Here is a 56,428-nt window from a genome sequence, read left to right as displayed (position 1 = left end):
GGCTCAGGACGAGGGTCGTCTTCCCCTCGGGTTCGGTCGAGTCCTCCTCGGTGGACGGTTCCTGCGTCCAGGTGCCGAGGAAGCTCTCCGGGATCGGCTCGGCGGACTCGGTGAACTTGCTGAGGACCGCCGTCTCGCCGCCGTCGTCGCTCGTCCAGGTCAGCGTGCCGTCGCCGTTGGCGCGGATGGTCTGCCGGCCGCCGTCCGAGCAGCCGTCCTCGGGGATGCTGGTGACCGAACGGGACTCCAGCACCATCAGGTTGTCGAACGAGATCAGCTTCGCCGCGCCCTCGCACAGCAGGTCGTCGAAGGAGTTGAACGTCGTGGCGACGTCCGCGCCCACCGAGCCCTGGGTGATCGTCAGGCGGCGCAGCGAGACGTCCTCGTCGCCGTTCTTGCCCGGTCCCTGCCAGGTGCCGAGGTAGTCCTTGGCGATGACGCCCTCGACCGCCGGAGGCGCGGCATCGTCGGCTTTGTCGGAGTCGCCGGACCCGTCCGGCGTGTCGGACCCCTTGTCCGGGGGCGTCTGCTTGTCCGAGGACGTGCTGTCCTTCGCCTTGTCGTCCGGCCCGTCGTTGCCGCCGAGACTCATCACCGCGTATGTCGCCCCGCCCGCGATCAGCGCGGCGGCCACGACGACCGACGCGACGACGAGCGCGGTGCGCCTGCCACGTGCGGGACGCGGCTCGGGTACGGGGGTGGGGGCCCCGAACACGCCCAGCGGAGCCGGAGCCGGGGTCGGGGGCGGGGTGGGCGTGGGAGTCGGGGTGGCTGCCGGTGCGGTCGGCGGCGGAGTGGGCGGCGGCGTCGGTGCCGGGGGCTCGACCGCCGTCGGGGGCGGCGTCAGCGGTGGCGGTGGGGCCAGCGGCGGGGGCGGTGTCGCCGCCGGGGGCGGCCCGGACGGCCGCGCCGGGAACTGCGCGGCGGGCGTCTCCGCCTCCAGCAGCTCCGCGGACCGTCGCCCGAGGTCCGCGAGCACCGCGCCCGGCAGCCAGGGCAGGTCGGCGTCGGCGTCGTCGCCGTCGTTCGTCTCGTCCGCCGTCCGGGCCGCGACCTCCGCCGGCGTGGGCCGTGCGGCGGGATCCTTCGCGAGACAGCTGAGCACCAGCTCCGCGAGGCTGTCCGGCAGCCCCGTCAGATCGGCTTCCTCCTGCGCGATGCGGAACATCACCGCGTGCATGCCGCTGGTCGACGTACCGAACGGCTGCCGCCGGGTCGCGGCGAAGGCGAGGACCGAGCCCAGCGAGAAGACGTCGCTCGCGGGCGTCAGCGTCTCGCCGCGCACCTGCTCGGGCGACATGTAGCCGGGCGACCCGATCACGACACCCGTACGCGTCCGGTTGTCGCCGGTGACGGCGTCCAGCGCGCGGGCGATCCCGAAGTCGATGACGCGCGGCCCGTCGATGGTCACCAGCACGTTGGCGGGCTTGAGGTCGCGGTGGATCAGACCGGCCGCGTGGATGGCGGTGAGCGCCTGCGCGAGCCGGTGGCCGAGGATGCGCACCGACCGTTCCGGCAGCGGCTGCGGCCGGTCGGCGATCACGGCGTGCAGCGAGGGTCCCGGTACGTAGCCGGTGGCGACCCACGGTTCGCGGGCGTCGGTGTCGGCGTCGAGGACCGGCGCGGTCCACTCGCCGCCCACCCGCCGCGCGGCGGCGACCTCCTGGGCGAACCGCCGCCGGAACTCCTCCTCTTCGGCGAGTTCCGGGCGTACGAGCTTCACCGCGACCGTTCGGCCGCCCTCGGACCTGGCGAGATAGACGCGGCCCATGCCGCCGACGCCGAGCCTGCCGAGGAGCCGGTACGGGCCGATGCGGGACGGGTCGTCCGGGGTCAGCGCTTCCACGTTGCCTGTGCCTCTCCTGACTGACGGTCAGATACCAACTGCCGAATGTCATGGGATCTTTGCACAGTGGCCGGGACCCGGACAGACTGGCCGGGCGCCTGTGGCCGAGCTGTGGCACAAGCGCGTTCGAAATGCTTTCGAAGTGCTTTCGGAGTGCTGTAGGACTGCGTTCGGAGCGACTTCGAGGCACTTCCGCGGCACCTTCGCGGCACCTTCGGCCAACGCACCATCAACGACGGGGAACGGGGGACGTACGTCCGATGCTCGGTGAGCTTCTTGAACGGTCACCACGCCAGGTGGGGCCGTACCGCATCCTCGCCCGCCTCGGCGCCGGCGGCATGGGCGAGGTGTATCTGGGCGCCGACACCCGCCCCGCCGCGAGCGGCGCCGCGTCGCTCGCCGCCGTGAAGGTGGTCCGCGCCGATCTGCTCGCGAGTGGCGGAGCCGCCTTCCGCGACCGCTTCCGGCGCGAGATATCCACCGCCCGCGCGGTCGAAGGCCGTTTCACCGCACGTCTGTTGGCCGGCGAAGCGGACGCCGCCGCACCCTGGCTCGCCACGGAGTACGTCGCGGGCCCGACGCTCGACCGTGCCGTACGGGAGGCCGGCCCGCTGCCGGTCGAGACCGTGCGGAGCCTCGGTCTCGGCCTCGTACGGGCGCTGCGCGGCATCCACCACGCGCGGGTCCTGCACCGTGACCTGAAGCCCGCGAACGTCCTGCTCGGCGCGGACGGTCCGCGCGTCATCGACTTCGGCATCGCCCGCGACTTCGGCGCGAGCACCCTGACGGCGACCGGCGCGATGGTCGGCTCACCGGGCTACATGTCGCCCGAGCATGTGCTGGGCGGGCGCCATGTCGTGCCCGCCTCCGACGTCTTCGCGCTGGCGTCCGTGCTCTGTTACGCGGCCACGGGCGAGGGTCCGTTCGGTACGGGGCCGGTCGCGGCCGTGCTGTACCGCATCTCGCAGGCCGAGGCCCGACTCGACGCCGTACCGGGCGAGTTGCGCGCGCTGATCGAGGACTGTCTGCGGCCCGACCCGTCGGCGCGCCCGGACGCGATCGTGCTGGAGGCGCGCTTCCGGGACGCGGGCGCCGAGGATCTTGTCGTCTGGCCGGCCGGGGTGCGGGACCAAGTCGACCTGTACGAAGGCGAATTGACCCGTGCCGTACGGGACGCCGGGCCGCTCGCCGGGCGCGCGCCGACCATGCCGGGCGCGGCCCCCGTGCACAGCGCGGAGACGGTCACCGGCCCGCCGCGTCAACCGCCACCGACCACCGTGCCCCGTCGGCGCAACACGATGATCGCCGTCGTCGCCGGGGCGCTCACTCTCGGTGTCCTGGGCGCCTTCGGCCTGCGCGCCCTCCAGGACGACGCCGCCCCCAACTCCCCCGCGCCGGAAGCCGGTTCGCGGGAGGAGACGCGGTCCACGCTCGTCGGACTCGACAAGCACGGCGCCGACCGCAGCCGGCACTTCCCCGTCGACCCGGCGGCCCGCCCGGACGGCTGGAAGCCGTGGGCGGCGAAGCTGAGCGGTCGGCCCTGGGACTGCTCCCTCAACAGCGAGATCCTGGTGTGCCGGATGTTCTACGGCGGCCTTGAGGCGGTCGGCGCGGCCGACGGCAAACCGCGCTGGACGGTGCCGTCGGCGGAGCCCGACGCGGTGCCGCTGCTGGGCGCGTCGAGCGGTATGTACATCCCCGGCGACGCCACCAACCCGGTGATCTACGGCGATTCGGTGCTCTCCACCGAGGGCGGAATGGTGCGCTCCCGGTCCCTCAAGGACGGCACGGTGCGCTGGAAGCAGCCCCTGAAGGCCGAGGGAACGGTGCGGCTGGCCAATGTGGGCGAGGCGATGGTCGGCGACGGCGTCGTGTTCTTCACCACCCGGGGCGAGGGCACCGAGGTGCACGCCTTCGACGCGGACACGGGCGAACCGCTGTGGAAGCGCGCCCTGTCGGCGTACGTCGGAGCGGAGGTCGGATACGGCGGCTTCGGTCCCGACGCGTTCGCGGGCGGGCGCCTCCTCGCGTCGACGGACGGCGGACTGACGGGTTTCGACGCGCGTACGGGCAAGCCGACGCCGTACACCGTGCCGGGCGAGCTGGGCGGCAACTGCGTGAGCGTGCGCGTGACGCGTGGCGAGGTACTGTGCGGGATCGAGGGCAAGGGCAGCGTGGCCCTGGACGCGGAGACGCTGGAACAGGTGGACTCCCCCCGGGAGGACCGGCCGGACTGGCGGCCGCAGGATCTGGTGGCGGTGGGTTCGGGCGACTACCTCCTCGCACCGGACAGCCGGAGCACCAGGATGCAGCTCATCGACACCTACGTGGGGGGCGACCCCACGCCGCGCACGGTGGGCACGTTCCTCCCCGCTCCGAAGGACGGGCGGTACCTGTACTCCGAGGCGTCGGTCGTCGGCTCCACGGCCGTGTTCCTGGACAACGAGTTCCTCTACACGCTGCCGGTCGCGGGGGACGCCCCGACGGGGACCAGATCGCGGATCGAGGGTGCCCCCGGCAACCGGGCCGTCAGCGGTCTCGGTGACGACGGTCAAGACGTCGACGGGCAGGTCTGGGAGCCGGAGTTGATCTCGGTCGGCGGGGTGGTGTTCCTGATGTTCCACGACGGGACGGTGCGTTCGATGGAACTGCCCGGCTGAGATCTGAGTGAGTGTCAATGCAAGTGTCAGTGCAAGGGGCAGTGCACTGTTCCGGATGAGGAGTTGACGCCGTGCTTCGCCCGCTCGATGCCCACGCCCCGTACGAGGTCGGGACGTACCGACTGCTCGCCGGTCTCGGTTCCGGCGGTATGGGCACCGTCCACCTGGCGCTGCCGCCCGGCGGCGGACCGCACGATCTGGTCGCGCTCAAGACGGTCCGTCAGGATCTTGACGCCCAGGACGATTTCAGGCTGCGATTCCGGCGTGAGGCGGAGGCGGCGCGGGCGGTCCGCAGCCCGTACGTCGCCGCGCTCGTCGACGCCGACCCGGCGGCCGAACAGCCGTGGCTGGCCACCGAGCACGTCGTCGGCCCCACGCTGGACGAGGCGGTGGAGCGGTCCGGCCCGCTGCCGGCGTTGGCCGTAAGGGAGTTGGGAGCCGATCTGGCGCGCGGGCTGGCCGCCGTGCACGGCGCGCGGCTCGTGCACCGGGACCTGAAGCCGGGCAACATCATCCTCGGTACGGGTGGCCCGCGGCTGATCGACTTCGGTATCGCCCAGGCGTACGACGCGACCGCGCTCACGGCGCTCGGCGTCATGGTCGGCTCACCGGGCTTCATGTCGCCGGAGCATGTCGCGGCCGACCGGTCGGTGACGGCGGCGTCGGACGTGTTCTGTCTCGGTGCGGTGCTCTGCTTCGCCGCCACGGGCCAAGGACCTTTCCACGACAGCGAGTTCGCGGCCGTGGTGAACCGGATCGCGCGGGGTGGCGCCGATCTGGCGCGCGTGCCGGCAGAGTTGCGGGACGTGATCGAGGCGTGCCTGCGCACGGACCCCCAACAGCGGCCGACCACAGGCGAGTTGCTGCGGATCCTCGATCCGGTGGGGACAGCCGCGGCCCGTCCGGGCGTGGCGCCGGCGGCGCGCGAAGGGGCCTTTCCGTGGCCGCAGGACGTACGGAAGCAGATCGGCGAGTACGAGGTCGCGGTGGGCCGGGCACTGCTGGCGCCGGTCCGGGTGCCACCCGCCCAGGTCCCGCCCGCTCCTCCCCTTTCGCCTCCCCTTCCGCCGCCGCGGGTCCGCGTCAACCGGCTCAGGTGGGGCATCGGTGTCGGCGCCGCCGCCGTCGTCGGGGTGGCGACGGCGGTCATCATCTCCCTTACGGGCAGCGGTGGTTCAGGTGGCGGACAGGGCGAGAGCGAGGGTGCGGGCGGGGGCGGTGGAAGTGGCGGCGGTACGGGAGGAGCGTCCGCGCCGCCCGCCGCCGTGACCGTCACGAGTGTCACGAGCGACTTCGGCCCGGACGCGACGGACCGCGCGAAGGCCCCCGACGGCTGGTCCCCATGGTCGGTGGCCACCTCGGGAGCCGCGGCGAACGAGGCGCAGGAGTGCGCGCTCAACGGCACGACCGTCGTCTGCTCGTTCATCGAGGCGGAGCCCGAGAGGGAGAACCAGCTGAACGGGTGGCTGGAGGCCCGTAACGCCTCGGACGGCACCCCCAAGTGGCGCTATCCGGCCGAGGGTACGGCGGAGAGAGTCGTCCACTTCGGCACGCTGGACCTGGACGCGAAGCGGGTCTACACCCCGGCGGCGGACGACGACGGCTTCGCCGTGCTGGACATCGAGAGCGGCGAGCTGGTGGCCAAGCTGCCCGGCGAGCCCGGCTACCGGTCGGCACTGATCCGGGTCGACAGAGGGAGGCTCTACACCTCGTACGAGGGCTCCTCCGGGGTCGGCGGATCGCGGAACATGATGTTCCGCGCGTTCGCGGCGGACAGCCGGAAGCAGCTGTGGGAGCGCGTGCTCAACGGGCCGGACCCGGACACCCTGGACATCGTCGGCAACGGTGACCGTCTCTTCGTCAGCTACCTCGCGACCTTCGTGCTCGACGCGGCCACCGGCAGGACGGTGGCCGAGCTGCCGGAACTGTGTATGGCGATGGCCAGGGGCGGGCCGTACGTGTCCTGCCCGGATTCGGGGACGCGGGACAGTGCCACGCTCAAGAGGGTGGATGTGTACGACACCACGCTGCCCGTCGGGCTCAGCCGCGAGGGCACGGTCCTGGTCGAGGCCGACGAGCCCAACCGCCAAGGGCTCGACGCGTACGACGTGAAGACGGGCGAACGCCGTTGGACGACGGCGGAGTGGGCGCTGGGCAGCCTCGCGGTGGTGGCGGACGACCAGGTGCTGATCGCGGGTCCCGGCGACATGCGCAGCCTGTCGCTGGCGGACGGCAAGGAGACGGCGGGCCGGCGCAGCTTCGAGGGCTGGCCCGAGGACGAGACGCCCACGTCGATGCTGGTCTCGGGCGGGGTGGTGTTCCTGGCGTTCGCCGACGGGACGGTGCTGACGGCGAACGTGCCGTGAGGTCTGTGCGCGGAAGGGTCGCCCCTGCCGCGCCGCCGATCCTCAACACCTACCGGAAGTACTACGGCGCGCGGACGGTGCTCTTTCTCCTGGGCACCTTCTACGTCGCGATGGTCGTCGCCGAGGCCGCGCCGAGCCCGGCGGCGACGGTCAGGGTGCGCGGGCGCGCCCTTGAGGAACAGGGAGCGGGCCAGGGCGACGGCGCCGTGCTCACTCGGACGGGTGAACTCCGTACGGGGCCGACGGGCGGCCAACGGCCCTGGAGAAGCGGACATTTACTCGGTCGCAGCAGGTCGCCGGGGGCGTGATTTACGGGCTCCGGAGGGCCCAACTTCCCGCTCGGATCACGGCTTTGGCATTTGCCATCATCACGGTGTGTGGCGTTACAGTCACGGAGTCGATGCCGGATCCGGCATCGGACATGAGAATGCCCCCGCGGTGCGGTAACACCCGGGGGCTCGACACCAGGAGCAGTACCTCCCCATGCGCGTTCACCGTACAACGCCCACGCGTTCGTTCTCCACCTTCACCAACGCGCTGCTGCGTGATCGCAGCATCTCGTGGTGCGCGGCAGGCGTACTGCTGTACCTACTGAGCCTGCCCTCCGGGGCCCGCGCGTCGATCCGGTCGCTCGCCGAGCAACGCAAGGAAGGCCGTGCGCGGATCGCCGACGCGCTGACTGACCTGGAGCGTTCCCACTATCTGCGCCGGGTGCTGGTGAAGGACCCGGAGTCCGGCGAACTCTCCACGGTGTACGAGGTGTTCGACCATCCGTACACGGATCGGGTGACAGCCGAATCGGCGGAGAATGGCCAGAACCTGGCCTCCGGTGGCGGGGCCGCCGGTGACACGGGCCCGCTCCCTACGGGAGTAAAGACTGGTGGACAAGAACCTCCCTCCCTGGAGCGGGAGCGGGAGCGGGTGGCGGTGCCGGTGACACGGCCGGTGGCGGTGCCGGTGCGCAAGCGCCGGCTGCCCAAGCTGAGCGTCCCCGAACACCTGCGCTCCGCAACGGAGTTGCTGCTCTCGCTCGGCCGCCGCGATCCCCGGCTCACGCTCGGTACGGCCGAGGCGGTACGCCTCGCGCCGCTGGTCGGTGAGTGGCGGGAGGCCGGTGCCAGCGACGCGCAACTGCGCGCGGCGCTGACCGGCAGGCTCCCCGCCCCCGTCCTGTCGGCCGCCGGCCTGCTCGCGGACCGCCTGCGCCGCAAGACGCCGGTCCGGCCCCCGCGCCCCACCCCGCCGGCGCCACGCGCCGAGTGCGACGACTGCGGCGCGCCCCAGCCGCCCTCGGGCGGCCCCTGCCGCGCCTGCGCGCCGACACCCCCGACACCCGAGACGCGCGGCTTCGCGGCGGCGGCCCGTAGGGGGCGGGCGCTGGCCCGCGAGGCCCTGGCGGGCGGGGCCATGGCCGACGAGGTTGTGGCCGACGGGGTTCGCGCGGCGATGTGAGACTCCCGGCCCCGAGAGGGGGCCGGGTCACCCTAGAGAAGGAATGAGATGACCATTCAGTTGGAACGGCCACCCGAGACGGTATACCGCCGGTATACTGTCGTCATGGCCGACACCACCGTCAAGGTTGACCCCGCAGTCCGTGACCGCCTCATGATCCTCGCTCGCGAGCGAGGGCTGACGATGCGCGACCTGATCGCCGAGCTTGCCGGGGCGACGCCCACCAAGGAAGAGCTGCGGCTGCGGTACGAGGCGACCAAGGCGTACTGCGAGACGCACTTCGGCGTGACGCTCACCGACGAGGACCACGACAGGGCCGAAAAGGTCTGGCAGGACTTGGAGGCCGGTCGGCCCGTGGACAGCCTGTGAGCGGGTCCACGGCGGTCGTGTACGACGAGACCGCACTCATCGCGCTCGGCGCGGGCAACTGGCTCGCCTCGCAGTTCCTGTCCAACACGGAACACGGCCCGACGCGGCACGTGTACGTGCCCGCTCTCTGCCTCGCCGCCGCCGACGGCAGACGCAAGGGCTTGGCCGACCACGTCGGCGCACTGCCGGCCGCCGAGATCGTGGCGCTGGACTTCGCGGGCGCCCAGGCGGTGGGAGCGTTGCTCCAGGACGGAGTCGAGTGGCGGCTCGGCCAGGCGATCCATCTGTCCCGCCCGACCGTGGACTGGCCGGACGGACGCCCGGTGGTCACAATCGATCCGGACCTGTACGCGGACATGCCGCTGGTACGCACGATCCGGCTGCCTGAGCAGCGGTAGGCGGCTCACGGGGGTACGGGCCGGGCGCTCCCGGCCCGTACCCCCGGCGGCCGACCGGTCCCCGTCGTCACGCCCGCGGCGGCGGCGCGGCCTTGGGCCGTCAGTTCAGGGTCAGGAGCACTTCGTCGATCTCGCCGTCCCGGGCCCGCGCGTAGCCCGTGCCGTGGCCGGTGACGGCGAAGCCGCACTTCTCCAGTACCCGGATCGATCCCGCGTTGTCGGCCACGGCGTGGGCGTACAGCGGTCTGGTGGCGGCGAGATCGATCAGTGCCCGGAGCGCTGCCGTGGCGAGTCCCCGGCCCCAGCGCGCCCGGCCGATCCAGTACGTGACCTCGCGTTCGTCCGGGGGACCGTACACGGCGGCGTGGCCGGCCACCTCGTCGTCGGCGATCACGGTACGCACAACGACGTCGGGATCGGCCCGGATTCTCGACCAGTGGGCGTCGAAGTGCCCTTTGTCGTAGTGGTAGTTCCTGGTGACGGCCGCGACGTGGCGCGCGGCGGGGTCCGAGAGATGGTCCCAGAAGGCGGGCAGATCGCTGTCACGCACTTCGCGGAGACGGATCAACGGCGGTAACTCCTCGGGCTGGTGGAGAGGTGATCTTCGCAGGAGCGGCACATGGGGTCCGCATGGCCTCCCGGAGAGGTCGCTATGTTGTTCGCGCTCGATCCCGAGTGCGAAATCCGACAGGTCGTCGGCTTCCCGGCGGCGCAGTCAGCACAGAAAGATCGCGGATGGACTACTGCTCTACGTGCCGGCGGACGCTCAACGGGGTGTTCGTATGCCCCGGTTGTGGTGCCTACGCCCCCGACATCGCGCCCGCCGGCTCGCATCGCCACCACGCTCCGACGACGGCCGCGGTGATGTCGGCCGCGGTGATGCCGGAGATATCGCACACGCGGGAGTTCGACGCGTTCCCGGGGTTCCCGGAGTCGGAGCCGGAGGCCGATGTGCCGGTCGGTCCCACCACGCCCTCGGCGACGGGGCGTGCCGCCCGGCGGCGCCGGCTGGCGGACTGGAGGAAGCAGCGGCGCCGGGCCGTGGTCGCGTCGACCGTCGCGCTGGTCGGCGGCGGACTGACCCTCGCCTTCATGCCGTCGTCCCGGCCGTCCGTCAGCCACGCCCAGGCGTCCTCGGTACCGGACCCGTCGACGGCCCCGACCGCACCGTCGGCAGGCGGCGCGGACAGCGCGGACAGCGCCGACGGAGGCGCCAGCGGTACGGACGCCGAGCGGCCCCGTACCGGCGACCCCCGGCAGACCGGCAGCGGCACCCGCCCGTCCGGTGCCGCCGACTCGCCGGCCCCCGCGAAGAGGACGACGTCGCCGCAGACCCAGACGGGTGCCGCCGGCCCCGCCGAGGAGACGCGCCCGCAGTCGCCGACCGCCCCTGCGGCGCCCGAGACTCCGCCCACCGCCGAACAGCCAACACCCCAGCCGGACAAGCCCACTTCACCGGCACAGCCGCCCCCGCCGCCGCCCCCGAGCGCGGAGCCGCCGCAGGACGACTCGTCGGAGCTGTGCGTGCTCGTCCTGTGCGTGGGGCTCGACGCCGGCAGGTGAGCCCAGCGGCCCATGTGCTCAATCACGGCTACGGGCCGGTGGTGGCGAAGTCGACGTGAAGAGGCAGGTGGTCCGAGGGCTCGGTCAGCGACGGCAGCTCTCCTCCATCCCCTGTTCCAGGGTGGCCCCGAGGACGGCGCTCTGCGAGACCGCGTTGAAGACCACCGGCGAGGATCCAGGTGTCGTCCGGCGCCACGGCGTCCCGTTACGCGAGGAGTTCGAGCATCTGGCGGTGGCCGATGTGCTCGGCGGGCGGCGTTGACCTCGGTTGCCAGGCCAGATGGGTGTACGCGATGTGGAACGGCCTTTCAACGCCGTCCGGGCGTCGGTGACGCCGGAGGTAGGCCGAGCGGCAGAGCGTGGAGGCGGGCCGGTCCGTCCGCAGGGCTGCCGTGCGATCCGGGGACGATCGAGCGCGGACTGCGCCGCCTCAAGTCCCGGGGCAACGCGCCCGGCGGGCAGTACGGGCGCCGGCTGCTGCGCCACTTCGGCGTACCGCGGTCGCTTGAGGACACCGCGCGGTGACCGTGGTCAACCACCCTGCGGGGTTCGCGACGGGCTCCTTGGTGCCTGCGGAGGCGGCGGCGCGCAACCATGTGGACCGGACCGCGTCCTGGCCGCGGGTCTCCTGGCGGGTTTCGCGGGCGTCCTGTGGCTCGGGTTCGCTGCCGGCGTCGGCCTGAGCCTGTTCTCCGCCGGTGCGGTCACCGCTCACCCGCGCGCCCACGTCCTGTACGACATCGCCTTCCCCGGCCTGTACTTGCTGCTCGCCGTCGCCGCGACTGCCTACTTCGCAGGCCGGACATGACGCACATCGATGATATCCACGAAACTCTGGGCGACATTTCGGATGTCTGGCTCGGGATCGTGGGCTGCCAATGACCGCAACTTCGGAAGGTATTCCTTCCACGCGGAGTATGAGGATGCCCAGACGGCGCCCATGCGTACCAAGGGGTCGGCATTGTCGAATTCATCGGAAATGACCGAGAAGAATCGATCATCGAAATCCCCTGGGGATCCGAGACCTGCCAGGAGGAGCAGGTGCGACCGGACCCCTGAATCGGTGGCCCCGGTGACGCCGTCCAAGAGTTCCTTGTCGGTCCAGGCCCCGATGTAGGCCGAGGCCATGCTTGCCCACTCGGCGACTCCTTCGCGATCTTCGCCGGTCGTGACGGTGAAGCCCGCCTTCGAGTTCGCGTCTTCCAGGTAGTGCAACTCGACGTCATCGTTGATTCGCCAAACGATTTCCACGGTGGTCAGAGAGGATTCCGGTTCGCTGTGGCGTCGGGCTTCCGTTGGCCCCAGCCTTCCCGAGAGGAGGTCGATCGTGGCCTGCCTGGGGTTCTCGTTTCGAAGTACGATACGGGCGCTCTGGAATCGCACTGAGAATTCCTTGGTGTCTGTTCGGCGGGGTGTTGGCGGTGCCGTCGCGCGAGGGCGCGACCCTTGTCGTTCACGTGGCGTCGAAGCCGCGCGAGCCGAAGAGGGAACCGTGCCCGGATGGCCATCCCGACTGATCGAGGATCCGTGGCCCACCACCCTGGTCTCGAAAACTTGTTCGATCGATGCTCGGTCAAATAGGCTGCGGCGTATGGAAGTTGCACCGGGGGAACACCTACCGCACGACCGTCCCGACGGCGACGCCTCGTGGCTCGCCTACGGCGACGTCCTCACCGAACAGGGCGATGTCCGGGGCGAGTTGATCCGCATGGAGTGGCGCCACGCACGCTCGCGGCCCGCCGATCGCGAGGCCCTGCGGCGGGACGTCGACGCACTCGTGGCAGAGCATCGGCACCGCTGGGACGCCGAGTTGCCGGACGGGGTGACCGCCGTGACGCGCCGGTACGGGTTCGCCACGAAGGTCGCCGTCGACTGGTCCGACGACGCGCCCGCGCTGATCGAGCGCGCCCTGCGGGAGCGTTTCGTGACCGCGCTGTGTATCGCGCCGGCAGCCCAGGACGACGAGGACTACGAGGACTGGGAGGGGGAGCTCGATGAGGACGGCGAGCCGGCCCCGCCACCGCTCGTAGCGGCCGGCGCTCTCGCGGGACTTGATCTCAGCCGCCTCGTCGAGCTCGACCTCTCATACCTCCGCATCGGCGGGCCCGGCGCCGAGGCCCTCGCCGCGTCGCTCGCGACCGGGCGGATCCGGACTCTCGACCTGCGCTACTGCGCCATGGACGACGCCGGGCTGGCAGCCCTCGCCGCGTCCCCCGCCCTCGGCGGTCTCCGTCGCCTGCACCTCCAGCGCAACGCGCTCACGGCGCGGGGAATGTGCTCGCTGCACCGTTTCGAGCGGCTTGTCGAACTCGACCTGCGCTACAACGAGATCGGTGAGGAGGGCGTGGACGCCCTGCTCGCCGCACCCTTCATCGGCTCGGTCGAACGCCTTCTGCTGTACCGCGCCGATGTCTCCGACGCCGGAGCGAAGAAGCTCGCGCTCGACTCCCGGATCCCCGCCACGCTGCGCAGCTATTGGAGGAGCGTATGAGCGACCAACTCCGCGACCAACTCCGCGACGAATCCCGCGTCGAGCTCCGGGACCAGTTCTTCACCCTGTCGGCCGGCCAGGCTCCCGCCGACGAGGTCGCCCACTACCGCGCCCAAGTCAACGCCACCGAGACCGAGTTCGCCGCGACCATCGACGGACTCGCGATCTCCTGGCACCCGACCGCGCGCCACAAGTCGGTGCGCTTCGTCGAAGCGGAGCTGATCGACGCCGACGTACGGGAGTTGTTCGCCCGGCCCAGCGAGGACGCGCCGTACCTGGCCGCCGTCTTCGTCGACCCGCGTGAGCTGTCGTTCCGTACGTACGAGAACATCCTGCCGCTCGACCGGCTGTTCACCGGTGTGCCCCTGGACCTCGAACTCACCGAACGCGCTGAACTCGCCGCAGGTGTCCACGCGTTCGCGCTGCGGCTCCCGGCCGACGCCCGCGCGAGCCTTGAGCGCCTGGACACGCTGAACCTCTACGTCCCGCCGCTCAACGCCGTCTCGCGCGGCGGCGAGCGCTACATCTTCCACTCGGCGCTGCTCGCGGACGCGCTCACCGGGGCGATGGCACAGGCGCTGCCGGAGCCGCTGCGCGACGGCTTCTCGCACGTGAACCCCGTCTTCCGGTGCAACCGCTTCGAGCCCGACGACACCAACTTCCACCGCCACCGCGACACGCCCTACTACGACGCGGGACGCCGGCACATCTCCCGCTACACGGTCCTGCTCTACCTCACCGGCGGCTCGGCCGAACCCGCCCTCGACCTCACCCCGGTCGCCTCTCTCACCGAGATCGACGCCTTCACCTGCGTCGTCTTCGACCAGCGGTACGAGCACGAGGGCGCACCGTACGCCGACGGCCGCAAGGTCTTCCTCCGTACGGAACTCGTCTTCGCCGCACCGAAGACCGAATTTACGCAGGATCCCGAGATCGGTGAACTGTTCAGCAAGGCCTGCTATTTGACGGGCGAGAGCGTCTTCGCCCCCGAACTCGCCCGCCACGCCGACGCGTACTACAACCAGGTCGCCGCCGCACACTGGAACGGTCTCGTCCCCCGTACCGACAGCGAGCCCTACGTCCACAAGGACTTCCGTGGCGTGCGATTCGTCGCGAACGGCTACGACTTCTGGTTCGCCAAGAGCGACAAACTCTCGCTCACCGAATGCGCGACGATCGCGCTGCTCGACTACTTCAACTGCAAGATCGGTGACTCGGCGTTCCGCGCGCTCTGCGACACGGAGGTGATCGAGGCGGACAACACCGACTGGATTCCCGCCCATCTCCGGGACAGGCCCAGCGATTCGGCCGTCGCACCGATCGACAAGTCTCTCTTCTTCCCCGATCCGGAAGACCCTCACGACGACGACATGTGCTGCCCGTTCCACCGCTCGGAGAGTTTCGACGCCACACGTCACGACGAGATCATCGGGCTGTACGAGGACGCCCAGACCGCCTCGAAGGCGCACATCATGCCGGCACCGGTCGTGATGCTCGGCGAGGACGTGCTCCTCGATCCCGACAAGTTCGTGATCCGGGGGAACTCCATCCATGTGCTCGGCAAGAAGTCACTGACACCCGTGAACTTCGCCGCTTGCTGGAACTGGGGCGGCTTTCCCGACATGTACATCGACGTCGAGTCGACTGTCGGGGTGGCGGACTTCGTCGTCCCGCCGATCCTCTTCACCGAGTCCGACGACTGCTACCACCTTCAGTTCGACTTCTTCCGCAACTCCTGGATGGTGGAGCACGAGCAGATGAACATCCCCGTGCCCAAGATCTACGACGGGGTTCGCGATGACGACGACGATGACGCGAACTTCCAGGACGAGATGGAGTACGTCCTCGCCGAGCGGGACAGAGCGTAGTAGGGGTGTAGGGGTATCGGACCTTGCCCGGTGGCCCGGTGGCCCGGTGACCAACGGCTGACGTTCCGGCGCGCTCGGACCCGGCCCCCCCGGGCGGGTGGGGCGGGTTGCGGAGGGGAGGCCACCGGTTGGGGTCAAGGGCCTTCGGGTTACGGGTCTGTCCCAGCGGGTGGTGGCCGGGGGCCGGGGCGGAACGGTGACGGGAACCACCGCCCCGGCCCGCCGGAGGCGGCCCCTGGGGCGGGGTGTGCCCGGTGGTGGTGTGTGTCGTGGCCCGCTGTGCGTGTAACAGGGATGTATTAGGCGGCGGTTGGTCGGAACGCCGCGCCGGGCGGGGCGGCTCTAGGTGATCAGAAACGCTCGCTCGTACCCACTCGTACCGAGCAGCCGGCCCCCACAACCGATGCCGAGGAAGAAACAATGCGCGTTCGCAAGCTCACCTTCGCCGCCCTGGCCGTTGCCGCGACCCTCTCGCTCACGGCCTGCAATGACGAAGACCTCACAGGGCAGGGCGACCCGTCGTCCACGTCCACCGGGTCCTCCTCGTCCGACGATTCGGGCTCGGGCGGTTCGGACGAGAACGGCGGGTCCGACTCCGCCTCGAAGGACGCGGCCGCCGGGGCCGGCGGGGTGGCCAAGTGCCGCACCGACGATCTCGACATCACCGCGGCGGACGCCACCGTCGGAGGCGACAGCGAGGGCACCGTCGCGGTGGAGTTCAAGAACGGCGGCGGCCAGGACTGCGCGCTGGCCGCGTACGCGGGCGTCGACCTGGAGACCGACTCGGGCACCATCTCCGCGGAGCGCACCGGCGAGAAGGCGGACACGACCACCCTCAAGGCCGGGGAGTCGATCTTCTTCGGCGTCAACTACCCGATGAACGACTCGGGCGGCTCCGGTACCAGCGTCACGTCGCTGGTCGTGACCCCGCCGAACGAGACGAAGTCGTTCTCGCTGGAGTGGCCGGGCGCCGGGACCCTGCCCGTCACGGAGGCCGGCGGCTCCCCGGTGAAGGTCGGCCCGATGGGCAGCGCCGGTCAGGGCGAGGGCTGATCCGGGGGTTGACCCGTACGCCCCGGAGTCTCGACGGCGTTGGCGTTGGCGCTGAGCAGAGCCCCGATCCGGGTGTGCGGGGCCGTTCGGACCGAGTCAGGGGTCAGGGACGCGCGGGGGCGTCGCCAGGCGGAGTAGGTACGTGGCCAGTTCCTCCGGGGTCGAGCCGCCGATGGTGACCAGGGTGGCGTGGGCGCCGTCCGACGCGTGGACGCCGAGGTTACGGGGGATCAGGTGCAGCGCCTGGTCCAGGGGCAGCGCGACCCGGACCGTGGTGTGGAGCGGGTAGCCGCTGGTGAGCATGCGGGACACCAGCAGCGCGGCGTCCGGCGGGTCGGCGAGGTCGGTCAGCCGGCCGGTCGGACGGGCCTCGGTGACGCGGTCGGCGCGGAAGGTACGCCACTGGCCCCGCGCGACGTCCAGGGCGACCAGGTACCAGCGGTGGCCCGTACGCACCAGGCGGTGCGGGTCGACGTCCCGGACCGTGGCCCGGTCCAGCCGGTCGCGGTAGGCCGGCCGGACGCGCTCACCTCGTCGGCAGGCGGTGGCCAGTTCCAGCAACGCCCCGGGGAGACCGTGCGTTCGTCGGACCTCGGGGTGTGCACGAACGCCGCGTCCAGTTCGGCCAGCCGGTCCGCGATGTGCGCGTCCCGTGGCGCCGCCGCCGATGTAGAGCACGGCGAACGCTAGCCCGATCGAACCGACCGCCGAGCCGGTCCACGACAGCATCCGCGCCGCGAAATGCAGCCGGTACGGACGGACCGCGAGCGGGGCAACGACGGCCCGCAGTTGAGCGGCCCGTCCCACGTGCGGCACCTTGCTATTCGGCCCAGGTGAGGAACGCCGTCCAGGCGGTTGGGGCGATGGTGAAGGTGGGGCTCTCGTGGAGCTTGGAGTCGCGGACGTGGACGGCGTGGGGGCAGGTGGCTACCTCTACGCAATTGCCGCCGCTGTCGCTGCTGTAGCTGGACTTGTGCCAGTCGAAGGCGATCTCGACGCAGTTGCCGCCGCTGGCGTTGCTGTAGCTCGACTTGAACCACCGCAAGGTGCTGGTCATTCCTGTTCTCCTGCCAACCGCTCGATGAGGCCCAGCGATTCACGAGGACCCAGGGCCTGTGATCGGATTTTCGCATAGCGCTGGGTGTAGGTGCTGACCTTTGCCGGGTCGGAGATCAGCAGGCTCTCTTCCTGGGCTTCCAGGTAGACCAGACGGTCGTGCTCCGGAGTCTCGATCAGATCCATCTCGCCGTGCCCGCCCGCGTACTCGCCGCTCAGGCCGCAGTCCAGCGGGAGCACCTGGAGCGTCACGTTACGGCGCTTCGCGCACTCCGCCAAATGCGAAAGCTGGTCACGCATGATCTCCGCGTCACCGATCGTGCGGCGCAGTACCGACTCCTCCAGGATCAGCTCGATCAACGCCACCGGCTCCCGGTCGAACAGCTTCTTCCGCGCCATCCGCGCTTCGACCAGCTCCTCCACCCGCTGTTCCGGCAGCGGAGGATAGCCGCCGCCGATCAGCGCACGCGCGTACGCCTCCGTCTGGAACAGGCCGTGCACCACCAGCGTCGCGTACAGGCACAGGCCCACCGCCTTCTGCTCCAGCAGCACGTAGTTCTTGAACTGCGCCGGGTACTTGTCCAGCCGGAGGTAGTCCCGCGCGTGTTCGAAGATGCCCAGCTCATCGCCCAGCACCCGGCCCAGCGCCACCAGCATCTGATCGCTCGCCGGCTGCGCGCAGGTCTCCATCGCGCTGATGGCCGCCGCCGAGAAGCCCGTTTCGGCGCCGAGTTCTTCCTGTGTCATCCCTTTCTGTAGACGCATCATGCGGGCGATGTGCGCCACCAATCGCGTCGCCGGGCCTGCCGATTCCTTGTTCTCTGCTCGCGCCATTGCGATCACCGTTTCGACTCGACCGGACTCAACCGGTCACAACTGATCCTCGCTGAATTCGACCTCACGTAACGGGAGTTCTTGCAGGTCAACCGGTATCTGACGGCTCCCGTCACACCATGGGAAACGCTAGCGGTGATTACGCAGAATGTCCGCGTGAATACACAGAATGAGCGTCTATGCGTCGACTGGCTACCCAAGACGGGATTCCAACTCCGCAAAGCGGGCGTGAGATTCGACGCCGTACGCGTCGACGGGGCCGACGGGCGACGGCTCGCCGACATGATGGACTCGATCACGGCGGGCGACCCCGGGCCCATCGCCACCGAGTCGAACCGGTGCCGGGCGGTGTACTTCTATCTGCCGGCCGGGAGCACGGCGCACCGGGTCTGGGCGCCGGGTGTGACGCGGTTCAACTCGGTCAGTGGGACGGTGAGTTACGTACCGGTGCCCGCGCTCGGTGGGGAGACGTGGCCCCTGTTCTGGTACTGCCCGCCCTCGGACTCCGAGCGTTTCGTCCATCCGGTGATCCTGCGCAACGCCGCTGCCGCGCTGTTCGGTCACCCGATGTCGTTCGGCGAGGAGGGGGGTCACTGAGATTCGGGGCGGGTCCGACTTGGGTCCGCGGTGGGTCCGCAGGCCCTTCGAATTGGGTCTGTCGCGTACGTACCGTCCCGATATTGTTCGGCCTCACGCTGCTGGGCGGCGTCGACGTGCTGAACTCGCTGCTGGAGCTGGGCAGTCGTGTCACCCCGACGCTCGGTCTGGCGGCGCTGTACGCGATGGTGCCGGGGATCGCCGCAGTGATCCTGGCGCGGCGCCTGTGGACCGGCGGGAAGGCGGCCTGGTTCGCGTTGATCGGGCGGCTCGGCGTCCGACCGGGAACTCCCGGTCGGACGCCGCATTTCGTGCGTGTGCGTGTGCGTGCGTGCGGGGCTCGGTGGATCAGTAGGCGTAGCTGGTGTTTCCGCCGAGCGACGCGGCGACGTTCTCGATCGCCGGCTTGGTGTTGAGGGTGGAGACGGCCTCGACGCGTGCCGTGGTCGTACGGTCGCCGAGCTGGCCCTCGCTGTTGTGGCCCCACGCGAAGACGTCCTCGCCGAAGACGGCGATGCCGTGCTGGGCGCCCGCCGCGATCTGCTGGGCGCCTTCGAGGCGGGGGATCTCGACGGGGGTGGTGCGGTTGGTGCGCGGGGCCTTGGTGTCGGACTGGACCTCGGTCTGGAGGAGCTGGTTGTGCTGGTTGTTGCCCCAGCCCCAGACCTGGCCCTCGTCGGTGATGGCGTAGTTGTGGTTGGCGCCGGCCTCGATGTCGGTGACGTCGGTGATCCAGTCGACGTCGACCGGGACGACGGCGGACCTCGTGGAGGAGTCGCCGAGCTGGCCGGAGGCGTTCTGGCCCCAGGACTTGACGGTCTTGTCGGCGGTCAGGGCCAGCGCGTGGTGGCAGCCGGCGTCGATGTCGGTGACGTTCTCCAGGCCCTCGACCTCGCGGGGCGTGGAGACGGTGGCGCGGGTGCCGTTGCCGAGGGCGCCGTAGACGCCGCGGCCCCACGCGTACACCTTGCCGTCCTCCGTCAGCGCGAGGCTGAAGTCGCAGCCTGCGGAGACCTGCTTGACCTTGGGCAGGCCCGAGATCCGGTCGGGGACGGTGCGGGTGTCGCCGGTGCGGTTGTTGCCGAGCTGCCCGTAGGTGTTGTCGCCCCACGAGAAGACCTGCCCGTTCTCGTCCATCGCCAGCGCGTGCTCGCCGCCGGCGGCGACCTCCTTGATGTCGAGCAGGCGCTGCACGGTGGTGGGGACGCTCTGGCTCGCGCGGCTGCCGTTGCCGAGCTGGCCGGAGGCGTTGTGGCCCCACGACTTGACGCTCTCGTCGGTCAGCGCGAGCGCGAAGGAGTCCGACGAGGCGGTGCCGCCGGCCGAGATCCGGTCGACGTCGCCGCGCAGCAGGGACTTGACGGGGACCGGGGCGGAGCTGTCCTTGCTGGTGCCGTTGCCGAGCTGACCGGTACGGCCGGCGCCCCAGCTCAGTACGGACGGGTTGTCCTGGCCGGGCGCGGCGACGGCGGTCAGCGGGGTGAGTGCGAGACCGGCGGTCAGGGCGGCGGTCAGGAGTGCGCGACTACGGCGCATGGGGGGTGTCCTCTCAGGATGCTGTGGCCCCGTCCTCGCGGGACCGCACCTGATCATCGGTACGTCCTCGGGCCGCCCCCTGAGGCGCGACCGGCCGCACACCCGGATGGTCCCGAACAGCGACCCGAACGGCGTGCGCGTGCGCGCCGTGTGCCGTCGGCCGGGCTTCTGCTGCCTTCAGACGCCGGGCGGGCCTCTGCTGCTCTCAATCGCCGGGCGGGCTGGATTTGGCCGGGCGGGTTCGAGGGTGCCGGGTTCGTCCGACGGGTGGTTTGTCCTCAAACGCTGGTGAAGCAGCCGGGTTGGTGAAGGTCAGATCGGCGAAGCGGGTGGCCATGCGGCGGTGGGTGGTCGCGTCGGGGTGGAGGTCGTCCGGGAGCGGGAGGTCCGCGTGGTCCGCCTCGCCGTACAGCTCGCGGCCGTCCAGGTACCGCAGGTTCGGGTCCTCGGGCGACCGTTGCCGCACGATCGCGGCCAGCTCGTCCCGGACGACGTTCAGCGTCAGCTTTCCGCTCGCGCGCTCCGCCGGGTCGCCCGCCGCCAGGAACCTCAGCCGGCCGTCGGCCATGCCGGAGAAGTCCGGGGCGCTCGGACCCGGGGTGTCCTCGTGGATCGGGCACAGGATCGGCGAGACGACCAGCAGCGGTGTCGTGGGGTGGCCCTCGCGGATGGCGTCGAGGAAGCCGTGCACGGCGGGCGTGAAGGCGCGCAGGCGCATCAGGTCGGCGTTGACCAGGTTGATGCCGATCTTGACGCTGATCAGGTCGGCCGGGGTGTCCCGCATCGTACGGGCGGTGAACGGGTCGAGCAGCGCGCCGCCGCCCAGGCTCAGGTTGATCAGCTCCACGCCGCCGAGCCTGGCGGCGAGCGCCGGCCAGGTCGTGCTGGGGCTCGCGGCGGTGGACCCCTGGCTGATCGAGCTGCCGTGGTGCAGCCACACCGGGCGGCCCCGGTCCGGTACGGGCTCGACCGGGGCGTCGGTGCGCAGGGCGACGAGTTCGGTGGTCTCGTTGTGCGGCAGCCAGATCTCGACGTCCTTCTCGCCGGCCGGCAGGTCGCCGAAGCGGAGGGTGCCGGGCGGTCCTGGGCGGTGTTCGGCGGTCCCGGCGGTCATGTCGATGGTGCGGGTGTTGCCGCCCGTCACCTCGGCCCGGCCGGCCGGGCGGCCGTCGACCAGCAGGTCGTACGCGCCTCCGGGGCGGGGCGGGGCGCCCACGTAGACCGACTTGGTGGGCAGTGCGTCCAGTTCGACGGTGGTGGCCCGGGTGCGGAAGACGAGCCGTACGCCGGAGGGCTGGGCCTCCGCCATCGCCAACTGCGGGTCGGCGCACTGCGCGCGGGCCCACGCGGGCAGCCGGTGCGGCAGGACGCCGTGCGCGGTCTGCTCCAGTTCGACGGCGCCGCGCAGGATGGCCGTGGTGATGGGGGTGGTGGTCAAGGGAGGGTGTTCGGTGCTCATGGTGTCTGCCTATACGTCGTCTGTGGGCGGCCAGGTTTGCAGCAGCGCGTCGAGGCGGTCCACGATCCACACCCACGTTTCCTCCGAGCCGGGTGTGCTGTGGCTGAAGCCGCCCGCCGTCTCCAGGCTGATGTAGCCGTGGAAGACACTGCCCAGGAGGCGTACGGCGTGGGTCTGGTCCGGCTCCGTCAGGTCGTAACCGCGCAGGATCGCCCGCGTCATCTGCGGGTGCCGGGGGCCGGCGCTCGACGCCGCCGTCTCCGGGGTGAGCGTCATCCGGGCCGCGGTGTAGCGGCCGGGGTGCTCGCGGGCGTAGTCGCGGTAGACGTTCGCGAAGGCGGCCAGGGCGTCCTTGCCCGCGCGCCCGGCGAGTGCCGTGGCGACCCGGTCGGCCATCTCCTCCAGGGAGAGCAGGGCGATCCGGGTCTTGAGGTCCTGGGAACTCTTCAGGTGCGAGTACAGACTCGCGACCTTGACGTCGAACTGCCTGGCGAGGGCGGAGACGGTGACCTGGTCGAAGCCGACCTCGTCGGCCAGCTCGGCTCCCGCCCGGACGAGGCGGTCGGTGGTCAGTCCCGCACGGGGTGACATGGCCCTCCGTTCGTAAGCCTTGATGTCTGATGTCGGATGTCTGGTGCCTGGTGCCTGGTGTCTGCCAGCTGATGCCTGAAGTGATTATGCATTTACCTATAGATTGTAGGCAAGTCCATAATCGCTTCAGGCATCAGGCCGGCCGGCTCAGCCCGGCTGCCTCAGGTGGATGACCTTGTGCTCCTTGCCGTCGATCCGCGTCGTCCCCGTCCGCGTCTGCTCGAACGTGCCGCCGCGCGGGATCAGCACCTCCGATTCGCGCCCCCGGTAGCGGGACAGCGGGTCGATGTTCCGGCTGCGGTCCGTCTCGATCTCCAGCAGTACGTTCTTCCCCTGGGCCTCGCGATCGTCTCGGCGGGCATGAACGTGCCGCGGAGGAAAGTGCCCCGAGCCGGCGGCAGATGGCTCAGCGCCCTGTCCATTCCCTCGACACGGTCGTTGATCTGGCCGCGGCGATCGCCCGGGATCGGGCGTCCGCGCGGGAAGTTGTTCATGTCCAGTGCCCACGGGCCGGTGTAGTCGGCGACGGCGAGCGCGTCGTCCGGTGTCAGCTCCTCGGTGAGCGGGTTACGGCCGGCGAGGTCGGCGACCTCCTGCGGCCGAGCGACGGATCCACATGCTCCGCAGGCTATGAGGAACCCGTGCTTCCGGCCGAGGGGCCAGGGGCCGGCCCCCACGGGCGGGCCCAACCGGGCCTGTTGCCGGAGCCGTTGTCAGACCTGTCTGCGACCGTGGGGAGATGGATGAGACGAACGCACAGGTCGAGCCGCAGGTCGGGTTGCAGATCACCATCGACTGCGCCGACCCGGGACGACTCGTGGCCTTCTGGACCGAAGCGCTCGGCTACGTGGCGGAGCCACCGCCGGGCGGGCATGCCTCCTGGCGGGAGTACTGGACCGGCAGAGGGCTGCCGGAGGACGGTGAGACCCCGCAGTCGATCGTCTCTCCGAGGGGAGTGGGGCCCAGGGTGTGGTTCCAGCAGGTGTCGGAGAGCAAGGTCGTGAAGAACCGGGTGCATCTGGATCTGCAGGTGGGTGGCGGGCGCGAAGTGCCGTTGGCCGTACGGAAGGAGCGGATCACCGCGAAGGCGGACCGGCTGAAGGCCGCAGGGGGGCAAGGCAGTATTACGCATTGTCACGCCCACCGAAACGGCCCAATGAGCCATGCGAGTCTTTTGCCTCCCTGCCGATCTGGAGCGGGAGGAGAGGGGAGTACCCCCTGGTCGGGCTGCGCCCTATGTCCGAATTGACTTCGCATTAGCGGCAGCGCAACCGCCCGGTTGCCGTTTCGCGGTCTCTCGGTTGTGACACTGCGTGCACAGCGGGAGACCCCCTATGACTGGCAAGGGGGTTGGCCTGGTGGTGTGTTCAGTTGATGCGGGAGCGGTACGACGCGTGCTCCTCATCGAACGCGACGAGGATCTGGAGGCGGATCCGGACGAGAATCCGGAGAGGGCCATCTCGTACCTCCGCCGCGCGGCCGAGGGCGGGCACGTGGAAGCGCGGACTATGCTTGCCGGTCAGCTCTCCGGATGTTCCGGCTGTTCCGGCTGAAGAGGGTGATCCCGCACAGCCGGAGCGGGCGAACAGCCCGTCCGGCGATTGAGAGACGCCCACTGGCCGCCGGGTGAGGGTCAGCCGCCCTTCGTGTACGTCACCGACTCGCCGTCCGCCGTCGTCACGCGGCGCAGGCGGCCGTCCGGGAGGATCGTCAACTCCGTTGCCGCGCCCGGGGTGCACGAGGACATCGGCCTGCCCGTCGTGATCGTGGACGGGCCGATCCTCAGGGGTTGGCCGGCGGAGCCCGGCGTGGCGCCGAGCGGTGCCTCGAAGACGCAGTGGTACGTCCCGCCGTCGTCGGTCGGGCCGTCCGCCGTCAGTACGAGGACGGTGTCGCCCACCTCGCCCTGCCGGATGGAGAGTTCGCGTGTGCTGACCCCCGCCGCGCCGTTGATGGTGCCGGACCAGGCACCCAGGTACTTCTTGGGTATGTCGCCCGCGCCGGCGGACTCGGTGGGCGACGGGGAGGGGGAGGGGGACGGGGACTCGGTGGCCGGTGGCGCGTCCTCGGAGGGGGTGTTGTCGTCCGGTGACGAATCGGTGGCGGACGACTTGTCCGCCTGGTTATTCGACGACTCCTTCTTCTCGCTGCCGCTGTCCATGAACGCGTACACCGAACCGCCCGCGCCCAGCGCCACGACCAGCGCGACGGCGATCAGCGCGACCGTGCCGCGGGCGCTGCGGCGCGGCTCGGACTGCGGGACGGGGGCCGGGCCGTACGCGGGAGTGGGATTGGGACCGTACGGCGAGGGGTGGCCGTATCCGGCGGGCGGCGGGCCGTACGGGGGTGTGGCGCCCCACGGGGGGAGCGGGGGCTGGCCGGGCTGGGGGTAGCCGTACTGCGCGGGCGGCGGGGGTGGTTGCTGATGGTGCGGGTAGCCGTAGGGCTGGGGGTGGGGCTGCGGGGGTTGGGGCGCCTGTTGGGGAGCCTGCTGCGGGGGCGCCTCCGGGGGTGGCGTGCTGATCATCGTCGCCATGCCGTGCACCCTGTTCCCGCCGCCCTCGCCGGGGTCACCGGGCGGGGGCGGGCCGGCAGGCTCCGCAGCCGCCTTGGCAGCCGACTCCGAAGCCGCCACCTCCGGCTGCGCGAACGCCAGCGCCGTACGCGCGCCGGGCTCCTCGTGGTCCAGCAACTGCACCGCGTCGCTGCCCAGTTGGGCGAGCAGCCCGCCGGGCAGCCAGGGCTCGTCGTCGTCCGGTTCGCCCACCCGGGCCAGGATCTGCGCCGGGGTCGGGCGGTCCGCCGGGTCCTTCTTCAGGCAGTCGGCCACCAACTCCCGCAGCCCCTCCGGGAGTTCGGACAGCTCCGGTTCCTCCTGCGCGATCCGGAACATCAGCACGTGCACCGCGGTGTCGGCCGTGCCGAACGGAAGCCGCCCCGTCGCCGCGTACGCCAGCACCGAGCCCAGGCAGAACACGTCGCACGCGGGCGTGATCGGGGCGCCGCGCACCTGCTCGGGCGCCATGAAGCCGGGCGATCCGACGAGCCCGCCGGTCCGGGTCAGCCCGGCGTCGGTGACCGTCTCCAGCGCGCGGGCGATGCCGAAGTCGATGACCTTCGGGCCCTCGATGGTGACGAGGACGTTGGACGGCTTGAGGTCGCGGTGGATCAACCCGGCGCTGTGGATGTCCTCCAGGGCGTGGGCGAGCCCCGAGCCGAGTATCCGTACCGAGCGCGCGGGCAGCGGCCCGTGCGGCCCCGAGACGACGTCCTGGAGCGCGGGCCCGGCCACGTACCCCGTCGCGACCCACGGCACCGGGGCCTCCGTGTTCGCGTCGAGGACCGGCGCCGTCCACGCGCCGCCGACCCGCCGGGCCGCGGCGACCTCCAGCCGGAACCTGTTCCGGAACTCGTCCTGTTCGGCGAGTTCCTTGCGTACGAGCTTCACCGCGACCGTACGGCCCCGGTCCGAGCGCGCCAGATAGACCTGGCCCATGCCCCCCGCGCCGAGGCGTGCCAGCAGCCGGTAGGCGCCGATGCGTTGTGGATCTCCTGCGGTCAGCTTCTCCATGGCCGTACGGCCCTCCCCCAAGATGCCCATGCCCGAGCCCAACGGGCCGAGGATAGTGCCGCATTCGGCGCGCTGCGCGAATAGGAGCAAGAACCGACCCGGCCGATGCCCGCCGTCGGCCTCACGACGACGCGCGAAGACGCGCGACAACGCGCGGTGACGCGGGACAGTGCGCGAACCCGAACGAATCCCTGTGCAAGGAGACTGACTTGAGCGTCGATCCGGTTCCCGGGGGAGACGCCGCCCCGCAGCGCGCTCGTCCCGGCTACTTCGGGTCGCGGTTGAACTGCGATGTGGACCAGCGGTGGCCGAGCGCGATCAGGCCGACGCACCAGGAGACCGCGATCCAGGTGAGCGCCAGGGCGAACAGCGTGATCAGCCCGAACGCGTGGTCGCGTCAGGAGGCGCTGCGCAGCGCCTGCACCGCGCGGGCGAGCTGGTCATCGGCGCTCGCGGTGTTGAGGGCCGAGCTGAGGACGTCGGCGTACGTGGCGCGGGCATCCTGGTAGCGCTTGCGGCCCTCGTCGGTGATGACGGCGAACACGCCGCGCCTGTCGTCGGCGCAGTTGTCCTTGTAGGCGTAGCCGGCGCTGTCCAGCCGCCCCACCAGGCGGGTCACCGAGCTCTGACCCAGGCCGATGCGGTCCGCGAGCTCCTGCATCCGGCATTCGCCCTTCTCGGCCTGGGCGAGGACCTCCAGGGCCCGGTACTCGGAGAGGCCGACGCCGTAGCGGCGCTGAAGGGTGTGCGCGAGCTGACGCTCCACGAAGGCGTGCAGGTCGAGAACGGCCTCCCACATGGTCTGGTCGGAGGCGGCGCGCGGTTGCTGGTGGATCGTCATGGAACGGCTCCCCTTCTCGACTGCGATGAACAACAATATACATGCCCATGCAATCATCTGAGGGGTGCTACGACTGCGACAAGGGGCTCCGGCCGGTATCTACTTGCAGAGGCAAGCATGGTCAACGGGCAGTGCCCTCCAGGGTGCGGTAGGCGTAGGCGGCCGAGACGAGCGTCATGTGCCGGTGCCAGCCGGGGAAGGAGCGGCCCTCGAAGTCGAGGAGGCCGAAGTCCTCGCCCATGCGGCGGATCGCGGCCTGCGCCCCCTGGGGCGAACGGGCCAGCTCCAGCAGTTCGGCCGGGTGGCGGTCGGTGATGTTCGTCAGCCAGATCCGGTCCGGGCGCCCGCTGCGCGCGTCCCACTCGGCCATCAGCCTGCCCGCCCCGTGAGTGTGCTCGCCGTCCGGGCGCAGCCCGCGCACCGGGGTGTCGTACGAGATGACCTGGCGGCCCGCCCCCGCCGGGTGCCGTACGCCCCGGCGCACCAGCAGGGCACGCGCCGACTCCCGTTCGCCGGGGGGCAGTTCCGGCCCGGCGAGGGTGGTCTGGCCCGGGATGGCGAGGACGAAGGTGTGCCCGCTGCCCTGTAGTCGCTGTGCCAGCGGCGTGACGTCGCACAGGGCCGTCAGGTCGGCCACCACCGGCGCCGTCCGCCCGTCCGACCACGACGTCATCTCCTGGACCAGGCGCAGGGTGTGGGCCCACAGCGGCTGGGCCTCCGTCGTCGCGGGGATCTTCGCCCGGTCGCGTACCGCCTCGTCGCGGGTGAACCGAGGGGGCAGGAAGAGCCGCCAGTCGACCGGGATGTGCGCCTGCCCCGCGTCCAGGAACAGGCCGAGGCCCAGCTGACAGTTGACGGTGCGCCCGGACTCCGGCAGGAAGCGCCGGTGCACCCCGGCCGAGCAGCTGCCGCGCTTGGGCAGCACCGCCGGCGCCAGCGTCCAGGATCGTACGGGCAGCGACCGGGCGGCCCAGCGGGCCAGCTCGCCGCGCGCCGGGGTCCACTCCCACGGGCTGGCGTTGACGAACTGATGCAGCGACGCCGACGCCGCCTCCGAGCCGGTCACGACGGCCGCCATCCGGCGCACGGTCTTCTTCCCGTCCGTGCGTAGCAGCCCCTGGAGGTACACATGGCCCCAACGCTGCTGGTCGGAGCGGTGCAAGTGGCCGAACAGGAGCCGGGACAGGTCGCCCGGCGGTCGGCCCGTCGCTATGTGGGGCGTCTCGTGCGTCGTCGTCACTGCAGGTCCCTCCCAGGTGGGCGTCGCTGTGCAGACTAACAAATAAAGAGAATGTTCGTTATGTTTTCCTGGGGGGTGAGTGTGACTGCTTGACGAGGTCCAGGGAGACGGGTTCCGGCCGCCCCGTTCCGACTGTGGCTCAGGCGGTCCGCGGCGCCCTCACCACCGCGCCCGCCACCTCGTCCAGGATTCGCGCGTCCGGGCCGCCCGTGGTCAGCCGGCCGCGGAGCCAGGCGGCCCCGGCCCGGGCCTGCGGCCAGGCCCGGTAGGCGATTCCGCCGGGACCCCGGTGGCCGAAGGCGCCGAACAGCGGATCCGGTTCCTCGGCCCAGAGGTTCCGCGCCTGATCGAGGGTGCGCCGCGACAGCAGCAGCGGCTCCTCGCCCGGGGGCCGTACGGCGTCCGAGGCCAGGACGGCCTGGAGCCGGGCCAGACCGCGGGCCGACGCGTACGCGCCCAGCGAGGGGACGACCACGCGCCCGAAGAAAACCGCCCCGCTGCCGTCCGCCCCGCTGCCGTCCGCCCTGCCGTCCGGCGCCGGGAAGCGGGCGCGGAAGTCCGCGTCGTACGAGAGACGGGCGATGTGCGGCAGTTGGTCGGGTACGAGGCCGAAGTGGATGTCGAGGCCCAGCGGGCCCGCGATCTCCTCCAGGAAGAACAGGTCGAGATCGCGGCCGTCGACCCGGCGGATCACCTCTGCGGCGATGCACCCGGCGGTCCGCCCGGCGGTCCGCCCGGCGGGCCACGGCCCGTGCGGCACGCCCGGGAGGCGGGCGGTGAACGTCAGCACGTCCCGCAGCGTCAACGCGTCCTCGCCGCGCGTCGCGAACTCCGGCCAGTAGTCGGCGACGGGCCGGTCCAGTGCGAGCGCGCCCATGTCGGCGAGCAGCAGGACCGCCGTGGCCAGGATTCCGTGGGAGCCCGTCAGGACCGGTTCGAGGGTGTCGCCGGTCCACGGCGTCCCGGTGACCGGGTCGGCGGTGCCGTGCCACAGGTCGACGACCAGTTCACCGTCCTGTACGACCGCCAGCGCGGCTCCCTGGGAAGCGGGCGGACCCGAGTCCCGGCAGGCCCGTTCGAAGGAGTGGCGCACGGAGGCGAACCCCGGCGCCGTGGTTCCGTGGACGCCGGTCGGCGCCACCCGCGGCCGTGGCCGGGGCCGGGGGAGGGTCTGCCGTACCAGAGAGGTAGTCATGTCAAGAACTCCAGAAGTGGTGGGGAGTCAGGGGCAGCGGTGTGCGGTGTGGTGTGAGCCGGGCTCGGCTCACACCTCGGGGTCGCCCGCCGGGCAGGCGATGAACTCCAGGTCGGCCAGGTCCTGTTCGGTCAGGCGGACCCGGTCGGCGCCGAGGTTCTCCGCGAGGTGGCACGGCGCCCTCGTGCCGGGCAGCGGCACCACGTGCTCGCCGAGCCTGAGCAGCCACGCCAGGGCGACCTGTGCGGGGGTGGCCTCGTGCCGGGCGGCCACGTGGGCGACTGCCCGCGTGAGAGCGGCGTCGCGGCGGACGGCGCGCGGGGCGAAGCGGGGCTGGGTGCGCCGCAAGTCGTTCGGGGGCAGGTCGTTCGGGGGCAGGTCGCCGGACCGGGACGGCGCGCCGGTCAGCAGGCCGCGGCCGAGCGGGGCGCCGGCCAGCAGCGCGATCCGGTGCTCCACCGCGTACGGCACGATGTCGTCGAGACCGCAGCGCGTGAACAGCGACACCTCGGCGGCCATCGCCGCCGCCTCGTGCACGGCTTCGGCGTCGCGAGCCCCCTGCACGGTGACGACGGGCAGCCCCAGCATGCGGATCTTTCCCGCCCAGACCTGCTCGGCCAGCGCGCCCCAGCTCTCCTCCAGCGGTACGCCGGGATCGACGCCGCGCAGCAGGTAGAGGTCGATGTGGTCCACGTGCAGCCGGCGCAGGCTCGCGTCGACCGCGGCCCTCAGCGCCTGCGGACCGCCCGCTGGCCGCAGCGCGCCGTCCGCGCCGCCGAGCAGGCCGCCGCCGGTGCACAGCACCACCTCGTCCCGGCGCCCGCGGATGGCCTCACCGATCAGCCGCTCGTTGTCCCCGGCCGCGTAGGCACCGGCCGTCTCCACGAGGTTGACCCCGAGGTCCACCGCCTCCTGGACCAGCGATACGGCCTTGCTCCTGTCTCTCAGGCCCGGGGCGTAGCGGTACGAAAGGCCCATCGCCCCCAGTCCCAGCCGGCCGACGACCGGCCCGTCCCTGCCCAGTGTTGTGGTCCGCATCCTGCGAGAACTCCCTTCTCCTCCACGGAGGAAAGCGACCACCTCATGGCAACAGCCCGGGATGCCGAAGCACAGCATTCCGCTGCTACTTGCCGACGTCGGACTACTTCGGGATGTTCACCGACGCTCAGAGCACGTCGTTGGTCAGGTCGACCGCTTGACACCAAAATGCATGCTCGTGCAACCTTCTGGTCGTCCGTCAACTCCTGCCGCACCGTCGGGGGGTGTTGTGGCCTGCGCGATGCACCGCCTATCCACCCTGAGTAACGCCCGCACACGCAGATCCGCTTGACAGCAGTTACATGCACAAGCAAGATTAATCCCCTCAGGTCAAATCGCCGGCGGCGATTTGCGTGAGCGTTTACTTGCATGTGCAGGCAATCTAGCGTCCCTTCGCTCCAGCTCCCCCTCATTCCCGTTCATTCCATCTCGTTCCACGCACGGAAGGACATCCCATGCACTGGCTCTACCTCGCGATCGCTGTCGCCTTCGAAGTCCTGGTCGCCATCGGCGCCGGAAAGGCCGAAGGCTTCAAGAACCGCAAGTGGACCACCATCACCCTGCTCAGCGGGGCCGCCGCGACCTTCTTCCTCAGCAAGGCGCTGCTGACCTTCGACGTCGGCGTCGGCTACGCCCTGTGGACGTCCGTCGCGGGCGTCGGCATCACCGTCCTCGGAGCGCTGTTCTTCGGCCAGCGTCTGAACTGGAACAAGGCGATCGGCATCCTCCTCGTCATCGGTGGCGTCGTCGGCCTCCAGCTGAGCGGTTCCGCCTGAGCCCGCCACACATCTCCCGGCCGCGCGTTCGGCGCACCCCGCAAACCATGTGACGACATCCCTGAGAAAGGACTCACCTCCCATGTCCAACGCCGTCAAGAGCTCCACCAACGCCTGGCTCATGCTCCTGCTCGCCGGAGTCTTCGAGATCGGGTACGCGCTCGCCGTCGGCGGCAGCGAAGGCTTCACCCGCCTGACCTGGTCCCTGGTCGCCGTGGTGTTCTTCCTGCTGACGCTCTACTCGCTGAGCCTTGCCCTGCGCTCGATCGACGTGAGCATCGGCTATGCCGTCTGGGCGGGTATCGGCGCGGTCGGTGCCGCGGTCTTCGGCCCGCTCTTCTTCGACGAGACCCTCACCGTGGCCAAGGGCGTCTGGCTGGCGGTCATCATCGTCGGGGTCATCTGGCTCAAGCTCGCCGACCGTACGAAGCCTGAGGCGGCTGCCGGGACAGCGAAGTCCAGGCAGCTCGCGGACAGGCCCGGCGCACTTCAGGTCTGATGTTCTCCGACCAGTACGCCCCAGGCGCCTGCCACCCATTCCCGAATGGACGGCAGGCGCCTGGGGCGTACGAAGGTGTCGTGGAGCAGGACACCGTCGGTGTTCGGGGCGGTCGGGGCGGTCGGGGTGTTCAGGTTGTTCAGGTTGTTCAGGTTGTTCAGGTTGGTCAGGGCATCATCGCGGCGCCGCGGGCGGGGGTCGCCTCGGCGCGGGTGATCACGGACGGGACCGCGATGCCCGGGAGGAGCAGGTGCCACATCTGCTGGGTGCGCTCGGGAAGGTCCTTGCGGCCGCTGACGACGTTGGAATACATCTGCATCCCCGTGCAGGCGGCGACCACGAACTCCGCGACCACGGTCGGATCGATGCCCGGCTGGAGCTCGCCGTTGTCCCGCGCCTCGTGCAGATAACCGGTCATGATCTCGCGGAAGTTCTCGTACGGTTCGGGGGCCAGGGAGCCGCCCATGGGTGCCTGTTCGTTCGTCAGCCGTACGCCCGCCCGGAGCAGCGGGTCGCGCTGTAGCTGCCACGACCACACGAGGGTGAGGTCGATGAGCCGCTGGAGGCCGCCGGTGGCAAGCAGGGGCACGAGGCTCTCCGGCTGGCTGTTCATCACCGCCTTGGCCAGGTCCTCCTTGGAGCCGAAGTGGAAATAGAGCGCCCCCGCGGTCACGCCGGCGCGCTTGAGGATGCGGGTGATGCTGGCCCCCGCGTAGCCGAACTCGTCGAAGACCTCCGCGGCCGCGCGCAGGAGTGCGCGGCGGGTCTGTTCCGCCCGCTCTTGCTTCAGTTGCGCCATACCTCTCACCTTCTCAAAAAGAACGCTCCTTATGTTATCCGGGCCGGCCGCGGTCCGGGCAAGCCCGCTTCGCGCGTGGTGCGCCTACATCGACTCGGCGAGCATGGGGTGCATTCCGCCGCGTACCGCCCACCGGCGGCTCCGCCCCATCGGGCGGAGCCGCCGGCCATGACCGACGTCGCCGGCTGTCGCCGGCCGTCACCGACCGGGAGCCCCCGGCCGGGGGCCGATCGCGTCCATCGCCCGTGACAGCCGCTCCAGCACCCGCACCGTCTCGGCGAAGTCCGCCGCCCCCAACTCCTCGGCGAGGCGCGCCGCGAGGGCCGCGTGGCCGGGGCCGATCGCGCGGTTCGCCGCGCGGCCCGCCTCGGTCGGGGCGAGCAGTTTCGCGCGGCGGTGGGCGGGGTTCGGTTCGTACGCCGCGAGCCCGCGCTCGACCAGCAGGTCCGCGATCCGCTGCACGCTCTGCCGGGTGATGCCCATCTCGCGGGCGATCCCGGAGACCGGCAGCGGCTGCGGCAGTACGGCTCCGAGGACCTGCCACCAGGCCGCCGTCAGGCCGGCCGGGGCGGCCAGCTTCTCTGCCACGGCGAGGAATTGGCCGTTGAGCCGGAAGACGCCGAGCGCGCTCCTGCTGAGCAGTTCGGGCGCGCTCGCCCGCTCCGGATCGCCGCTCATGAGTTGAGGATTTCGAAAGCGCTCGCGTCCGAGTTCTTGAACAGCCGGTACCAGGCGTCCAGCTTCTCGCCCTCGTACACCCCGAGCAGCGCGAAGATCTCGCGGGCGAACGCGACGGGCTCGGTCGGGCCGGCCGTGATCACGCCGCCGTCCGTGACCGCGTCCGCGTCGCGGTAGTGCTTGCCGCCCCGGTAGCCGCTGGCGTCCAGGTAGAAGCTGACGGCGCTGGTGTGCGCCCGGTCGTCCAGCAATCCCTCGCGGGCCAGCCCCGCCGTGGCGCCGCAGATCGCGGCGACGGGGATGCCCAGGCCCAGGAGGCGGCGCGCGGCGTGTGCGAAAGGTGCCAGGTCGTCGCCGGTGTCCCAGAGGGAGGCGCCCGGGAGGATGAACAGCGCCGCGTCGCCGGGCTCACCGAGCTGGTCCAGCTCGCTCAGTGTGATGTCGGGCACGACGCGCAGGCCGCCCATGCTGGTGACGGGGCCGGCGCCGGGGCCGACGGTACGCACGGTGAAGCCGTTCTGGGTGAGGTGCGCGGTGGCGTAACCGGTCTCCCAGTCGGCGAGGGTGTCGTACACGGCGAGGTAGACGGTCTTGCCGGTCATGGTGCTCATGCTCATGGTGCTCATGGCGGGCTCCTTGGTTGCTATGACAGCAGTCTGTCATTACGGCAGCATGCTGTCAAAGGTCGAGGGGCGACGGGAGGGCGACATCCTGCCGAGTCACACCGCCCACAGCGGACAAGGTGGTGATGTCGGGTCCCACCCGTCCCGATCTACGCTGGATGTATGACCGCTCACCTCGGCGCTGCCGACCCGAAGACGGGCGCGGCCGTCAAGGCCGCCGACCGCGCGCATGTGTTCCACTCCTGGTCCGCCCAGGAACTGATCGATCCCGTCCCCGTCGCCGGCGCCGAGGGTTCGTACTTCTGGGACTACGAAGGCAACCGCTACCTCGACTTCACCAGTGGCCTCGTCTTCGCCAACATCGGCTACCAGCACCCCGCCGTCGTGGCCGCGATCCAGGAGCAGGCGGGCCGGCTCAGCACCTTCGCCCCGGCCTTCGCCGTCGACGTACGCTCCGAGGCCGCGCGTCTCATCGCCGAGCGGACCCCCGGCGACCTCGACAAGATCTTCTTCACGAACGGCGGCGCGGAGGCCGTCGAGAACGCCGTACGGATGGCCCGGCTGCACACCGGCCGCCCCAAGGTGCTCTCCGCCTACCGCTCGTACCACGGCGGCACCTCCACCGCGATCAACCTGACCGGTGACCCGCGCCGCTGGGCGTCCGACTCCGGCAACGCGGGCGTCGTCCGCTTCTGGGCGCCGTTCCTCTACCGCTCGCCCTTCTACGCCACCACCGAGGCCGAGGAGTGCGCCCGCGCGCTGGAACACCTGGAGGCGACCATCGCCTTCGAGGGGCCCGCGACGATCGCCGCGATCATCCTGGAGACGATCCCCGGCACGGCGGGCGTCATGCCGCCGCCGCCCGGCTACCTCGCGGGCGTACGGGAGCTGTGCGACCGGCACGGCATCGTCCTCGTCCTGGACGAGGTGATGGCGGGCTTCGGCCGCACCGGCGAGTGGTTCGCCGCCGAGCACTTCGACGTCGTGCCCGACCTGCTGACCTTCGCGAAGGGCGTCAACTCCGGTTACGTACCGCTCGGCGGCGTCGCGATCTCCGCCAAGATCGCGGACACCTTCGCGACCCGCCCGTACCCCGGCGGCCTCACCTACTCCGGCCACCCGCTCGCCTGCGCGGCGGCCGTCGCGACGCTTCGGGTGATGGCCGAGGAGAAGATCGTCGAGCACGCGGCGCACATCGGCGAGACGGTCCTCGGCCCCGGCCTGCGCGAGCTGGCCGAGCGGCACCCCTCGGTGGGCGAGGTACGCGGACTGGGCGCGTTCTGGGCGCTCGATCTCGTACGGAACCGGGAGACGCGCGAGCCGCTGGTGCCGTACAACGCGAGCGGCGAGGCGAACGCGCCGATGGCCGCGTTCGCCGCCGCGTGCAAGAAGGGCGGGCTGTGGCCGTTCGTGAACATGAACCGGACGCACGTGGTGCCGCCCTGCAATGTCACCGAGGGGGAGGCCAAGGAGGGGCTGGCGATCCTGGACGCGGCGCTGGCGGTGGCGGACGAGCACGTGGTCTGAGGCGGGCCGAATTCAGCCCGCCCGGCGGCTGTCCGGCCCCGTCATCGGCACGTCTCGCGGTGGTCCAGTGACGGAAGGTGGGTCCGCCAGGCGTCCCTGGACAGCCCGCCGTCCGCCCGCTCGCACACCGCGTCCGCGATGCGCGACGGCGTGAGGGTGAAGGCGCGCGTCGTCGCACGCGGGGTCGTGACGCGCAGCGTGGTGCCGTCGTCGGCGAAGGCCAGGGCGAGTACGGGGCCGTCCACAGTCGGCAGCGGCGCGCCCGCGCTGGTCGGCGCGGCCGTGTCCCAGAACCGCAGCGTGCCGTCGGAGCCGCCGACCGCGACCTCGCTCCCGTCGGCGGAGAAGGCGAGCGCCGGCCCGGTGCTCGGGCCGCCGCCGATGGTTGCCGAACCCCCGGCGAGCACCGCGAGACGCCGCTGCCCCTCGCCGTCCCACAGGGTGACGCGGCTGTCGATGTCGCTCACGGCGAGGAACCCCCCGTCCTGGCTGAAGACGGCCTTCTCGATGATGCCCTCGCCCGCCAGGACGCGGGTGGGGCGGCGGGGCGCGGGGCGGGTCGTGGTGCGGTTCGTGGGGTCGATCAACTCGTTCTTCCCGGTGAGGACATGACCCTTCGGGCCGACGGCCAGGACGTTGCCGACGTCGGTATCCGGGTGGGCGGGCCGCTGTTTCGTCACGGGGTCGGTGCCGGTCGACCAGCGTTCCAGCACGGTACGAAACAGGTCGGACCCCGGCGAGGGGACGGTACGGCTGATGACGGCGTACCGGCCGTCCGGCGTGAGGCCGATGCCGTCGACCTTCTCACCGAGGCGGGCGGTGGCCCCGTCGCTCCCCAGGCTCCGCACGACGGCGGTGGCGGACTCCGTGCCGGCCCCGGCCCGGTAGGCGAAGGTGCGGCCGTCCGCGCCGAACACCATCAGCGCCGAAGGACAGTCGGTCACTTCGCAGGCCGGCTCGGGCAGCGTGGCCCTGAGCCGTCCGCTCGCACCGTCCCGGATCTGGACACGTCCGCCCGCCGTGACGGCGAGCGTGTCACCGTCCGGGCTGAACTGCGCCTCGGAGTAAGGCTGTTGGCGTACGGGGCGCGGAATGGCGCCCGCCAGTGAGAGCGTCCGTACGACGGCCGCCGGGTCCGACCCCGCCTCGTAGCGCAGGACCCCGCCCTCGATGTCCAGCCGCAGGGCGGACGCGCTCACGTCCCGCGCCGGGTGCCGCAGGACGGGCGCGGACAGGTCGTCGGTCCGCCACACCTGTATGGCTCCGTCTGCGGCGGTAGCCGCGTACATGCCGTCCGCGCTGAACGCGATGTCCGACGCCGATCCGATCGCGGGCCCGGACCCGTCCGCGGATTTGTGGGGGCGCCGCTCGCCGGAGCGCGCGTCCCAGATGCGCGGACCCGACTTCCCGGCCGCCGCGACGGACCGGCTGTCCGGCGTGAAGCGGAAGGTCTGGTCGCCGCACAGCTCCGGACCGATGCCGTCCGCCCACGGGGTGGGCAGCCTGCGCTGCGTACGGACGTCCCACACCTGGAGCCGTTGGGCGGGCGTACAGAGCGCCAACAGCCTGTTGTCCGGGCTGACCTGGGTGTACGGCTCCTCGTTCGGCGGCTGCGGGACGCTGAGCAGTACGCGGTGCTCGGCCGGGTCCCAGAGCTGGACGGCGGCACGGTGCGGGGGTCTGCGGTGGACGACGAGGGTCCGGCCGCCGGGCGTGAAGTCGGCCTTGAACGCGGCCCCGCCGAACGGCCGTTCAGCCGTGAGCCGGCCGGCCGCGACATCCCAGATCCGCACGCCCCGTGACGTGCGGACCGCGATCCGGCGGCCGTCGTCGCTGATGTCCAGCATCTTGGTGGCCAGCGCGCCCAGCCCCCGGTACGAAGGGAGTTGACGGTGCGTCAGCAGATCCCGGCGCTCCACCCGGTCCGGGCGCGTCATCATCAGCGTCCGGCCGTCGTCGCCGAGGTGGCGCCAGGTGTCGTTCGCGTCCTGCTCGAACGCGACCACGGGCGGCGCGGCTACGGTGTCCACGTCGCGCTGCGCGGCGGCCTCGAAGAGCGCCGCGCGGGTCTCCGGGAGGTCGGCGATCCGCCAGGCGGCGACGCTGAGGCGCAGGGCGGTGCGCGGGTCGGTGACGCGCAGCGTGTCGGCGACGGTCGCGATCCGCCGCGCCTCGGCGGCCGTGGCCTGGCGGGAGTTGACACGGCTCTGCTGCCAGGCGGTCAGACCGGCGACGGCGGCGAGGCAGAGCAGTACGGAGAGGGCGACGGTGAGGACGCGCAGCCGACGGGTGGTGCGGACGGCGGCACGTCGTACGCGCTCGTGCGCCTCGGTCGAGGCGCACAGGAAGTCGCTCTCGGTGGCGGTGAGTTCGCCGGTGAGCGCCGCGCCGCCGTCGAACGCCTCGCGCGCCGAGGCGAGTTGGGCGCCCCGGTACAGCGCGCCCGCGTCCCGCCCCAGCTCCACCCAGGTGCGCGCCGCCGCCGTGAGCGCGCGGTGCAGGCGCAGCCGGTCGCGGTCCTCCTCGATCCAGCCGCCGAGCCTGGGCCAGCCGGTGATCAGGGCCTCGTGGGCGAGGTTCACGGTGGTGACGTCGACGGTCAGGAGCCGGGCGCCGACGAGCCGTTCGAGCACGTCCGCGGTGTCCCCCGTACCGGGGACGGTGTCGAGTTCGCTCCGGTCCGCCGGGCGGCGGGTGTCCGGGGTGCCGTCACCGGGGGAGACCAGCCGCAGCAGCAGCGTCCTGGCCGCCCGCGCCTGCGCCGGGCCGAAGTCGGCGAAGACCGCCTCGGCCGTATGCGCGATCGCGCCCCGCACGCCGCCGATCGCCTCGTACGCCGCCTCGGTGAGCGTACGGCCGCTGCGTCGGCGCCACGTCTCCAGCAGGGCGTGCGACATGAGGGGGAGCCCGCCGGGCTCGTCGGCGACATCCGCCACGATACGGGCGGTCAACGACCGCTCCACGATGAGCCGTTCGGCCGTCGCAGGTCCCACGACGGCCTCCCGCAACTGGGCGGGTGACATGGGGCCGACGAGCAGGGTGGCGTCCTTGAGCGCGTCCGCGAGGGCGTGGTGCTCGGCGCACCGCCCGTAGAAGTCCGCGCGTACGGCGACGATCACGCGCAGGCGCGAGCCGGGCGCGCGGGCGCGCAGCAGCAGTTGGATGAACTCGGCGCGTTCGGCCGGGTCGCGGCAGAGGGTGAAGGTCTCCTCGAACTGGTCGACCACGACGACGGTGTCACCGGGCTCCCCGTCCGGCCGCAGCAGCTGCGCGTGGGTCTTCGCCGGATGCTCGCCGGGCGTCAGGACGCGGATCGCCGCCGGGCGGGACGGGCCGGTCGACTCACGCAGGACGGGGATGAGGCCCGCCCGCAGCAGCGACGACTTTCCGCTGCCGGACGCGCCGACGACGGCCGCGAAGCGGCGGCGGCCGGCCAGCGCGACGAGATCCGCGCGCAGTTCGTCGCGGCCGAAGAAGTGCTCGCGGTCGTCGGGGCCGAAACGCGCCAGTCCGGGGTACGGGGCGACGGTGTCGCCGCCACCGGCCATGTGGTCGGTGGCGGCGGGTACGTCGGCCATTGCCGCGCGCCAGCGTTTCTCCCACTCCTCGCGGTCCCCGCCGCACGCGGTCGCGTAGGCGAGGGCGACGGGCAGGGACGGCAGCCGTTCACCGGCCGCCGCGGCGGACAGGGTCGGCGCCGAGTAGTCCGCCCGCCGCGCCATCGCCCGGTAGGTGGGGGTGCCCGACGAGCGGCGCAGTTCGCGCAGGTCGTGGGCGAATCGCTGGACGGGCCCGGCCGTCGGATCGAGCGCCTTCTCGTGACGGCCCATGTGCACCCCCGTTCGCGCGTTTCCATTCCCGCGTGTCCGTTGTCCGTCCCCGGTCGGAGCGTAATTGATAGGCGCGGCGGGAGGGGGCTGCCCATCAATCCGCCGGCGGGTGGAGTCGGAGCCGTACCAGGTCAGAGGCGGCGCAGGACGAGAACCGGCGCCGGTCGAACGGAGCCCGCCATCCCCGCAGCCGTCCACTCCCGCGCGCCCGCCGCCCAGGTCCCCGCCGCCCGGGTGCCGGACGGGCCGTCGTCCCCGCGGCTGACCCGGTACGCGCATCTGCTCGCGCCCGCCGCCCTCGCCCTCGTGCTCGGCCTGTGGGGCATCCGGCGCGGGGGCACGCTGTGGGCCGACGAGGCGGTCACGCTGGAGATCGCGCGGCGCGACGTGTCCGAGATCTGGCAGACGCTGGGCACCGTCGACGCCGTCCACGGCCTCTACTACCTCCTGATGCACGGCCTCTTCGCGCTGTGGGATCAGCTGTCCCCGGAGGGCGGCCCGGGACTCGTCGCCCTGCGCCTGCCCTCCGTCCTCGCGACGGCAGCGGCGGCGGCGGGCGTCGGCGCGCTCGGGGCGCGGCTGGCCGGGAGACGCGTCGGGCTGCTGGCGGGGCTGGTGTTCCCGCTGCTGCCGGTGGTGCAGCGGTACGCGCAGGAGGGCCGCTCGTACGCGCTGGTGTGCGCGCTCGTCACCTGGGCGACGTGGATTCTGCTGCGCGCGGTGGACCGGCCGGGGCGCCGGCGGCTGTGGGCCGGCTACGCGGCGCTGCTGCTGGCGGCCTCGCTCCTGCACGAGTTCGCGGTGCTGGCGCTGTTGGCCCACGCGGTGACCGTGGCCCGTTCCGCCGTCCCCGCCGGGGCGAAGCGGGCGTGGCTGCTCGCGGCGTGCGCGGTGGTGGCCGGGCTGGCGCCGCTGGGGTTGTTCAGCCTGACCCAGTCCGCCCAGATCGACTGGATCGGCCCGCCGAAACCGCCCGAACTGCTGCTGTTCGCGATCCTGTCGGCGGCGGGGGTGGCGTGCGCGTACATCGCGTCGGCCAGCCGACGAACCCCCACCCGCACCCCCACCCGCACCCGCACTCCCATCCGTCTCCCCGTCCTCGCGCTTCCCCTCCTCGTCCTCCCCTCCGCCCTGCTCATCGCGCTCGCGCCGCTGCGGCATCTCTACGTCGACCGTTACGTCCTCTTCTACGCGGTCGGCCTCGCCCTCCTCGCCGCCGCCGCCCTCGACCGGCTCACCCGCCTCCCGCGCCACCGGCTCGTCCCGTACGCGACCACCGTCCTCGCGTCGGCGGCGGCGCTCGTCGCCCTGGTGCCGGCCGGGGTTCAGCTGCGCGGTCCGGAGAGCCGTAAGAACGACGCCGTCGCGATCGCCGAGGCCGTCCGGGAGACGGCTCGGCCGGGCGACGGGCTGATGTTCATGCCCTCGCGGCGCCGGGTCTGGACCCTCGTACGGCCGGCGGACTTCCGCGGCCTGACCGATCTGGCCCTGCACCGTTCCCCGCGCGCCTCGCACACGCTGTACGGCACCGAACTGCCGGCGGCGGAGATCCGCGAACGGGTGCCGGACTTCCGGCGGATCGTCGCGGTGCACGACGTCGCGGGGCAGCCGCTGGACGACACCGACCAGGAGGAGGCGAAGCGCGCGGCGCTGCGTGAGGCGTACGAGGTGTGCGGTACGCGGCGGGTCACCGGCGCGCAGATCACGGTGTACGCGCGGCCGGGCGCCTGCTGACTCCTCAACCCGCCCACCGGCCGCCCACCGGCCGCCCACCGGCCGCGCATCAGCCGCGAAGTCCCCTCCCGGCCCCTGGCTTAAGGTGTGCGAAGCCGGACGAGGGGACGAAAACCAATGCCCGCCAGCGGAGCTGTGACCCGCAACACCCTGCGGCAGCAGATCGCGGACGCACTGCGTGACGAGGTGCTGGCAGGGCGTTTGCTCCCGGGTGAGGAGTTCACCGTCAAGCACATCGCCGAGCAGTACGGCGTATCGGCGACGCCCGTCAGAGAGGCGCTGGTCGACCTGGCCGCGCAGGGGCTGCTCGACTCCGACCAGCACCGGGGCTTCCACGTCCACCAGTTCACCGTCTCCGACTTCCGCGCCATGGTCGAGGCGCGCTCGCTGATCGCCGACGGGATCTTCCGCCGCGTCGCGGTGAGCGGTCTCGGGCGGGTGCATTCCGAGACGCTGGTGTCGGTACGGCGCCGCGCCGAGGAGGCCGCGCGGGCGGCCAAGGGCGGGGACCTGGACATCCTGATCGGGTACGACCTGCGGTTCTGGCGGGAGCTGGCCGCGATCGCGGCGAACCAGTACATCTGCGACTTTCTGCACCGGATGCGCGTCCAGGCCTGGGTGTTCTCCGTGCCGTTCCTGCGCGCCGACGGCGCCTGCCGCGACTGGCTGTGGAGCGGGCACGAGCAACTGGTCGACGCGATCACGCTCGGCGACACGGACGCCGCGCGCACGGTCATCGACGCCTCCGACGCGCACTCGCTGGCGTGGGCCGACCGGCTGGATCCGGAGCTGGGACGTCCGCGAAGGTGAGCGGGTACACGATGAGTGAGAACACCGGCACGGAACCTGGCACGGATCCCGGCTGCGAACCCGGCCCGGAACCCGCCATACCTCGCGGGGCCGGCGCAGCGGCGGACCTGACCGTCGTCGTCCCCGCGTACAACGAGGAACACCGGCTGCGCCCCACCCTCGAAGCGATCCGCGCCCATCTGCGCGCCGACCCGGAGCGCTGGGGCGACTGGGAGCTGATCGTCGTGGACGACGGCTCGACGGACGGCACGGCCGCGGTCGCGGCGGAGGCCGCGGCGGCGGAGCCCCGCATCCACATCCTGACGAGCGCCGGGAACCGCGGCAAGGGGCACGCGCTGCGGCTGGGCGTCCTGGCGTCGTACGGCAGGCGCGTCCTGGTCACGGACGCGGATCTGGCGACGCCGATAGAGGAACTGGACGCGCTGGACGAGCTGTTGACGTACGGCGACGGCGACTGCGACTGCGACGGCGACTGCGACACGTACGAGGGTGAGGGCGCCACGTACGACGGCGACACGTACGAGGGCCACGACGACACGTACGACGACATGTACGACGACGCCCCCGCCCCCGCCGCCGTGATCGGCTCCCGCGCCCTCCCCGACTCCCGCATCGACATACACCAGCGCCCCCTGCGCGAACGGCTCGGCCGGCTCGGCAACCGCCTCATCCGCCTCGTCGCCGTCCGCGGCATCCGCGACACCCAGTGCGGCTTCAAGCTCTTCGACGGCGACAAGGCGCGTGCCGCCTTCGCCGCGTCCCGCCTCGACGGCTGGGGCATAGACGTCGAGATCCTGCGCCACTTCCGCCGCGCCGGCTGGCCCGTCGCCGAGGTGCCGGTGCGCTGGTCGCACCAGTCCGGGTCGAAGGTCCGCCCGGCGGACTACGGCCGTGTCCTGCTGGAACTTCTGCGGCTGCGCACCCGCACCCGCCCGGTGGACCTCGCCGTCGCCGGTCTCTTCCTCCTCGCGTCCGTCCTGCTCTACCAGGGGCTGTGGGCGGATCTCGACCGCGCGTACCTCGCCGACTCGATGCAGGACCAGAACCAGTGGGAGTGGTTCTTCGCCGTCACCGCCGACAACGTCGCGCACCTGCGCAACCCGCTGTTCACCACGTATCAGGGCTATCCCGACGGCGTGAACCTGATGGCGAACACGGTGATGCTCGGCCTGTCCGTCCCCCTGACGCCCGTCACGCTGCTCTTCGGCCCGACCGTGACCTGGGCGCTGGTCCTCACCCTCGGTCTGACGGCGACGGCCGTCGCCTGGTACTGGCTGTTCGTACGGTGGGTCACCCGCCTCCGCCCGGCGGCGGCGCTCGGCGCGGCGCTCGCCGCGTTCGCGCCGCCGATGATGTCGCACGGCACCGCGCACCCCAACTTCCTTGTGCTGTTCATGATTCCGGTGATCATCGACCGGGCGCTGCGACTCCGCGCGCCGGGGGCCGGGGGCCGGCGGCTCGTACGGGACGGTGTCCTGCTCGGCCTCTTCGCGGCGTACCAGATCTTCCTCGGTGAAGAACCGTTGCTGCTCGCCGCGATGGGCACGCTGATCTTCGCCCTGTCGTACGCGCTCGCGCGCCCCGACGTCGCACGCGTCGCCCTGCGACCGCTGCTGCGCGGGCTCGGCGTCGCGCTGGCGGTGTGTCTGCCGCTGGTGGCGTTCCCGCTGTACTGGCAGTTCTTCGGCCCGCAGAGCTACCACAGCGTCCTGCACGGCGACAACGCCGGCAACAGCCCGCTCGCCTTCCTGGAGTTCTCGGGCCGCGCGCTGCTCGGCGACGAGACGCGCGCCGACCCGCTCGCGATGAACCGCACCGAGCAGAACGCCTTCTACGGCTGGCCGCTGACCGCGCTCACCTTCGGACTCGTGGTGTGGCTGGGGCGTTCACCGCTCGTGAAGGCCCTGACGGGCACCGTGCTCCTGGCCGCGCTGCTGTCGCTGGGGCAGCAGATCCGAATCCCGTTCACCGACGTGGTGCTGCCGGGGCCGTGGCGAGCGCTGGCGCACCAGCCGCTCTTCGAGTCGGTGATCGAGTCCCGGGTGGCGATGATCTGCGCCCCGGCGCTCGGCGTCCTGATCGCGCTCGCCGTGGCCCGGATCGCGGACCTCGAACCGCGTACGCACCGGGTGGTGGGGCTGGTCGTGGTCGTCGCCGCGCTGCTGCCGATCGTGCCGACGCCGCAGCCGGTACGGGAACGGGCCGAGGTGCCGCGCTTCATCACGGAAGGCATGTACCGGGACTTCGTCGCCGAGGGCGAGAGCGTCGTACCCGTACCGCTGCCGAGCCCGGCCGACGCGGACGCGCTGCACTGGCAGTCGGCGACGGGCTTCGGCTTCTCGGTGCCCGGCGGCTACTTCAACGGGCCGTGGGGCGAGGAGCGGATGGGCATCTACGGCGCCGCGCCGCGCTACACGTCGAACCTGCTGCGCGACGTCCGCTACGGCGGCCGGATCCCGGACATCGGCACGAGCTGGCGCGCGCAGGCCAAACTGGACCTGGCGTTCTGGAAGGCGGGTGTGGTGGTGCTCGCTCCGCAGGACAACGACGAGGCGCTGTACGAGGTGATGACGGAACTGCTGGGGCGGCCGGGGGAGCGGATGGGGGGTGCGTGGGTATGGGACATGCCGAGAGCGCGTTGACGGCGAGCAGCGGTGCTGGTCGTGCCGGCTGTCTTCGCTGATCGCGTTCGCCGCATTACGCTGACCCGACGGTCGGGTTCGTACGTACGTGTACGAACCTGACGCAACCCGACGGAACCCGTTCGAACTCGTTGGAGAGCGAGCCTCCCTTGGCCTGTGACCTGTGGTTGGTCCCCCTCGTCGACGTGCTGTGCTACAGCCCCGACAACCCCTTCGCCGAAGAGATCGCCGTCTACGACAAGGCACTCGGCGACGCCGGGCTGCCGTCCGTTCCCGTCTTCGCCTACATGCCCGGCCTCTCCGGCGACGTCGCACCCGTCGCCGGCTTCGACTACGACGCGCTGCACTTCCTGCGCCGGGCGTATCTGCTCCAGATGTGCGGCCTGGCGGTCACGCCGGTGGGCGAATTGGGCGGTGACTACGAGCAGTTGCTGGAGATGTTCGAGACGACGGCCCAGCAGTCGCATCTGGTCTGGCACTACGACCACGCGGGCGCGTACGTCCCCGTGGACTACGCGTCCCCGCTCTCCAACGACGAACTCCTCGCGGGCGGCGGCCCGCTGGGCTCGACGCAGGGACTGCTGCGCGAGCTGGAACTGGTCGCCCCGTCGATCGGCATCGACCCGGCCAACCCCCCGGCCGCCCCGGCCCCGCCCCAGGGGCCGACCTCCCTGGAGGAACCGGCGGGCCCGATCCCGTACGACGACAGCCCGTTCGCCCGCGAACGCCACGTCTGGCTGGGCCTGCACGCGGCGGCGACACGGAGCCTGGGCCAAGGCTCGATGATCATCTTCAGCTGACGTTTGATGACGTCCGATGACGTCCGAAGGGGGCGGGCGGCGCGGGTGGCGACTGCCCACGCCCACCGCCCGCTCGGACGCCCCTCCCGGACGCCCCCTCCCGGACGCGCGTCAGGCGGCGCCCGCGCCGCGCGAACCGACCCCCAGCCTGTCCAGGATGTTCGTGACATGGAACTTCACCGTGAACTCGCTGATGTGCGGCACCTCGGCGATGTGCCGGTTGCGCCGACCGCGCGCCAACTGCCGCAGCACGGTCAGCGGATCGCCGCGCGGCTCCTGGGGCCGGCCGGGGACGGCGTCCACCCCCAGCCGCCCGCGGCCGGACCGGACCCCACTCCACCCCGCCCCACCCCCGCCACCCCTACCGCACATCCGGCGGTCGCTGCCGCGGCATGTTCGGGCGTGTGCCCGGCGGCAGCGGGAAGCGGCCCGGTGGCATCCCGCCACCGCCCTCCGCCCGCGCCGTACCCCCCAGCCCCGGCGACTGCGGCACCAGCGGCGCGGCCCCCGCCCGGTGCTCCACCATCCAGTCCACCGTCTCCGCCCGCACCAGCTCCGTGACGTCCTCCGAGAACCGCCGCAGCACCCCCAGGCACCGCTCCGCCGCCTCGCTCGCCGTGCCGTCCGCCGGGCCCAGCACTTCCCGTACGCACTCCGACGCCCAGTCGTACTGGAGCGCCTGCAACCGACGCTGCACCGCCTGCGCCGTCGCGACGTTCCGCATCCAGCCGGACGTCAGCCCGAAATACCGGTCGCAGCCCAGGCAGGCGGCGGCCAGCAGCAGCGCGAGGTACCCCCAGCCGGTCGCCCCGCCGCCCAGCACATCCGTCAGGTCCAGCAGCGGCAGCGCGGCGCCCGCGATCACGCCGAGGGCGGTCGCGGCCCGCAGGGCCCGCGCGCAGCGGCGCTTGCGTACGCGCGCCGCCCGGTAGCGGGCGACCGTACGCAGCGCACCCGCCTCCGCCCACCGGTACAGCTCGTCGAGCCGCTGCGCGGGCTCGCTCCAGTCCCCGGCGGGGAACGCCCCGGCGAGCGGGTCCCCGTACGCACCCCACGGCACGGCCCCCGGCGCACCCCGCGGCACGCCCTCGTCGCGGGCCGGCCTTCCGGGTTGCATGTCCGGCTGGCTCACCGGGGCACTCCTCTGCGTATCTGCGTGACTGAGCGGAAGATGGAGACGTGGATCGAGATGTGGACCGAGATGTGGATCGAGATGTGAAGGGAGTCGAAATGGCGACGTGGAAGCGAACGCGTACCGCACTTCCTACCGCCGAATGGTGGGCTCCGTGCCCGAAATCCGGGCGCTTCCCCCGCGCGGGGGCCGTGATCAGGTAGAGGAGCCGGGCACTCTCACCCGAAAGAGTTCGTTCCTGTGGGGTAGGGCGGCCCGCGTGGTGACCACGTAGGCTCGACCTGCCGATCAACCGACGTCGATATGCCAGGAGTGACCGTGATTCCCGGTGGTGGCCAGCCCAACATGCAGGAGATCCTCCAGCAGGCCCAGAAGATGCAGCAGGATCTCGCAGCGGCCCAGGAGGAACTGGCCGCGACCGAGGTCGACGGCCAGTCGGGCGGCGGTCTCGTGAAGGCGACCGTCAACGGCTCCGGGGAGCTGCGTGGCCTCGTCATCGACCCCAAGGCGGTCGATCCCGACGATACGGAGACGCTTGCCGATCTCGTCATCGCCGCCGTCCAGGCGGCGAACGAGAACGCGCAGCAGCTCCAGCAGGAGAAGCTCGGCCCGCTCGCCCAGGGCCTCGGCGGGATGCCGGGCCTGCCCTTCTAGGGAAGCCCCGCGGCAACTACCGTACGAGAACTACCGCACGAGCAAACCGAATCCGCACCTCACAGCACCAACACCAGCACCCACACCAGCACCATTACCAGGAAAGGCGATCCGTTGTACGAAGGCGTGGTCCAGGACCTCATCGACGAACTGGGCAGGCTGCCCGGCGTCGGTCCCAAGAGCGCGCAGCGGATCGCCTTCCACATCCTCCAGGCCGAACCGACCGACGTCCGCCGCCTCGCGCACACCCTGCTCGAAGTGAAGGACAAGGTCCGCTTCTGCGCGGTGTGCGGCAACGTGGCGCAGGAAGAGCGCTGCGGCATCTGCCGCGACGCCCGCCGCGATCTGACGGTCATCTGCGTCGTCGAGGAGCCCAAGGATGTCGTGGCCATCGAGCGCACCCGCGAATTCCGCGGCAAGTATCACGTGCTCGGCGGCGCGATCAGCCCCATCGAGGGCGTGGGCCCGGACGACCTGCGGATCCGTGAGCTGCTGGCCCGTCTCGCCGACGGTACGGTCACCGAACTGATCCTGGCGACCGATCCCAACCTGGAGGGCGAGGCCACGGCCACGTACCTCGCACGCATGATCAAACCGATGGGTCTGAGAGTCACACGCCTTGCCAGCGGTCTGCCCGTGGGGGGCGACCTGGAATACGCCGATGAGGTCACGCTGGGGCGTGCCTTCGAGGGGAGACGACTTCTCGATGTCTGACGCAACGCTGCACTCCACCACGCAGGACCCGGACGACTTCGCGGTCCAGATCGCCGATCAGGTCGAGAGCTTCATCGTCGCGGTCACGGAGGTCGCGAAAGGCGACGAGCCCGACAGCGCCGTGCCCTTCCTGCTCCTGGAGGTCTCCCAACTGCTCCTGGCCGGCGGCCGGCTGGGCGCCCACGAGGACATCCTCCCCGACGAGCGGTACGAGCCCGACCTGGGTCCGGAGCCGGACGTCGACGACCTGCGCGAGCGCTTCGCGGTGATCCTTGAGCCGATCGACGTGTACTCCGAGGTCTTCGACCCGTACGAGCCCCGTAAGGCGCCGGTCCCGTGCCGGATCTCCGACGACCTGGCCGACATCGTCGCCGACCTCCGCCACGGCATGGCGCACTACCGCGCGGGCCGGACGACCGAGGCGCTGTGGTGGTGGCAGTTCTCGTACTTCTCCAACTGGGGCTCCACGGCCTCGGCCGCTCTCCGCGCCCTCCAGTCCCTGGTGGCCCACGTCCGCCTCGACCAGCCCCTCCCGGCCCTGGACGGCCTGGACACGGACCAGGACCTCGGCGAGGACGTGCTGGCGGAGGAGGCGGGCAAGGTGATGGCGGAGGAGCTGGGCTCACTGGGCTTGCGGAAGGTCGCGGACCCGGCGTAGCGGTTCCGCCGCGAGTGATCCGGCCTGCCCTCCGGCGCACGCGGGGCGATCAGCGTGGCCCCATGCCGCCGCCCGCCTCCTTCAGGTCTGTCCGAACGGCGCCAGTACCCGCGCCGGCCACCCCCACTTGCCGGTTTCCCCGGCCGAACTCGCCGACGCCGCACGGGCCGCCGTCGCCGCCGGCGCGCAGGATATCCACCTCCACCCCAAGGACCGCGACGGTACGGACACACGCTGGCCGCGCACCACGTCGCGGCCGCGCGCACGGCGGTGCGCGCCGCCGTCCCCGGGATCCAGGTCGGCGTCACGACCGGCGCCTGGACGACACCTGCCCCCGAGCGGCGGGCCGCACTGGTCCGCGCCTGGACCGTGCCGCCGGACCAAGGAACATCGCGGCCGGCCTCCGCCGCAATGCCCGCGACCCGTCACCGAGGAAGCCCCCTGGCCGTTGCCGGTGCTCGGATGCCATTCAGCATGACAACACGGGCGCACGCCCGTCGGTGATGTCAGCAGACGAAGGGCGATCCGGCCCCGCAGCAGGGGCCTTGGGAAGGTGGCCTCCTGGCGTTCCGGGGGGCCAGAGGAGGGCGCGACAGCTGGGGGTATGCCTCACTGGACGCTGACGGCGAGCCCCTGCTCGATGCCCTCGTTTGGCTGCCTGTCGCCCCTTTGGATCGCGCCCGACCTCCTGGCGGAACAAGTTCGGAACCCTCCCAGAAGCTGCTTCTCACGTTCAAAGCACAGGTCAGGGTGCCGATTGCCGCTCATGACGCAGGAGCTGTCATTCCGCGAAGGCGCCACGGTGACGACGGACTCCGCTGAGGCAGAAGCGCTCCGGTCTTGACCTCAAGTGCGGTTGAGGGCGGAAGGTTTGACCATGACCACGCAGACGGATCACATCGAGATCAGCATGCTCATCAGCCGCTTCTTTCGAGTCCTGGATGAGCGGAAGTTCGAGGGTGACTGGGCTCGCAGCTATTTCACCGACGACGTGCGAACGGTGACCCCTATCGGCGTGTCCGACGGCATCGAAGCAATGGAGGACACCAACGAGGCACTGGAGAGGTACGCCCGCACACAGCACATCGCTTCCGATGTCCTGGTTGACATCGAAGCCGTCTCCGGAAGTGCCAAAGCGTCCTGGAATGCGCTGATGACACACGTTCACCACGATGCCACCCTTCAGCAGCGCGACAAGGGCGCCAACCCTCTCTTCACGGTGGGCGGCTACTACGAGGCCGACCTGCGGCGCACGCGCGAGGGCTGGCGCATCAGTCGCCTGTCCGTCCGGGTGATATGGACTACGGGTGAGCCGCCCGTGCTCCCCCCTGAGATCCAGCCGAGGTCGGCTGTGTGACACACCATTGTCTGAGCGCCTGCCATACGGATGGCCCGAAGGCCCCCGGCGGGATGCGCACACATCCCTGTTGCGGGTACGGCGGTCGCCGGCTTGGTCGCACACCGCTGTTCACGTCAGCTTGACCTCGACTCTGCTTCATGTCCGGCTATTTGCGCGTCGCCGGCCGCGACCGGGACGCCTCCCGGAACCGACTGCTCTGAACTGGAGGTCTGGACATGTCCGAGACGGTGACCGAGTGGATCGGGCAGCACGCCCATCGCCTCACCAAGACCGATTCCCGAGCCCCGCTGACCGATCTCTACCGGTGGCCGACATCGTGCGTGATGCCCAGGTCGTAGCTGTCGGAGCCGCGACCCGCCAGGCCCACGAACTGTCCGCTCTCTCGCACAGGCTCGTCCGGTTGCTGGTCGAGGAACCACGAGTTGAGGCGCGCTGCTTCCCTGTCCCTCGGGATCAGCCGGCGGCGAATGCCGCGCGGAGCGACTCCTCATATTGCGAACGGGAGAAGGTCAGGACGCCGATGGTGTCGTAATTCCAGTCCCGTTGGGAGTTCTCGAAGTCCGACCATGTCACGGTGGATTCCTCGGCCGTGATCTTCGCCGTCAGCGCCCAGCAGTCGTCGATTCCGCACGTGCACACCAACAACATGTGCGCGTGCTCGTCGGCGCCATGCGGGGTGTGGTCCGGGTTTCCTCCGAGGAGATGTTCGAAGGACAGGATGGTCGGATAGTTGTAGTCACCGGCGAGCAGCGGTGCCGGATCCGGTGCGAACTCCTCGGCGCGCTCATCCTGTTCCGCGAGTGCGTACGGCAGCTCGGCCCGGCGAACCAGTTCCAGGAACGGAACCCCGTCCACCAGGAACTCAAGCACGGACAAGGCCTTGCCTCCGCCTGGCCACTCACCAGCGAAGGGGACCACCCGGAACTCGATCGAAGGCATGCGCATCACGGTAGCCGGGATGCCCTGAAGTAGGTGAGCCCGCCTGGTGCGGCGTCAGGGCCGTCCCCGGGGCTTGAGCCCCGGGCTTCGAGCCCCTTTTTGATGAGTGGGTGGGAGAGGGAGGAACCAACCCCCCTACCAAGCCCCCCGCTGACCAGTCGAGATGACTTTCTGTGATCGGCTTGCGTCAGAGTGTGTTGACGGTTTACCGTTCATGGCATTAAGCGGCCCCGGTAGGTGCAGCAACACCAACTCCGGGGCCTGACCAACGAATCGAAAGAACGTCGATCGTGGATGCCACAGAGCTTAGTGCCCCCCTGCGCGCCCCCGCACACCCCCTGGCCAAGCCCGGCTACGGAAAGCGCTCCGCGCCCGACCAACTACCCCGTACCGGCACCGATTTCGCACATCTGCGCACGAGGGAAGCGGCGATCGCCGCGTACATCGATCGTCTGAGCGAGGGCTCCGCGATCGGGTACAAGGCCCTCGCCGCCAATGTCGCCGACTACGGGCAGCAGGCGTGTGCCAAGTCGCTCAAGTTCCTTTCCGAGGCCGGTCACTTGAGGCTGGTGAAGGAGCACCTGGCCGTCGCGGACAACAGTCTGCGGTGGGTGACGCGCACGTACTTCTCACGTACGTCGAGGGACGAGGCGTGGTGGAAGGCGTACGTGGAGAGCCTGCGCGGCGTCGACCTCACGGAGCTGCGCAGGGCGGCGGAGCCCGTACCCGAGCCCGAGCCCGTACCTGTACCCGTACCCGAGCCCGTACCCGAGCCCGTACCCAAGCCCGTACCCAAGCCCGTGAGTGAACCCGTGCGCCGGCCTGTACGTGAGCCCCAGCCCGCGCCCTCCCTCGCGTACCGCACCCTCGCCCGGCTGGGGCGTACCGAGCCCCGTATGACCCTGTCCGCCGCCGAGTGCGCCGCGCTCGAAGCCCTCGCCGCGCAGTGGCTCGCGCGGGGCGCGACGCCGGACCACCTGACCCGTTCGCTGACCACCGGGCTGCCGCACCCGCTGCACAGCCCCGGCGCGATCGCCCGCAAACGACTGGAGAGCAAGATGCCGCCCGAGCCGTACCAGGAGCCCGCCCACATCACCCGAGCCGTGATGCTCTGCATCGGCTGCGAGGAGCCGGAAACGGTGGTGACGCTGATCAGAGGCGTGTGCGTCGACTGCCGGGAGGAGATGGAGGCGTACGACGCGGCGGAGGAGAAGGGGCGCGTCATCGACGCGGTCCCCGATACCTTCCGCGCGGTCCCCGCGCGGCGGGAGGTGGCGCGCCGCGCCGACGAACTCCGCGCGGCGGCCGGCCTGAAGTCCCGCCCGATCCCCCGCCCGATCCACGGCGAGTTCGTCCGGCCCCTGCCGAGGAGGGCCGAATGAGCGTGCAAGAGATCTCGGTGGGGGCACCCATGGAGGGGAGGAGGCGACGCCATGGCCCCCAGGACCAGCGTCCGGCCGCAGATGTCCGTCGACGAGTTCGAGGAGCTTGCCCGACATGCGCCAGAGATGGTGCGGCTGGAATTCATGAACGGAAAGGTCCAGGTCAAGCCCGTGCCGGACGGTAGCCACGGCGAAATTGTGATGTGGCTGCTTGAACAGTGCATGCATCAGCGGCCGGATCTGCGTCTTTACCCGGAGCGGGGGCTGAAGGTCGACTCCTACCGCAAGGGCCGTGCCCGGCCCGACGGCTCACTCGCGCCGAGGGAGAACTTCGTCGGGCAGGGCGAGTGGGCCGAGCCCACCGAGGTCCTGATGGCTGTCGAAGTCACCTCCCACGACACCGACACCGACACCGACACCAACAGGCGGGACCGCATCGACAAGCGTGACGGCTACGCGGCAGCGGACATCTCCGTCTACCTCCTCGTCGACCGCGACGCCCCCTCCCTCACCGTGCACGCCGAGCCGGAGAAGGGCGAGTACCGCTCCGTCACGACTCGTCCCTTCGGCGCCGTGGTCGAGCTTCCCGACCCGGTCGGCATCACGCTGGAGACCGAGAAGCTCAAGGACTACGCGGAGTGACACAGGACTGTGACCTGGTGCTTCCTTGCGTGGACAAGCGCGCCGACATGGCCCGCCGTATCACTGTCAGCCAGGTCGGAGCCCGGACAGGCCCTACGCGTCGGTGCGTTTCGCGAGCCAGCCCGCCATCGCGCGTGTGCCGAGGCCGATCGCTCGTTCGTCCGGGGTGAAGTCGGGGAAGTGCGGGAAGCCGGCGGTGATCGGTGAGCCGGGAGTGCGGATGCCCAGGAAGGTGAACGTGCCGGGGACGCGGTCCAGGTAGAGGGCGAAGTCCTCGCCGTTGTAGGGGAAGGCGGCGTGGAGCCGGATGGCCGTGTTCCGGCCGAGGGCGCCGCGCAGGTGGCGGGCGAGGACGAGAGCGTCGCGTTCCGGGCAGACCATGGCCGGGAACGGTTCGGCGGGGAAGCTCACACCGGTCCCGGAGTGGATCATGGCGAGTCGGCGGATGCCCTCGCGTACCTCCACGTACCGCTCTTCGGGCCAGCAGCGGTAGGACACACCCACCTTGGCCTCGTCCGCCCAGGCGCTGAGGTTCACGAATCGGGCCAGCGGCCCGTTGGGTGTCTGGACGTCGGTGATCAGGCGCTCCATTTCCGCGGGTGTCTCCGGGGGTGTCACCGTCGCGAGCGCGCCGAGTTCGGCGGCCAGTCGCCGCGCGGCGTCGGGCGCGTCCGGCCCGGATAGCGTCACCTCGGCCCTGTCCTGGCCCGGCAGTCCGAAGCCCGGGGTCACGGCGAACCGGCCCACCGGGAACGGCCCGCAGTGCAGCGCGTGGATCTCCTGGACGTCGTTGTCCTCCAGCACGCCCGCGTCGATCATCGCGCGGGCCCCGGACAGGGTCTCCTCGGCGGGCTGGAAGAGGAATACGACCGTTCCGCTCAGCCGCTGCCGCAGCCGCGCCAGGACCTGTGCGACGCCGATGCCCACGGCGGTGTGGACGTCGTGCCCGCACAGGTGGGCCGTCGCCGGGCCGCCGCCGATGATGTCCTCGGGCGGAACCGCGTCCATGTCCGCCCGGTACGCGACGGTCCGGCCCGGACGCGCTCCCCGCAGGACACCGACCACGCCGTGGCCGCCCACCCCGGTGGTGACGGTCAGTCCGGCCGCCCGCAGCTCCCGGGCCACCACACCGGCGGTGCGTTCTTCCTGCCCCGGCGCCTCGGGGTGCAGATGGATGTCCCGGCGCAGTTCGATCAGGCCGCGTTCCAGACGCGCCACCTCGGCGTCCACCGATCCTTGTCCGACAGGGCGTCTCCCGCCGTCCTCGTCGTCGGCGGCGGCCGGTCCTGAGCTTCCCCACACGATTCCCGCGCCGGCTCCCGCCGCGCCGGCCAGCAGTGTGCGGCGTGGGAGAGCGTGCTTCACCTGACGATTCACTGGTGCCCCTTCGTGATCCTTCGTGATCCTTCGTGATCCTTCGTGATCCTTCGTGTGGTCTCCGGGGACACGATCGCCGTACACGGACGCCGTTGCCCATCCGGCGGGCCACCCCCCACGTGCTGGAGGTAGCCCCACCGGCCCGGCCGATGAGTTTGCGGCGCGCCCGTCGTCCTACCTGTCGATGATCCCCGGAATCAGGAGCGGGATCAGGAATCGGGATCAGGAATTCAAGAAGCAGCAGAAAGCGGGTAGTTACCATGTCGAATCTCTCGTTGACCACATTCGTCAGCCTCGACGGCGTTATGCAGGCCCCCGGCGGCCCGGACGACACCAGCGGCGGGTTCGACCTCGACGGGTGGAGTTTCCCGTACGGGGACGAGGACTTCGGACGGTTCATGGCCGGGGTCTTCGACCGGACCGGGGCCTTTCTCCTCGGACGCCGTACGTACGACATCTTCGCCGGATTCTGGCCCAAGGTGACCGACCCCGACGACCGGACCGCCTCCAGGTTCAACTCCCTTCCCAAGTACGTCGTTTCCACCACTCTCGGTGCGGCCGACGAGCCGCTGTGGGCCGGCACCACCGTCATCGACGGTGATCTCGATCTCGTCAAGGAGGTCACCGCGCTGAAGGAGCGCACCGAGGGGGAGCTTCAGGTGCACGGCAGCGGGCAGCTCGCGCGGTCGCTCATGGCGCACGATCTGATCGACACGCTCCATCTGCTCGTCTTTCCCGTCGTCCTCGGCAAGGGCGGCCGCCTCTTCGCCGAAGGCGCCGTACCCACCGCGTTCCGGCACAGCGAGGCCGAAGTCACGGGTGCGGGCGTCGCGATCCATACGTACGACCTGGCGGGGCGGCCCACCCACGGCTCGTAGGCGGATGAGCCGCAGGGAAAGCCCGCCGTCCGTGTGACCCGGCCCACGTTCCGCCCACGTTCAGCGTGGTCCGCGTCATACCGGGCATGGATGTCCACCGGGCAGCCGCACCGCTTCCGCGGTGATCAAGGCGTGAGCGGGACATCTCACGATGCGATATGTCCGAAGCGGAATGCGGCTGCTCGTTAGACTGAGCCGACCGCAGTGATGAATGGCTGCGGCATGACTGATCGAGGAGCGCACGTGGGCCTTGTCGTGCAGAAGTACGGAGGCTCCTCCGTTGCCGATGCCGAGGGCATCAAGCGTGTCGCCAAGCGAATCGTCGATGCCAAGAAGAACGGCCACCAGGTGGTCGTCGTGGTATCCGCGATGGGCGACACGACGGACGAGCTGACCGACCTCGCCGAGCAGGTGTCCCCGATCCCCGCGGGTCGGGAACTGGACATGCTGTTGACCTCGGGGGAGCGGATCTCCATGGCGCTGCTGGCCATGGCGATCAAAAGCCTGGGCCACGAGGCCCAGTCCTTCACCGGCAGCCAGGCCGGCGTCATCACCGACTCGGTCCACAACAAGGCGCGCATCATCGATGTCACGCCCGGCCGTATCCGTACGGCGCTGGACGAGGGCAACATCGCCATCGTCGCCGGGTTCCAGGGTGTGTCGCAGGACAAGAAGGACATCACCACGCTGGGCCGGGGCGGTTCCGACACCACGGCCGTCGCCCTCGCCGCCGCGCTGGACGCCGAGGTCTGTGAGATCTACACCGACGTGGACGGCGTCTTCACCGCCGACCCCCGGGTCGTCCCGAAGGCCCGGAAGATCGACTGGATCTCCATCGAGGACATGCTGGAGCTGGCCGCGTCCGGTTCCAAGGTGCTGCTGCACCGCTGTGTCGAGTACGCACGCCGATACAACATCCCGATCCATGTCCGCTCGTCCTTCTCCGGACTGCGCGGCACCTGGGTCAGCAACCAGCCGCAAGGGGACCAGCAGGTGGAGCACGCCATCATCTCCGGAGTCGCCCACGACGTCTCCGAGGCCAAGATCACCGTCGTCGGCGTCCCCGACAAGCCGGGTGAGGCCGCGGGGATTTTCCGGGCCATCGCGAACGCGGAGGTCAACATCGACATGGTGGTGCAGAACGTGTCCGCCGCGTCCACCGGGCTGACCGACATCTCCTTCACCCTCCCCAAGACCGAGGGCCGTAAGGCCATCGACGCCCTGGAGAAGGCGAAGGGCACCATCGGCTTCGACTCGCTGCGCTACGACGACCAGATCGGCAAGATCTCGCTGGTCGGCGCCGGTATGAAGACGAACCCGGGCGTCACGGCCGGTTTCTTCGAGGCGCTGTCCGAGGCGAATGTGAACATCGAGCTGATCTCGACATCCGAGATCCGTATCTCGGTCGTGACGCGTGCCGACGACGTGAACGAGGCCGTACGCGCCGTGCACACGGCGTTCGGGCTCGACACCGAGTCCGACGAGGCCGTGGTCTACGGAGGCACCGGACGATGAACGGGCGGCCGACGCTCGCGGTCGTGGGCGCGACCGGGGGCGTCGGCGCCGTCATGCTCCAGATCCTGTCGCAGCACGCCGACGTCTGGGGCGAGATCCGCCTTCTCGCCTCACCCCGCGCGGCCGGCCGCAAGCTGACCGTACGGGGCGAGGAGACCGAGGTCGTGGCGCTCAGTGAGGGCGCGCTCGCCGGTGCGGACGTCGCGCTGTTTCTCGTACCGGACGCCGTGTCCGCCCAGTGGGCACCCATCGCGGTCTCCCAGGGCGCAGTCGTGGTGGACGCGTCCGCCGCGTTCCGGATGGATCCCGACGTACCGCTCGTGGTGCCGGAGCTGAACCCGCATGCCGTACGGCTCCGCCCGCGCGGCATCGTCGCGAGTCCGGGCTGCGCCACGCTGTCGATGATCGTGGCGGTCGGTTCGCTGCACGCCGAGT

55 protein-coding genes (2 of these 55 running past the window's edge) are annotated in these 56,428 nt (G+C 71.1%); 33 read left to right on the top strand and 22 right to left on the bottom strand.

Annotated elements, in window-relative coordinates; translation table 11 throughout:
* On the bottom strand, nt 1–1,846 hold the 5' portion of the coding sequence (locus OG700_RS17315; protein ID WP_405614509.1) for a serine/threonine-protein kinase. Its footprint begins 251 nt before the window's first position; the window shows 1,846 of its 2,097 coding nt (coding positions 1–1,846); the start codon lies at nt 1,844–1,846; its stop codon lies beyond the left edge, outside the window.
* 260 nt (nt 1,847–2,106) lie between these two features.
* On the opposite strand from OG700_RS17315, the gene OG700_RS17310 reads away from it, so the two are divergent.
* The 6 genes from OG700_RS17310 to OG700_RS17285 all read left to right on the top strand — a co-directional run bounded on the left by OG700_RS17310 (nt 2,107) and on the right by OG700_RS17285 (nt 9,091).
* The gene (locus tag OG700_RS17310) at nt 2,107–4,506 is read left to right on the top strand and encodes a protein kinase domain-containing protein (RefSeq protein WP_405614507.1); all 2,400 of its coding nucleotides are present in this window, start codon (nt 2,107–2,109) and stop codon (nt 4,504–4,506) included.
* Nucleotides 4,507–4,577: 71 nt separating this feature from the next.
* Complete coding sequence (locus tag OG700_RS17305; protein WP_405614505.1) at nt 4,578–6,872, top strand: serine/threonine-protein kinase; 2,295 nt, start codon at nt 4,578–4,580, stop codon at nt 6,870–6,872.
* A 5-nt stretch (nt 6,873–6,877) separates the two neighbouring features.
* Entirely contained in the window at nt 6,878–7,180 is a 303-nt protein-coding gene (locus OG700_RS17300; protein WP_405614503.1) for a hypothetical protein, read from the top strand.
* A 175-nt stretch (nt 7,181–7,355) separates the two neighbouring features.
* Nucleotides 7,356–8,324: a hypothetical protein gene (locus OG700_RS17295; protein WP_405614501.1), complete on the top strand. Its 969-nt coding sequence runs from the start codon at nt 7,356–7,358 to the stop codon at nt 8,322–8,324.
* 105 nt (nt 8,325–8,429) lie between these two features.
* Nucleotides 8,430–8,693: a hypothetical protein gene (locus OG700_RS17290; protein WP_255293314.1), complete on the top strand. Its 264-nt coding sequence runs from the start codon at nt 8,430–8,432 to the stop codon at nt 8,691–8,693.
* Complete coding sequence (locus OG700_RS17285; protein WP_405614499.1) at nt 8,690–9,091, top strand: hypothetical protein; 402 nt, start codon at nt 8,690–8,692, stop codon at nt 9,089–9,091. Before OG700_RS17290 ends, OG700_RS17285 begins: the two co-directional genes overlap by 4 nt.
* A 100-nt stretch (nt 9,092–9,191) precedes the next feature.
* On the opposite strand, the gene OG700_RS17280 is transcribed toward OG700_RS17285, so the two are convergent.
* Nucleotides 9,192–9,659 carry a GNAT family N-acetyltransferase gene (locus tag OG700_RS17280; protein WP_405614497.1) on the bottom strand — a complete coding sequence of 156 codons (468 nt, stop codon included), beginning with the start codon at nt 9,657–9,659 and terminating at the stop codon, nt 9,192–9,194.
* Nucleotides 9,660–9,865: 206 nt separating this feature from the next.
* On the opposite strand from OG700_RS17280, the gene OG700_RS17275 reads away from it, so the two are divergent.
* The 3 genes from OG700_RS17275 (at nt 9,866) to OG700_RS17265 (ending at nt 11,462) form a co-directional block, all read left to right on the top strand.
* Nucleotides 9,866–10,654, top strand: a complete 789-nt coding sequence (locus OG700_RS17275; protein ID WP_405614495.1) for a hypothetical protein — start codon at nt 9,866–9,868, stop codon at nt 10,652–10,654.
* 55 nt (nt 10,655–10,709) lie between these two features.
* On the top strand, nt 10,710–10,916 hold the full coding sequence (locus OG700_RS17270; protein ID WP_405614493.1) for a hypothetical protein: 207 nt from the start codon (nt 10,710–10,712) through the stop codon (nt 10,914–10,916).
* A gap of 243 nt (nt 10,917–11,159) precedes the next feature.
* Nucleotides 11,160–11,462, top strand: coding sequence for a DoxX family protein (locus tag OG700_RS17265; RefSeq protein ID WP_405614491.1), 303 nt, complete (start codon nt 11,160–11,162; stop codon nt 11,460–11,462).
* On the opposite strand, the gene OG700_RS17260 is transcribed toward OG700_RS17265, so the two are convergent.
* A complete protein-coding gene (locus tag OG700_RS17260) occupies nt 11,441–12,037 on the bottom strand; it encodes a HEAT repeat domain-containing protein (RefSeq protein ID WP_405614489.1) in 597 nt (198 codons plus the stop codon). The two genes, OG700_RS17265 and OG700_RS17260, sit on opposite strands and share 22 nt — an antisense overlap.
* Nucleotides 12,038–12,245: 208 nt before the next feature.
* Between OG700_RS17260 and OG700_RS17255 the strand changes: the two genes are divergently transcribed.
* The 3 genes from OG700_RS17255 to OG700_RS17245 all read left to right on the top strand — a co-directional run bounded on the left by OG700_RS17255 (nt 12,246) and on the right by OG700_RS17245 (nt 16,066).
* The gene (locus OG700_RS17255) at nt 12,246–13,145 is read left to right on the top strand and encodes a hypothetical protein (protein WP_405614487.1); all 900 of its coding nucleotides are present in this window, start codon (nt 12,246–12,248) and stop codon (nt 13,143–13,145) included.
* Nucleotides 13,142–15,013, top strand: a complete 1,872-nt coding sequence (locus OG700_RS17250; protein ID WP_405614485.1) for a hypothetical protein — start codon at nt 13,142–13,144, stop codon at nt 15,011–15,013. Before OG700_RS17255 ends, OG700_RS17250 begins: the two co-directional genes overlap by 4 nt.
* Nucleotides 15,014–15,433: 420 nt before the next feature.
* Nucleotides 15,434–16,066, top strand: coding sequence for a DUF4232 domain-containing protein (locus OG700_RS17245; RefSeq protein ID WP_405614483.1), 633 nt, complete (start codon nt 15,434–15,436; stop codon nt 16,064–16,066).
* Between the two features lie 96 nt (nt 16,067–16,162).
* Here the strand turns inward: OG700_RS17245 and OG700_RS17240 are convergent, their stop codons facing one another.
* The 3 genes from OG700_RS17240 to OG700_RS17230 are packed head-to-tail and all read right to left on the bottom strand — an operon-like array spanning nt 16,163 to nt 17,956.
* The gene (locus tag OG700_RS17240; protein ID WP_405614481.1) at nt 16,163–16,873 is read right to left on the bottom strand and encodes a WYL domain-containing protein; all 711 of its coding nucleotides are present in this window, start codon (nt 16,871–16,873) and stop codon (nt 16,163–16,165) included.
* A gap of 13 nt (nt 16,874–16,886) precedes the next feature.
* On the bottom strand, nt 16,887–17,123 hold the full coding sequence (locus tag OG700_RS17235) for a DUF397 domain-containing protein (protein ID WP_405614479.1): 237 nt from the start codon (nt 17,121–17,123) through the stop codon (nt 16,887–16,889).
* Nucleotides 17,120–17,956, bottom strand: coding sequence for a helix-turn-helix domain-containing protein (locus OG700_RS17230; protein WP_405614477.1), 837 nt, complete (start codon nt 17,954–17,956; stop codon nt 17,120–17,122). The genes OG700_RS17235 and OG700_RS17230 overlap by 4 nt, the downstream gene beginning before the upstream one ends.
* A 156-nt stretch (nt 17,957–18,112) precedes the next feature.
* On the opposite strand from OG700_RS17230, the gene OG700_RS17225 reads away from it, so the two are divergent.
* Complete coding sequence (locus OG700_RS17225; RefSeq protein ID WP_405614475.1) at nt 18,113–18,553, top strand: hypothetical protein; 441 nt, start codon at nt 18,113–18,115, stop codon at nt 18,551–18,553.
* Between the two features lie 348 nt (nt 18,554–18,901).
* Here OG700_RS17225 and OG700_RS17220 read toward each other — a convergent pair whose 3' ends face one another.
* The 3 genes from OG700_RS17220 to OG700_RS17210 form a co-directional block, all read right to left on the bottom strand.
* The gene (locus tag OG700_RS17220; RefSeq protein WP_405614473.1) at nt 18,902–20,089 is read right to left on the bottom strand and encodes an RCC1 domain-containing protein; all 1,188 of its coding nucleotides are present in this window, start codon (nt 20,087–20,089) and stop codon (nt 18,902–18,904) included.
* A 205-nt stretch (nt 20,090–20,294) separates the two neighbouring features.
* The gene (locus OG700_RS17215; protein WP_405614471.1) at nt 20,295–21,548 is read right to left on the bottom strand and encodes a GDSL-type esterase/lipase family protein; all 1,254 of its coding nucleotides are present in this window, start codon (nt 21,546–21,548) and stop codon (nt 20,295–20,297) included.
* Nucleotides 21,549–21,557: 9 nt separating this feature from the next.
* On the bottom strand, nt 21,558–22,139 hold the full coding sequence (locus OG700_RS17210) for a TetR/AcrR family transcriptional regulator (protein ID WP_405614469.1): 582 nt from the start codon (nt 22,137–22,139) through the stop codon (nt 21,558–21,560).
* 739 nt (nt 22,140–22,878) lie between these two features.
* Here OG700_RS17210 and OG700_RS17205 point away from each other — a divergent pair.
* Nucleotides 22,879–23,388, top strand: a complete 510-nt coding sequence (locus tag OG700_RS17205) for a VOC family protein (RefSeq protein ID WP_405614467.1) — start codon at nt 22,879–22,881, stop codon at nt 23,386–23,388.
* 145 nt (nt 23,389–23,533) lie between these two features.
* Nucleotides 23,534–23,692, top strand: coding sequence for a hypothetical protein (locus OG700_RS17200; protein ID WP_405614465.1), 159 nt, complete (start codon nt 23,534–23,536; stop codon nt 23,690–23,692).
* An 80-nt stretch (nt 23,693–23,772) separates the two neighbouring features.
* Here OG700_RS17200 and OG700_RS17195 read toward each other — a convergent pair whose 3' ends face one another.
* The 5 genes from OG700_RS17195 to OG700_RS17175 form a co-directional block, all read right to left on the bottom strand.
* Nucleotides 23,773–25,710: a serine/threonine-protein kinase gene (locus tag OG700_RS17195; RefSeq protein WP_405621771.1), complete on the bottom strand. Its 1,938-nt coding sequence runs from the start codon at nt 25,708–25,710 to the stop codon at nt 23,773–23,775.
* 397 nt (nt 25,711–26,107) lie between these two features.
* Nucleotides 26,108–26,551, bottom strand: a complete 444-nt coding sequence (locus tag OG700_RS17190) for a MarR family winged helix-turn-helix transcriptional regulator (RefSeq protein WP_405614463.1) — start codon at nt 26,549–26,551, stop codon at nt 26,108–26,110.
* A gap of 121 nt (nt 26,552–26,672) precedes the next feature.
* Nucleotides 26,673–27,791: an IS701 family transposase gene (locus tag OG700_RS17185; RefSeq protein ID WP_405614461.1), complete on the bottom strand. Its 1,119-nt coding sequence runs from the start codon at nt 27,789–27,791 to the stop codon at nt 26,673–26,675.
* A 139-nt stretch (nt 27,792–27,930) separates the two neighbouring features.
* Nucleotides 27,931–28,986 carry a serine hydrolase domain-containing protein gene (locus tag OG700_RS17180; RefSeq protein ID WP_405614459.1) on the bottom strand — a complete coding sequence of 352 codons (1,056 nt, stop codon included), beginning with the start codon at nt 28,984–28,986 and terminating at the stop codon, nt 27,931–27,933.
* A 69-nt stretch (nt 28,987–29,055) separates the two neighbouring features.
* Nucleotides 29,056–30,024 carry an aldo/keto reductase gene (locus tag OG700_RS17175; protein ID WP_405614457.1) on the bottom strand — a complete coding sequence of 323 codons (969 nt, stop codon included), beginning with the start codon at nt 30,022–30,024 and terminating at the stop codon, nt 29,056–29,058.
* 455 nt (nt 30,025–30,479) lie between these two features.
* Here OG700_RS17175 and OG700_RS17170 point away from each other — a divergent pair, with 455 nt between their 5' ends.
* Together OG700_RS17170 and OG700_RS17165 are read left to right on the top strand one after the other, a co-directional pair.
* Nucleotides 30,480–30,800: a DMT family transporter gene (locus OG700_RS17170; protein WP_405614455.1), complete on the top strand. Its 321-nt coding sequence runs from the start codon at nt 30,480–30,482 to the stop codon at nt 30,798–30,800.
* Nucleotides 30,801–30,882: 82 nt separating this feature from the next.
* Nucleotides 30,883–31,299 (top strand): DMT family transporter, encoded by a 417-nt coding sequence (locus OG700_RS17165; protein WP_405614453.1) that lies wholly within the window; start codon nt 30,883–30,885, stop codon nt 31,297–31,299.
* Nucleotides 31,300–31,465: 166 nt separating this feature from the next.
* Here the strand turns inward: OG700_RS17165 and OG700_RS17160 are convergent, their stop codons facing one another.
* From OG700_RS17160 to OG700_RS17150, 3 genes are all read right to left on the bottom strand, one after another.
* Complete coding sequence (locus OG700_RS17160; RefSeq protein ID WP_405614451.1) at nt 31,466–32,098, bottom strand: ScbR family autoregulator-binding transcription factor; 633 nt, start codon at nt 32,096–32,098, stop codon at nt 31,466–31,468.
* Nucleotides 32,099–32,296: 198 nt separating this feature from the next.
* Nucleotides 32,297–32,776, bottom strand: coding sequence for a MarR family winged helix-turn-helix transcriptional regulator (locus tag OG700_RS17155; protein ID WP_405614449.1), 480 nt, complete (start codon nt 32,774–32,776; stop codon nt 32,297–32,299).
* Nucleotides 32,773–33,402, bottom strand: a complete 630-nt coding sequence (locus OG700_RS17150) for a DJ-1/PfpI family protein (RefSeq protein WP_405614447.1) — start codon at nt 33,400–33,402, stop codon at nt 32,773–32,775. Before OG700_RS17150 ends, OG700_RS17155 begins: the two co-directional genes overlap by 4 nt.
* 159 nt (nt 33,403–33,561) lie before the next feature.
* On the opposite strand from OG700_RS17150, the gene OG700_RS17145 reads away from it, so the two are divergent.
* Entirely contained in the window at nt 33,562–34,926 is a 1,365-nt protein-coding gene (locus OG700_RS17145) for an aspartate aminotransferase family protein (protein ID WP_405614445.1), read from the top strand.
* 41 nt (nt 34,927–34,967) lie between these two features.
* Here the strand turns inward: OG700_RS17145 and OG700_RS17140 are convergent, their stop codons facing one another.
* Complete coding sequence (locus OG700_RS17140) at nt 34,968–38,756, bottom strand: hypothetical protein (protein ID WP_405614443.1); 3,789 nt, start codon at nt 38,754–38,756, stop codon at nt 34,968–34,970.
* A gap of 234 nt (nt 38,757–38,990) precedes the next feature.
* Here OG700_RS17140 and OG700_RS17135 point away from each other — a divergent pair, with 234 nt between their 5' ends.
* The 4 genes from OG700_RS17135 (at nt 38,991) to OG700_RS17120 (ending at nt 44,742) form a co-directional block, all read left to right on the top strand.
* On the top strand, nt 38,991–40,490 hold the full coding sequence (locus OG700_RS17135) for a hypothetical protein (protein ID WP_405614441.1): 1,500 nt from the start codon (nt 38,991–38,993) through the stop codon (nt 40,488–40,490).
* Between the two features lie 117 nt (nt 40,491–40,607).
* The gene (locus OG700_RS17130) at nt 40,608–41,300 is read left to right on the top strand and encodes a GntR family transcriptional regulator (protein WP_405614440.1); all 693 of its coding nucleotides are present in this window, start codon (nt 40,608–40,610) and stop codon (nt 41,298–41,300) included.
* Between the two features lie 11 nt (nt 41,301–41,311).
* Nucleotides 41,312–43,942, top strand: coding sequence for a dolichyl-phosphate beta-glucosyltransferase (locus OG700_RS17125; RefSeq protein WP_405614438.1), 2,631 nt, complete (start codon nt 41,312–41,314; stop codon nt 43,940–43,942).
* Between the two features lie 149 nt (nt 43,943–44,091).
* Entirely contained in the window at nt 44,092–44,742 is a 651-nt protein-coding gene (locus OG700_RS17120) for a hypothetical protein (protein ID WP_405614436.1), read from the top strand.
* 111 nt (nt 44,743–44,853) lie between these two features.
* Here the strand turns inward: OG700_RS17120 and OG700_RS17115 are convergent, their stop codons facing one another.
* Both OG700_RS17115 and OG700_RS17110 read right to left on the bottom strand, forming a co-directional pair.
* Nucleotides 44,854–45,045 (bottom strand): helix-turn-helix transcriptional regulator, encoded by a 192-nt coding sequence (locus tag OG700_RS17115; RefSeq protein ID WP_405614434.1) that lies wholly within the window; start codon nt 45,043–45,045, stop codon nt 44,854–44,856.
* A 58-nt stretch (nt 45,046–45,103) separates the two neighbouring features.
* Nucleotides 45,104–45,874 carry an SLATT domain-containing protein gene (locus OG700_RS17110; protein ID WP_405614432.1) on the bottom strand — a complete coding sequence of 257 codons (771 nt, stop codon included), beginning with the start codon at nt 45,872–45,874 and terminating at the stop codon, nt 45,104–45,106.
* Between the two features lie 318 nt (nt 45,875–46,192).
* Here OG700_RS17110 and OG700_RS17105 point away from each other — a divergent pair, with 318 nt between their 5' ends.
* The 6 genes from OG700_RS17105 (at nt 46,193) to OG700_RS17080 (ending at nt 49,598) form a co-directional block, all read left to right on the top strand.
* Nucleotides 46,193–46,528 (top strand): YbaB/EbfC family nucleoid-associated protein, encoded by a 336-nt coding sequence (locus OG700_RS17105; protein ID WP_079128466.1) that lies wholly within the window; start codon nt 46,193–46,195, stop codon nt 46,526–46,528.
* A gap of 114 nt (nt 46,529–46,642) precedes the next feature.
* Nucleotides 46,643–47,242, top strand: a complete 600-nt coding sequence (recR, locus tag OG700_RS17100; RefSeq protein WP_364777554.1) for a recombination mediator RecR — start codon at nt 46,643–46,645, stop codon at nt 47,240–47,242.
* Nucleotides 47,235–47,900 (top strand): DUF5063 domain-containing protein, encoded by a 666-nt coding sequence (locus OG700_RS17095; RefSeq protein ID WP_405614430.1) that lies wholly within the window; start codon nt 47,235–47,237, stop codon nt 47,898–47,900. The genes recR and OG700_RS17095 overlap by 8 nt, the downstream gene beginning before the upstream one ends.
* Nucleotides 47,901–48,027: 127 nt before the next feature.
* The gene (locus OG700_RS17090) at nt 48,028–48,378 is read left to right on the top strand and encodes a 3-keto-5-aminohexanoate cleavage protein (RefSeq protein WP_405614428.1); all 351 of its coding nucleotides are present in this window, start codon (nt 48,028–48,030) and stop codon (nt 48,376–48,378) included.
* 399 nt (nt 48,379–48,777) lie between these two features.
* Nucleotides 48,778–49,257: a nuclear transport factor 2 family protein gene (locus tag OG700_RS17085; RefSeq protein ID WP_405614426.1), complete on the top strand. Its 480-nt coding sequence runs from the start codon at nt 48,778–48,780 to the stop codon at nt 49,255–49,257.
* Between the two features lie 218 nt (nt 49,258–49,475).
* Nucleotides 49,476–49,598 carry a hypothetical protein gene (locus OG700_RS17080; protein WP_405614424.1) on the top strand — a complete coding sequence of 41 codons (123 nt, stop codon included), beginning with the start codon at nt 49,476–49,478 and terminating at the stop codon, nt 49,596–49,598.
* A 115-nt stretch (nt 49,599–49,713) separates the two neighbouring features.
* On the opposite strand, the gene OG700_RS17075 is transcribed toward OG700_RS17080, so the two are convergent.
* Nucleotides 49,714–50,199 carry a hypothetical protein gene (locus OG700_RS17075; protein ID WP_405614422.1) on the bottom strand — a complete coding sequence of 162 codons (486 nt, stop codon included), beginning with the start codon at nt 50,197–50,199 and terminating at the stop codon, nt 49,714–49,716.
* Between the two features lie 290 nt (nt 50,200–50,489).
* Here OG700_RS17075 and OG700_RS17070 point away from each other — a divergent pair, with 290 nt between their 5' ends.
* Nucleotides 50,490–51,581: a hypothetical protein gene (locus OG700_RS17070; RefSeq protein ID WP_405614420.1), complete on the top strand. Its 1,092-nt coding sequence runs from the start codon at nt 50,490–50,492 to the stop codon at nt 51,579–51,581.
* Nucleotides 51,582–51,632: 51 nt separating this feature from the next.
* Nucleotides 51,633–52,223: a Uma2 family endonuclease gene (locus OG700_RS17065; protein WP_405614418.1), complete on the top strand. Its 591-nt coding sequence runs from the start codon at nt 51,633–51,635 to the stop codon at nt 52,221–52,223.
* A 93-nt stretch (nt 52,224–52,316) separates the two neighbouring features.
* Here OG700_RS17065 and OG700_RS17060 read toward each other — a convergent pair whose 3' ends face one another.
* Nucleotides 52,317–53,588 (bottom strand): M20 family metallopeptidase, encoded by a 1,272-nt coding sequence (locus tag OG700_RS17060; protein ID WP_405614416.1) that lies wholly within the window; start codon nt 53,586–53,588, stop codon nt 52,317–52,319.
* Nucleotides 53,589–53,860: 272 nt separating this feature from the next.
* Here OG700_RS17060 and OG700_RS17055 point away from each other — a divergent pair, with 272 nt between their 5' ends.
* The 3 genes from OG700_RS17055 to OG700_RS17045 form a co-directional block, all read left to right on the top strand.
* Nucleotides 53,861–54,478, top strand: a complete 618-nt coding sequence (locus tag OG700_RS17055) for a dihydrofolate reductase family protein (protein ID WP_405614414.1) — start codon at nt 53,861–53,863, stop codon at nt 54,476–54,478.
* Nucleotides 54,479–54,721: 243 nt separating this feature from the next.
* Entirely contained in the window at nt 54,722–55,993 is a 1,272-nt protein-coding gene (locus tag OG700_RS17050; protein ID WP_405621768.1) for an aspartate kinase, read from the top strand.
* Nucleotides 55,990–56,428: the 5' end (the start) of an aspartate-semialdehyde dehydrogenase gene (locus OG700_RS17045; RefSeq protein ID WP_405614412.1), read on the top strand. It continues 620 nt past the right edge of the window; 439 of the gene's 1,059 nt are visible here — the first part of the coding sequence; the start codon lies at nt 55,990–55,992; its stop codon lies beyond the right edge, outside the window. Before OG700_RS17050 ends, OG700_RS17045 begins: the two co-directional genes overlap by 4 nt.

Origin of the sequence: Streptomyces sp. NBC_01508 (assembly GCF_045040315.1) — a bacterium.
Taxonomy (GTDB): Bacteria; Actinomycetota; Actinomycetes; order Streptomycetales; family Streptomycetaceae; genus Streptomyces.
Note: the sequence above shows the minus strand (reverse complement) of the source record. Positions and strands in the feature narration are given on the sequence as shown.

Coding starts and splice junctions, on each gene's coding strand:
- OG700_RS17235 (WP_405614479.1), bottom strand. CDS start 17,123: ATGACCAGCACCTTGCGGTGGTTCAAGTCGAGCTACAGCAACGCCAGC.
- OG700_RS17205 (WP_405614467.1), top strand. CDS start 22,879: ATGGATGAGACGAACGCACAGGTCGAGCCGCAGGTCGGGTTGCAGATC.
- OG700_RS17295 (WP_405614501.1), top strand. CDS start 7,356: ATGCGCGTTCACCGTACAACGCCCACGCGTTCGTTCTCCACCTTCACC.
- OG700_RS17210 (WP_405614469.1), bottom strand. CDS start 22,139: ATGTCACCCCGTGCGGGACTGACCACCGACCGCCTCGTCCGGGCGGGA.
- OG700_RS17175 (WP_405614457.1), bottom strand. CDS start 30,024: ATGCGGACCACAACACTGGGCAGGGACGGGCCGGTCGTCGGCCGGCTG.
- OG700_RS17075 (WP_405614422.1), bottom strand. CDS start 50,199: ATGCCTTCGATCGAGTTCCGGGTGGTCCCCTTCGCTGGTGAGTGGCCA.
- OG700_RS17220 (WP_405614473.1), bottom strand. CDS start 20,089: ATGCGCCGTAGTCGCGCACTCCTGACCGCCGCCCTGACCGCCGGTCTC.
- OG700_RS17230 (WP_405614477.1), bottom strand. CDS start 17,956: ATGGCGCGAGCAGAGAACAAGGAATCGGCAGGCCCGGCGACGCGATTG.
- OG700_RS17145 (WP_405614445.1), top strand. CDS start 33,562: ATGACCGCTCACCTCGGCGCTGCCGACCCGAAGACGGGCGCGGCCGTC.
- OG700_RS17065 (WP_405614418.1), top strand. CDS start 51,633: ATGGCCCCCAGGACCAGCGTCCGGCCGCAGATGTCCGTCGACGAGTTC.
- OG700_RS17140 (WP_405614443.1), bottom strand. CDS start 38,756: ATGGGCCGTCACGAGAAGGCGCTCGATCCGACGGCCGGGCCCGTCCAG.
- OG700_RS17245 (WP_405614483.1), top strand. CDS start 15,434: ATGCGCGTTCGCAAGCTCACCTTCGCCGCCCTGGCCGTTGCCGCGACC.
- OG700_RS17125 (WP_405614438.1), top strand. CDS start 41,312: ATGAGTGAGAACACCGGCACGGAACCTGGCACGGATCCCGGCTGCGAA.
- OG700_RS17080 (WP_405614424.1), top strand. CDS start 49,476: ATGTCCGAGACGGTGACCGAGTGGATCGGGCAGCACGCCCATCGCCTC.
- OG700_RS17055 (WP_405614414.1), top strand. CDS start 53,861: ATGTCGAATCTCTCGTTGACCACATTCGTCAGCCTCGACGGCGTTATG.
- OG700_RS17195 (WP_405621771.1), bottom strand. CDS start 25,710: ATGGAGAAGCTGACCGCAGGAGATCCACAACGCATCGGCGCCTACCGG.
- OG700_RS17150 (WP_405614447.1), bottom strand. CDS start 33,402: ATGAGCACCATGAGCATGAGCACCATGACCGGCAAGACCGTCTACCTC.
- OG700_RS17095 (WP_405614430.1), top strand. CDS start 47,235: ATGTCTGACGCAACGCTGCACTCCACCACGCAGGACCCGGACGACTTC.
- OG700_RS17180 (WP_405614459.1), bottom strand. CDS start 28,986: ATGACTACCTCTCTGGTACGGCAGACCCTCCCCCGGCCCCGGCCACGG.
- OG700_RS17155 (WP_405614449.1), bottom strand. CDS start 32,776: ATGAGCGGCGATCCGGAGCGGGCGAGCGCGCCCGAACTGCTCAGCAGG.
- OG700_RS17170 (WP_405614455.1), top strand. CDS start 30,480: ATGCACTGGCTCTACCTCGCGATCGCTGTCGCCTTCGAAGTCCTGGTC.
- OG700_RS17165 (WP_405614453.1), top strand. CDS start 30,883: ATGTCCAACGCCGTCAAGAGCTCCACCAACGCCTGGCTCATGCTCCTG.
- OG700_RS17215 (WP_405614471.1), bottom strand. CDS start 21,548: ATGAGCACCGAACACCCTCCCTTGACCACCACCCCCATCACCACGGCC.
- OG700_RS17190 (WP_405614463.1), bottom strand. CDS start 26,551: ATGACGATCCACCAGCAACCGCGCGCCGCCTCCGACCAGACCATGTGG.
- OG700_RS17250 (WP_405614485.1), top strand. CDS start 13,142: ATGAGCGACCAACTCCGCGACCAACTCCGCGACGAATCCCGCGTCGAG.
- OG700_RS17085 (WP_405614426.1), top strand. CDS start 48,778: ATGACCACGCAGACGGATCACATCGAGATCAGCATGCTCATCAGCCGC.
- OG700_RS17255 (WP_405614487.1), top strand. CDS start 12,246: ATGGAAGTTGCACCGGGGGAACACCTACCGCACGACCGTCCCGACGGC.
- OG700_RS17130 (WP_405614440.1), top strand. CDS start 40,608: ATGCCCGCCAGCGGAGCTGTGACCCGCAACACCCTGCGGCAGCAGATC.
- OG700_RS17160 (WP_405614451.1), bottom strand. CDS start 32,098: ATGGCGCAACTGAAGCAAGAGCGGGCGGAACAGACCCGCCGCGCACTC.
- OG700_RS17290 (WP_255293314.1), top strand. CDS start 8,430: ATGGCCGACACCACCGTCAAGGTTGACCCCGCAGTCCGTGACCGCCTC.
- OG700_RS17310 (WP_405614507.1), top strand. CDS start 2,107: ATGCTCGGTGAGCTTCTTGAACGGTCACCACGCCAGGTGGGGCCGTAC.